This window comes from Rhizobium sp. P40RR-XXII, assembly GCF_012641405.1.
Taxonomy (GTDB): domain Bacteria; phylum Pseudomonadota; class Alphaproteobacteria; order Rhizobiales; family Rhizobiaceae; genus Rhizobium.
The window spans coordinates 1-55,473 of the sequence record NZ_JABAII010000017.1 but is presented as its reverse complement, the minus strand read 5'-3'; the positions used below and the strand labels follow the sequence as shown (position 1 = coordinate 55,473).

The 55,473-nt window shown below is 56.6% G+C and carries 61 protein-coding genes (1 of these 61 only partly in view); 33 read left to right on the top strand and 28 right to left on the bottom strand.

The features are described from left to right. The 5 genes from HGP16_RS26205 to HGP16_RS26185 all read left to right on the top strand — a co-directional run. Nucleotides 1–358, top strand: the 3' portion of a protein-coding gene (locus HGP16_RS26205; RefSeq protein ID WP_168842889.1) for a hypothetical protein. 74 nt of this gene lie to the left of the window's left edge; only the last 358 of its 432 coding nucleotides appear in the window; its start codon lies beyond the left edge, outside the window; its stop codon occupies nt 356–358. 75 nt (nt 359–433) lie between these two features. Further along, nucleotides 434–1,528 carry a glycosyltransferase family 4 protein gene (locus HGP16_RS26200; protein ID WP_168842888.1) on the top strand — a complete coding sequence of 365 codons (1,095 nt, stop codon included), beginning with the start codon at nt 434–436 and terminating at the stop codon, nt 1,526–1,528. A 13-nt stretch (nt 1,529–1,541) separates the two neighbouring features. Then, a complete protein-coding gene (locus HGP16_RS26195) occupies nt 1,542–3,752 on the top strand; it encodes an amylo-alpha-1,6-glucosidase (RefSeq protein WP_168842887.1) in 2,211 nt (736 codons plus the stop codon). Between the two features lie 460 nt (nt 3,753–4,212). Beyond that, nucleotides 4,213–4,689, top strand: a complete 477-nt coding sequence (locus HGP16_RS26190; RefSeq protein WP_168842886.1) for an Hsp20 family protein — start codon at nt 4,213–4,215, stop codon at nt 4,687–4,689. Between the two features lie 93 nt (nt 4,690–4,782). Next, complete coding sequence (locus tag HGP16_RS26185; RefSeq protein ID WP_168842885.1) at nt 4,783–5,292, top strand: Hsp20/alpha crystallin family protein; 510 nt, start codon at nt 4,783–4,785, stop codon at nt 5,290–5,292. Between the two features lie 1,091 nt (nt 5,293–6,383). On the opposite strand, the gene HGP16_RS26180 is transcribed toward HGP16_RS26185, so the two are convergent. From HGP16_RS26180 to HGP16_RS26115, 14 genes are all read right to left on the bottom strand, one after another. Further along, nucleotides 6,384–6,608, bottom strand: a complete 225-nt coding sequence (locus HGP16_RS26180; RefSeq protein WP_168842884.1) for a hypothetical protein — start codon at nt 6,606–6,608, stop codon at nt 6,384–6,386. A gap of 33 nt (nt 6,609–6,641) precedes the next feature. Continuing rightward, nucleotides 6,642–6,884, bottom strand: coding sequence for a 30S ribosomal protein S21 (rpsU, locus tag HGP16_RS26175; protein ID WP_168842883.1), 243 nt, complete (start codon nt 6,882–6,884; stop codon nt 6,642–6,644). A gap of 54 nt (nt 6,885–6,938) precedes the next feature. Further along, on the bottom strand, nt 6,939–7,247 hold the full coding sequence (locus HGP16_RS26170; RefSeq protein WP_168842956.1) for a YkgJ family cysteine cluster protein: 309 nt from the start codon (nt 7,245–7,247) through the stop codon (nt 6,939–6,941). Between the two features lie 67 nt (nt 7,248–7,314). Further along, nucleotides 7,315–7,638, bottom strand: a complete 324-nt coding sequence (locus tag HGP16_RS26165; RefSeq protein ID WP_205927562.1) for a hypothetical protein — start codon at nt 7,636–7,638, stop codon at nt 7,315–7,317. Nucleotides 7,639–7,694: 56 nt separating this feature from the next. After that, on the bottom strand, nt 7,695–8,735 hold the full coding sequence (locus HGP16_RS26160; RefSeq protein ID WP_168842882.1) for a fatty acid desaturase: 1,041 nt from the start codon (nt 8,733–8,735) through the stop codon (nt 7,695–7,697). A gap of 85 nt (nt 8,736–8,820) precedes the next feature. After that, entirely contained in the window at nt 8,821–9,201 is a 381-nt protein-coding gene (locus HGP16_RS26155) for a DUF6481 family protein (RefSeq protein ID WP_168842954.1), read from the bottom strand. Between the two features lie 170 nt (nt 9,202–9,371). Next, complete coding sequence (locus HGP16_RS26150; protein ID WP_149637803.1) at nt 9,372–9,581, bottom strand: cold-shock protein; 210 nt, start codon at nt 9,579–9,581, stop codon at nt 9,372–9,374. A 189-nt stretch (nt 9,582–9,770) separates the two neighbouring features. Further along, nucleotides 9,771–9,944 (bottom strand): hypothetical protein, encoded by a 174-nt coding sequence (locus HGP16_RS26145; RefSeq protein ID WP_168842839.1) that lies wholly within the window; start codon nt 9,942–9,944, stop codon nt 9,771–9,773. Between the two features lie 21 nt (nt 9,945–9,965). Next, nucleotides 9,966–10,259 (bottom strand): MurR/RpiR family transcriptional regulator, encoded by a 294-nt coding sequence (locus tag HGP16_RS26140; protein WP_168842881.1) that lies wholly within the window; start codon nt 10,257–10,259, stop codon nt 9,966–9,968. Between the two features lie 54 nt (nt 10,260–10,313). After that, on the bottom strand, nt 10,314–11,336 hold the full coding sequence (locus tag HGP16_RS26135; protein WP_168842880.1) for a Gfo/Idh/MocA family oxidoreductase: 1,023 nt from the start codon (nt 11,334–11,336) through the stop codon (nt 10,314–10,316). 26 nt (nt 11,337–11,362) lie between these two features. Continuing rightward, nucleotides 11,363–12,154 (bottom strand): TIM barrel protein, encoded by a 792-nt coding sequence (locus HGP16_RS26130; RefSeq protein WP_168842879.1) that lies wholly within the window; start codon nt 12,152–12,154, stop codon nt 11,363–11,365. A gap of 82 nt (nt 12,155–12,236) precedes the next feature. After that, nucleotides 12,237–13,025: an ATP-binding cassette domain-containing protein gene (locus HGP16_RS26125; protein ID WP_168842878.1), complete on the bottom strand. Its 789-nt coding sequence runs from the start codon at nt 13,023–13,025 to the stop codon at nt 12,237–12,239. Then, the gene (locus HGP16_RS26120; protein ID WP_168842877.1) at nt 13,025–14,146 is read right to left on the bottom strand and encodes an ABC transporter permease; all 1,122 of its coding nucleotides are present in this window, start codon (nt 14,144–14,146) and stop codon (nt 13,025–13,027) included. Before HGP16_RS26120 ends, HGP16_RS26125 begins: the two co-directional genes overlap by 1 nt. 126 nt (nt 14,147–14,272) lie before the next feature. Next, the gene (locus HGP16_RS26115; RefSeq protein WP_168842876.1) at nt 14,273–15,226 is read right to left on the bottom strand and encodes a sugar ABC transporter substrate-binding protein; all 954 of its coding nucleotides are present in this window, start codon (nt 15,224–15,226) and stop codon (nt 14,273–14,275) included. A gap of 181 nt (nt 15,227–15,407) precedes the next feature. Here HGP16_RS26115 and HGP16_RS26110 point away from each other — a divergent pair, with 181 nt between their 5' ends. After that, nucleotides 15,408–16,418, top strand: a complete 1,011-nt coding sequence (locus tag HGP16_RS26110) for a LacI family DNA-binding transcriptional regulator (RefSeq protein WP_168842953.1) — start codon at nt 15,408–15,410, stop codon at nt 16,416–16,418. A 34-nt stretch (nt 16,419–16,452) separates the two neighbouring features. Here HGP16_RS26110 and HGP16_RS26105 read toward each other — a convergent pair whose 3' ends face one another. After that, entirely contained in the window at nt 16,453–16,836 is a 384-nt protein-coding gene (locus HGP16_RS26105; RefSeq protein ID WP_281408258.1) for an EAL domain-containing protein, read from the bottom strand. Nucleotides 16,837–17,156: 320 nt separating this feature from the next. Between HGP16_RS26105 and HGP16_RS26100 the strand changes: the two genes are divergently transcribed. From HGP16_RS26100 to HGP16_RS26065, 7 genes are all read left to right on the top strand, one after another. Beyond that, entirely contained in the window at nt 17,157–17,423 is a 267-nt protein-coding gene (locus tag HGP16_RS26100; RefSeq protein ID WP_168842875.1) for a type II toxin-antitoxin system ParD family antitoxin, read from the top strand. Then, the gene (locus HGP16_RS26095) at nt 17,420–17,716 is read left to right on the top strand and encodes a type II toxin-antitoxin system RelE/ParE family toxin (protein ID WP_168842874.1); all 297 of its coding nucleotides are present in this window, start codon (nt 17,420–17,422) and stop codon (nt 17,714–17,716) included. The genes HGP16_RS26100 and HGP16_RS26095 overlap by 4 nt, the downstream gene beginning before the upstream one ends. A gap of 863 nt (nt 17,717–18,579) precedes the next feature. Then, entirely contained in the window at nt 18,580–18,843 is a 264-nt protein-coding gene (locus HGP16_RS26085; protein ID WP_168842873.1) for a hypothetical protein, read from the top strand. Nucleotides 18,844–19,122: 279 nt separating this feature from the next. Next, a complete protein-coding gene (locus HGP16_RS26080) occupies nt 19,123–19,428 on the top strand; it encodes a hypothetical protein (RefSeq protein WP_168842872.1) in 306 nt (101 codons plus the stop codon). Nucleotides 19,429–19,749: 321 nt separating this feature from the next. Further along, entirely contained in the window at nt 19,750–19,977 is a 228-nt protein-coding gene (locus HGP16_RS26075) for a hypothetical protein (protein ID WP_168842871.1), read from the top strand. A 474-nt stretch (nt 19,978–20,451) separates the two neighbouring features. Beyond that, the gene (locus tag HGP16_RS26070; protein WP_168842870.1) at nt 20,452–20,697 is read left to right on the top strand and encodes a hypothetical protein; all 246 of its coding nucleotides are present in this window, start codon (nt 20,452–20,454) and stop codon (nt 20,695–20,697) included. Between the two features lie 129 nt (nt 20,698–20,826). After that, complete coding sequence (locus HGP16_RS26065) at nt 20,827–21,090, top strand: DUF982 domain-containing protein (RefSeq protein ID WP_168842869.1); 264 nt, start codon at nt 20,827–20,829, stop codon at nt 21,088–21,090. Between the two features lie 974 nt (nt 21,091–22,064). On the opposite strand, the gene rpsU (HGP16_RS26060) is transcribed toward HGP16_RS26065, so the two are convergent. Both rpsU (HGP16_RS26060) and HGP16_RS26055 read right to left on the bottom strand, forming a co-directional pair. Next, nucleotides 22,065–22,310 carry a 30S ribosomal protein S21 gene (gene rpsU / locus HGP16_RS26060; RefSeq protein ID WP_168842868.1) on the bottom strand — a complete coding sequence of 82 codons (246 nt, stop codon included), beginning with the start codon at nt 22,308–22,310 and terminating at the stop codon, nt 22,065–22,067. A gap of 407 nt (nt 22,311–22,717) precedes the next feature. Further along, nucleotides 22,718–22,927 carry a cold-shock protein gene (locus HGP16_RS26055; RefSeq protein WP_168842867.1) on the bottom strand — a complete coding sequence of 70 codons (210 nt, stop codon included), beginning with the start codon at nt 22,925–22,927 and terminating at the stop codon, nt 22,718–22,720. 210 nt (nt 22,928–23,137) lie between these two features. On the opposite strand from HGP16_RS26055, the gene HGP16_RS26050 reads away from it, so the two are divergent. After that, complete coding sequence (locus HGP16_RS26050; protein ID WP_168842866.1) at nt 23,138–23,365, top strand: hypothetical protein; 228 nt, start codon at nt 23,138–23,140, stop codon at nt 23,363–23,365. Between the two features lie 246 nt (nt 23,366–23,611). Further along, nucleotides 23,612–23,998 (top strand): response regulator, encoded by a 387-nt coding sequence (locus HGP16_RS26045; protein ID WP_168842865.1) that lies wholly within the window; start codon nt 23,612–23,614, stop codon nt 23,996–23,998. Between the two features lie 150 nt (nt 23,999–24,148). Here the strand turns inward: HGP16_RS26045 and HGP16_RS26040 are convergent, their stop codons facing one another. Continuing rightward, nucleotides 24,149–25,447: an NRAMP family divalent metal transporter gene (locus tag HGP16_RS26040; protein WP_168842864.1), complete on the bottom strand. Its 1,299-nt coding sequence runs from the start codon at nt 25,445–25,447 to the stop codon at nt 24,149–24,151. 237 nt (nt 25,448–25,684) lie between these two features. Between HGP16_RS26040 and HGP16_RS26035 the strand changes: the two genes are divergently transcribed. Then, nucleotides 25,685–25,900: a hypothetical protein gene (locus HGP16_RS26035; RefSeq protein WP_168842863.1), complete on the top strand. Its 216-nt coding sequence runs from the start codon at nt 25,685–25,687 to the stop codon at nt 25,898–25,900. Nucleotides 25,901–26,383: 483 nt separating this feature from the next. Further along, on the top strand, nt 26,384–27,289 hold the full coding sequence (locus HGP16_RS26030; RefSeq protein ID WP_168842862.1) for a hypothetical protein: 906 nt from the start codon (nt 26,384–26,386) through the stop codon (nt 27,287–27,289). 126 nt (nt 27,290–27,415) lie between these two features. Here HGP16_RS26030 and HGP16_RS26025 read toward each other — a convergent pair whose 3' ends face one another. Then, nucleotides 27,416–28,279, bottom strand: a complete 864-nt coding sequence (locus HGP16_RS26025; protein WP_168842861.1) for an alpha/beta fold hydrolase — start codon at nt 28,277–28,279, stop codon at nt 27,416–27,418. 175 nt (nt 28,280–28,454) lie between these two features. Here HGP16_RS26025 and HGP16_RS26020 point away from each other — a divergent pair, with 175 nt between their 5' ends. The 3 genes from HGP16_RS26020 (at nt 28,455) to HGP16_RS26010 (ending at nt 30,665) form a co-directional block, all read left to right on the top strand. Beyond that, a complete protein-coding gene (locus tag HGP16_RS26020; protein ID WP_168842860.1) occupies nt 28,455–28,709 on the top strand; it encodes a DUF982 domain-containing protein in 255 nt (84 codons plus the stop codon). A 159-nt stretch (nt 28,710–28,868) separates the two neighbouring features. Further along, nucleotides 28,869–29,387 (top strand): RNA polymerase sigma factor, encoded by a 519-nt coding sequence (locus HGP16_RS26015; protein ID WP_168842859.1) that lies wholly within the window; start codon nt 28,869–28,871, stop codon nt 29,385–29,387. Nucleotides 29,388–29,492: 105 nt separating this feature from the next. Further along, entirely contained in the window at nt 29,493–30,665 is a 1,173-nt protein-coding gene (locus tag HGP16_RS26010) for a DUF2252 family protein (RefSeq protein WP_246705590.1), read from the top strand. Between the two features lie 234 nt (nt 30,666–30,899). Here HGP16_RS26010 and HGP16_RS26005 read toward each other — a convergent pair whose 3' ends face one another. Then, nucleotides 30,900–33,185: a putative bifunctional diguanylate cyclase/phosphodiesterase gene (locus tag HGP16_RS26005; protein ID WP_246705589.1), complete on the bottom strand. Its 2,286-nt coding sequence runs from the start codon at nt 33,183–33,185 to the stop codon at nt 30,900–30,902. Between the two features lie 583 nt (nt 33,186–33,768). On the opposite strand from HGP16_RS26005, the gene HGP16_RS26000 reads away from it, so the two are divergent. From HGP16_RS26000 to HGP16_RS25960, 9 genes are all read left to right on the top strand, one after another. Next, nucleotides 33,769–34,380, top strand: coding sequence for a hypothetical protein (locus tag HGP16_RS26000; protein ID WP_168842857.1), 612 nt, complete (start codon nt 33,769–33,771; stop codon nt 34,378–34,380). Between the two features lie 500 nt (nt 34,381–34,880). Then, nucleotides 34,881–36,179, top strand: coding sequence for a DUF4010 domain-containing protein (locus HGP16_RS25995; protein WP_168842856.1), 1,299 nt, complete (start codon nt 34,881–34,883; stop codon nt 36,177–36,179). Between the two features lie 357 nt (nt 36,180–36,536). Then, nucleotides 36,537–37,688: an NAD(P) transhydrogenase subunit alpha gene (locus HGP16_RS25990; RefSeq protein WP_168842855.1), complete on the top strand. Its 1,152-nt coding sequence runs from the start codon at nt 36,537–36,539 to the stop codon at nt 37,686–37,688. After that, nucleotides 37,688–37,996, top strand: coding sequence for an NAD(P) transhydrogenase subunit alpha (locus tag HGP16_RS25985; protein ID WP_168842854.1), 309 nt, complete (start codon nt 37,688–37,690; stop codon nt 37,994–37,996). Before HGP16_RS25990 ends, HGP16_RS25985 begins: the two co-directional genes overlap by 1 nt. 1 nt (nt 37,997) lies before the next feature. Then, on the top strand, nt 37,998–39,419 hold the full coding sequence (locus HGP16_RS25980) for an NAD(P)(+) transhydrogenase (Re/Si-specific) subunit beta (protein ID WP_168842853.1): 1,422 nt from the start codon (nt 37,998–38,000) through the stop codon (nt 39,417–39,419). Between the two features lie 46 nt (nt 39,420–39,465). Beyond that, the gene (locus HGP16_RS25975) at nt 39,466–40,857 is read left to right on the top strand and encodes an NAD-dependent succinate-semialdehyde dehydrogenase (protein WP_168842852.1); all 1,392 of its coding nucleotides are present in this window, start codon (nt 39,466–39,468) and stop codon (nt 40,855–40,857) included. A gap of 66 nt (nt 40,858–40,923) precedes the next feature. Then, nucleotides 40,924–41,952: an alcohol dehydrogenase AdhP gene (adhP, locus tag HGP16_RS25970; RefSeq protein ID WP_168842851.1), complete on the top strand. Its 1,029-nt coding sequence runs from the start codon at nt 40,924–40,926 to the stop codon at nt 41,950–41,952. 18 nt (nt 41,953–41,970) lie between these two features. Next, a complete protein-coding gene (locus tag HGP16_RS25965; protein WP_168842850.1) occupies nt 41,971–42,954 on the top strand; it encodes a zinc-dependent alcohol dehydrogenase family protein in 984 nt (327 codons plus the stop codon). Nucleotides 42,955–43,093: 139 nt separating this feature from the next. After that, entirely contained in the window at nt 43,094–44,590 is a 1,497-nt protein-coding gene (locus tag HGP16_RS25960; RefSeq protein ID WP_168842849.1) for an acetyl-CoA hydrolase/transferase family protein, read from the top strand. 128 nt (nt 44,591–44,718) lie between these two features. On the opposite strand, the gene HGP16_RS34585 is transcribed toward HGP16_RS25960, so the two are convergent. Continuing rightward, the gene (locus HGP16_RS34585; protein ID WP_312867335.1) at nt 44,719–45,465 is read right to left on the bottom strand and encodes an HD-GYP domain-containing protein; all 747 of its coding nucleotides are present in this window, start codon (nt 45,463–45,465) and stop codon (nt 44,719–44,721) included. Then, nucleotides 45,441–45,671, bottom strand: coding sequence for a DUF3391 domain-containing protein (locus HGP16_RS34135; protein WP_246705588.1), 231 nt, complete (start codon nt 45,669–45,671; stop codon nt 45,441–45,443). Before HGP16_RS34135 ends, HGP16_RS34585 begins: the two co-directional genes overlap by 25 nt. 314 nt (nt 45,672–45,985) lie before the next feature. On the opposite strand from HGP16_RS34135, the gene HGP16_RS25950 reads away from it, so the two are divergent. After that, complete coding sequence (locus HGP16_RS25950) at nt 45,986–47,758, top strand: PAS domain-containing methyl-accepting chemotaxis protein (RefSeq protein WP_168842848.1); 1,773 nt, start codon at nt 45,986–45,988, stop codon at nt 47,756–47,758. 242 nt (nt 47,759–48,000) lie between these two features. Here HGP16_RS25950 and HGP16_RS25945 read toward each other — a convergent pair whose 3' ends face one another. The 4 genes from HGP16_RS25945 to hemA all read right to left on the bottom strand — a co-directional run bounded on the left by HGP16_RS25945 (nt 48,001) and on the right by hemA (nt 52,645). Then, on the bottom strand, nt 48,001–48,384 hold the full coding sequence (locus HGP16_RS25945) for a hypothetical protein (RefSeq protein ID WP_168842847.1): 384 nt from the start codon (nt 48,382–48,384) through the stop codon (nt 48,001–48,003). A 22-nt stretch (nt 48,385–48,406) separates the two neighbouring features. Next, nucleotides 48,407–49,378 carry a hydroxymethylbilane synthase gene (hemC, locus tag HGP16_RS25940; RefSeq protein ID WP_168842846.1) on the bottom strand — a complete coding sequence of 324 codons (972 nt, stop codon included), beginning with the start codon at nt 49,376–49,378 and terminating at the stop codon, nt 48,407–48,409. Further along, the gene (locus HGP16_RS25935) at nt 49,378–51,240 is read right to left on the bottom strand and encodes an ABC transporter transmembrane domain-containing protein (protein ID WP_168842950.1); all 1,863 of its coding nucleotides are present in this window, start codon (nt 51,238–51,240) and stop codon (nt 49,378–49,380) included. Before HGP16_RS25935 ends, hemC begins: the two co-directional genes overlap by 1 nt. Before the next feature lie 193 nt (nt 51,241–51,433). Further along, nucleotides 51,434–52,645 carry a 5-aminolevulinate synthase gene (hemA, locus tag HGP16_RS25930; RefSeq protein WP_168842845.1) on the bottom strand — a complete coding sequence of 404 codons (1,212 nt, stop codon included), beginning with the start codon at nt 52,643–52,645 and terminating at the stop codon, nt 51,434–51,436. Nucleotides 52,646–52,829: 184 nt separating this feature from the next. On the opposite strand from hemA, the gene HGP16_RS25925 reads away from it, so the two are divergent. Genes HGP16_RS25925 through HGP16_RS25915 form a run of 3 tightly spaced genes read left to right on the top strand, consistent with a single transcriptional unit; the run spans nt 52,830 to nt 54,313 of the window. Further along, nucleotides 52,830–53,594 carry a heme ABC transporter permease gene (locus HGP16_RS25925; protein WP_168842844.1) on the top strand — a complete coding sequence of 255 codons (765 nt, stop codon included), beginning with the start codon at nt 52,830–52,832 and terminating at the stop codon, nt 53,592–53,594. A gap of 1 nt (nt 53,595) precedes the next feature. Beyond that, nucleotides 53,596–53,751: a heme exporter protein CcmD gene (ccmD, locus tag HGP16_RS34450; protein WP_168842843.1), complete on the top strand. Its 156-nt coding sequence runs from the start codon at nt 53,596–53,598 to the stop codon at nt 53,749–53,751. 1 nt (nt 53,752) lies between these two features. Then, nucleotides 53,753–54,313 carry a DsbE family thiol:disulfide interchange protein gene (locus HGP16_RS25915; RefSeq protein WP_168842842.1) on the top strand — a complete coding sequence of 187 codons (561 nt, stop codon included), beginning with the start codon at nt 53,753–53,755 and terminating at the stop codon, nt 54,311–54,313. A gap of 155 nt (nt 54,314–54,468) precedes the next feature. On the opposite strand, the gene HGP16_RS25910 is transcribed toward HGP16_RS25915, so the two are convergent. Together HGP16_RS25910 and HGP16_RS25905 are read right to left on the bottom strand one after the other, a co-directional pair. Next, on the bottom strand, nt 54,469–55,155 hold the full coding sequence (locus HGP16_RS25910) for a CBS domain-containing protein (protein ID WP_168842841.1): 687 nt from the start codon (nt 55,153–55,155) through the stop codon (nt 54,469–54,471). A gap of 74 nt (nt 55,156–55,229) precedes the next feature. Beyond that, the coding region (locus HGP16_RS25905; RefSeq protein ID WP_168842840.1) for a cytochrome c-type biogenesis protein at nt 55,230–55,473 on the bottom strand (244 nt) is incomplete at its 5' end.

Genomic DNA, 55,473 nt, shown 5'->3' with positions numbered 1-55,473 from the left:
CCCGGGCAAGCATTTCGATCACCCGCGTGATGTCCTTGCGGCCAACGATATCGGCAAGGAAGAGAAGCGAGCTATTCTCGCATCGTGGGCTTCCGATATCTTCGCGATCGAGTCCCTTCCATCCCTCAGGCTATACCCAGGCGCCGATGAGGCCGTCTCCTATGACGAGATCATCGAGGCGTTGAAGACCTTGGACGGAGGCGACCGGCAATCTCGAGAGCTCGATCGATCCTGTTCCTTCAATTTCCACAGGCCCACTCGCGGCAAGCCGCAAGCACGTCGCTACGCCCCTCTGGGTCTATACAGCCACTGGAAAGGAGGCCGCCGCCGACACGCCTTTCACAGACATCGCCGCTAACCGCCGCGTGCCTCTTTGAGGACGCGGGCATGATTTTTGCCGACGACTCTTTGCTCATTTGAGGAGGTTTTGCCGATGAAGATCGCTCAGATCGCACCGCTCGCCGAAAGCGTTCCACCCAAGCTTTATGGGGGAACCGAGCGCATTGTTTCCTATCTCACTGAAGAACTTGTCCGTCAGGGTCACGACGTCACGTTGTTTGCCAGCGGTGACTCGCGTACGGAGGCCGCCTTGGTGGCGTGCTCGGACGTCGCGCTGAGGCTCAATCCGGCCGTCAAGGACGATCTACCGCATCAGATCGTCTTGCTGGAGGAGATCCGTCGGTGGGCGCCTGAGTTCGATGTCCTGCATTTCCATATCGATCTCCTGCATTTCCCGCTGATCCGGGATTTTGCCGACCGCACGGTCACAACGCTGCACGGACGCCTCGACCTGCCTGACCTCAAGCCCTTCTATCGGGCTTTTCCAGATATACCGCTGGTATCGATTTCCAACGACCAACGTCGTCCGATGCCGCCGGTCAACTGGTCCGGGACTGTATATCACGGACTCCCGGCTGATCTTCTTCCCTTTACGGCAAAGCCCAAAGGCGACTACCTGGCCTTTCTTGGGCGCATCTCGCCTGAGAAGCGGCCGGATCGCGCCATCGAGATTGCGGCTAAGGTCGGCATGCCGCTCAAGATCGCGGCCAAGATCGACAATGCCGACAAAGCCTATTGGGAAACCGTGATAGAACCGATGGTCAAGAGCCATCCGAATGTCGAGTTCATCGGCGAAATCAACGAGCACCAGAAGGCCGACTTCCTCGGCAACGCCGGCGCGTTGCTTTTCCCGATCGACTGGCCAGAGCCGTTCGGTCTGGTGATGATCGAGGCTATGGCATGTGGCACTCCGGTTATTGCGTTTGGATGCGGTTCGGTTCCAGAAGTGATCGACAACGGCATTTCCGGTATCGTCGTTGATAGTGTTACGGAAGCGGCCGAAAACGTCGAATGGGCTCTCCGAATGGATCGGCGCAAGGTGCGCGCGACCTTCGAAAGGCGTTTCAGCGCGGAACGGATGGCGCAAGACTATGTCGATATCTATCGCAACTTGCCTGGCGTTCGCATGAAAGCAGCGTCGCTGCGTCGCGCCAACGGACAGGGTCTGGATCTCCAGGTTGTGGCGTAGGAGACATCGTAACATGTCGACCGCTTCTGTAGACAGCAAGCCGTCCATCGCATCGCAAGAGCCGATCGCCACGGTGGCACAGTTCTTCATTCCGGCAACCGCATCCCTGCAGGAGCGCCGACCGCGCACCCTGAAGCATGGCGATACCTTCGCCGTCTTCGACCACAATGGCGATGCGCTTTCCGGGCCAGCCAGCCCGGAAGGCCTTTTCCATCGCGACACGCGCTATCTCTCGCATTTCTATCTGACGATCAACGGTAAGCGGCCGATGCTTTTATCGTCGACGTCACGTGACGACAACGCGACGCTCACCTGCGATCTCACCAATCCTGATCTTTTCGACGAGAAAGGCAAGCTCGCCCTCGGTCACGATCTTATTCATCTTCGCAGGTCGCGATTTCTGTGGAATGGCGGTTGCTATGAGCGGCTGGCCATCAGGAATTATGACGATCGACGGCAGCACGTTCGTATCGAGATCACATACGGGGCCGATTTTGCCGATCTATTCGAGGTCCGCGGAACTGTCAGAGCACGCAAAGGTCGCCACCTTCCCCCGATCGTGGAGGAGGATTCGATCCTGCTTTCTTATGCCGGGCTTGATGAGCGAAAGCGGTCGACCCGCTTTTGCTTTGATCCAAAGCCGGATCAAATTCGCAGCGATCATGTTATTTATGATCTCCATCTTGAGCCTCACGAGACGCGATCTTTCTTCATCGAGATCGGGTGCGATCAACCTGCTGCCCCCCGGCCGAGCCATCGTTCCTTTTTCCTTGCGCTCAGGGACGCGCGCCGAGCCTTGCGTTCGTCTTCCTCGCGCGCGGCATCAATCGCAACCTCCAACGAGATCTTTAACGAGGTGGCTCGCCGCAGCGTCTCCGACCTCTACATGCTGATCACCGACACGCCGGAAGGACCCTTTCCCTATGCCGGCATTCCCTGGTTCAGCACCGTTTTCGGTCGCGATGCGTTGATCACGGCGCTGGAAACGCTCTGGCTCGATCCACAGATCGCCCGTGGGGTGCTATGCCATCTGGCGGCCAACCAGGCGACAGAGATCGACCCCGTCGCGGATGCCGAGCCGGGCAAGATTTTGCACGAGGTCCGTTATGGAGAGATGGCCGAACTCGGCGAGGTGCCCTTCCGCCGCTATTACGGCAGTATCGACTCGACGCCCCTCTTCGTGCTGCTGGCCGGCGAATACCTCAAACGCACAGCGGACTTTGCCACGATCCAGTCGCTGCTTCCTGCCATTGAGTCGGCTCTTGCCTGGATCGATGAACATGGCGACCGAGATGGCGACGGTTTCGTCGAATATGGGCGACGGACAGAAGAAGGACTGATCAATCAGGCCTGGAAAGACAGCCACGATTCCATCTTCTACTCAGATGGCACGCTTGCGAAAGGACCGATCGCGATCGCTGAAGTTCAGGCCTATCTCTACGGCGCCTGGCAAGCGGCTGCGGAGATCTTTCGCCGGCTCGGCAGGCCGGAACGGGCCGCGAGTTTCCTTGCGAGGGGAGAAGGCTTGCGCCGCGCTTTCGATCGGAGCTTCTTCGATGAGGAACTCGGCACCTATGTGCTTGCTTTGGACGGAGATAAGCGCCCGTGTCGGGTCCGATCCTCCAATGCCGGGCACGCCCTCTTCACCGGTATTGCCTTTCCCGAACGGGCGACCGTTGTTGCCCGCACGCTGATGGATGCTTCATCCTTCTGCGGCTGGGGCATTCGCACCATTCCCTCGACCGAAACGCGTTACAATCCGATGAGCTATCACAATGGCTCGATCTGGCCGCATGACAATGCCCTGATTGCCAACGGCCTTGCCCGCTATGGCCATCGCGATGAAGCCAAGCGAATCTTCGAGGGCCTGTTTGCAGCCTCGACCTATATCGACCTTCGCCGGCTTCCCGAACTCTTCTGCGGGCTGCCGCGCCAGCGGGCACAAGGGCCGACCTTCTATCCGGTCGCATGCTCCCCTCAAGCCTGGGCTGCCGCAGCACCGCTCTTCCTCCTGCAATCGTGCCTGGGCCTTGACTTCGACCCGAACGTGCGGCACCTCAGCTTTGACGAGCCACAACTGCCTTCCTTCCTCGACGAAGTGCTCCTTCGACGCCTGCGGATCGGCAATGGCTCGGCTGACGTCGCCATCCGCCGGTCCGGCCGCAACGTCGTTGTCGACCTTGTCAATCGTCAAGGCGATGTTCGAGTGCTGACGACGGCTTGATAAATGGCAGTTCTCCTTAGCCGATCGGTTCAGTCGGCTTGATCTGTCTCATTGGCCGTCGACGATCATAAGTCCCGCCCCTTCCTGCCGGCAGATACTGACCTTTCCCACTAAGGTGTTTCGTCGTTGCCGGCAGGCAAATCTTTCGGCGATCAGACCACGGCGCCAGTCACACAGACCTTGGCCACCAGCGTTTCATCGACAGATGCAAAGATGATGGCAACGCCTTCAAAAGTCATTGTCGCATCCAATTGCTCCTTTGGTGTTCCGCACGGGAGTCTGGAACGAAAAGGAGCGATCAAATTTTTATGCCAGATGGTTTGCCTATTCTTGAAACCCGCAAGCCACGGAATTATATTAATATTGTTCGATTGCCCAACGGGAATCGACGAAGTCCAGGAGACGCCATGTGCTCTTGGCGTCTCCTTGTATCCATGTTGCTTATAAGGAGGATATGGCTATGAGGACAAACCTCGATTTTTCTCCCCTGTTCCGGTCGAGCATCGGTTTCGACCGAATGTTGAACGCGCTTGAGGCCGCAAGCCGTGCCGATACGATCGACAACTGGCCACCCTACGACATCGTCAAGACCGGTGAGGACGACTACCGCATTGCCATGGCAGTGGCGGGTTTCTCCGGAGACGAACTGACGATCACGCAGGAACAGAACATCCTCTTCGTCGCGGGTCAAAAGGCAAGCGGTGAAGACGTTCAGTATCTGCATCGCGGCATCGCTGGCCGTTCGTTCCAGCGCCGGTTCGAGCTCGCTGACCACGTCAAGGTCGTGGGCGCCGGCCTCGTGAACGGTCTGCTGACCGTCGATCTCAAGCGCGAAATCCCGGAAGAAATGAAGCCCCGCCGGATCGAGATTTCGGCCGACACGCCTCTGCCGAACGCTGAGACAAAGCAGATCGAAACCGACAAGCAGGCGGCTTAAGCCTTCCAGAATGCGATATGCGCAAGAGGCGCCGAGCGAGGCTCGGCGCCAGTAGGCAAGCTTTGCCAACAGAACAACGGAAAGGAAAGACACATGACCGTTCGTGATTTGATTCCCTGGGGTCGCAACAGCGGCAACCAGGTCCCCAGTCTATCCCGCGATGGCGACCGTGATCCTTTCATGTCGCTGCATCGCGAGGTCAATCGCCTATTCGATGATGTTTTCCGCGGCTTCGACTCAGGCCTGCCGTCTCTCGGTAAGGGCTCCGCGTTCGGCGGCGGCTGGCCTAGCGTCGAGATTTCCGATACCGATAAGGAAATCAAGGTTACGGCGGAGGTCCCCGGCCTTGAGGAGAAGGACATCGAAGTCCTGCTCAATGATGGCGTGCTGACGCTGAAAGGCGAAAAGCGGTCCGAGACCGAAGACAAGGATCGCCAGTTCTCCGAGCGCTATTACGGCCGGTTCGAACGTCGCATCCCGCTCGGTGTGGAGGTCAAGGACGATCAGGTCGAAGGCACCTTTAAGAATGGCGTGCTGACCGTGACCTTGCCGAAGAGTGAGAAGGCGCAGTCACAGGTTAAGCGCATCGCCATCAAGAGCTGATCGATCCCACCCGCTGGCGGCGGGCCGATGGCCGCCGCCGGCTTCTTTGGCGAATAGGAAGAAATGAACCACGGAAATAGAAAAAGTCACATCGCGAGAGCAAAACACGGACGTCCGGTGTGCGGACGATGAGTGACAACCGCCGTGACCATCTTTCTTGCGGGCGTTCGTTGTTTGCCGAAGGCGCCTTTGCCCGCGTGATCGGGGCGACGCTCCAGCTCAGGCCACCATGCCCAGAGCGACACAGAAGAATGCCGATCTCGGCAACCGTTTCCTTCCTTGCCCTTTCGGGTTCGACGCGTACAAGACTTGGAATTGAAGCACCAAGCTGGCGAAGGGGTCGAGAAATCGTCCTTTCAGGTTCGATGCGGCCCGGCGAAATCGATACTCACCTTGCTGCGGCCAGATCAGTCGCAACCTCTTTATCAGACGTGCGCTTTGTTCAGCGTTCGGTTTGGGAAGGCGTCGGACGTTCCCTCTCAATTCTCAGAGCTTTGAGAAGCGCGGCCGTTTCAATTCGGCCGACAACGTCGCCAGTTGTGATCTTGCGGAAGACGGTATCGGTCTTCTCCTGGATAGGGCATTTAAAGCGTTTTGCATGTTTGGACATGGTCATAGCCAAGGGCGAACGGATGGAAGGCCGACGATAAGAATAGCGGATGCGCCAGCAATCAAAACAGACGTCTCGATCATAAGACTCGTTAGACGGCGCGCAGCATTGGCGAAAACAACGTTTTTCATTTTCCCTCCTTGTTGTAATTATTTTCTATGGAAGGAGGATGTTAGCACAGTAAATTGGAAAATTATAATAAATTCTCGATTTTTTTAATTTAGTTTTGCCTTATGCTTTCGGCGGCCGAACTCAAGCTCTTCAATGCATGGAGTATTTTGGCGGAGAGCCAAGCCTTGGGGGTGTCATGCGACTTTATAGGTCGCAGGCACATGCCGATATAATGGCGCAAACAATGAACGGCAGTAGATTTCGTTTAAGGAAGGCCATGGATATCGCACGACGAACGGCAGCCATCTGCGGTACCATCCACCTAGGTTCGATAGTTGTAAATTAAAACCGGGCAGTTCGCTCGCGGTTGCTACGCTTTGCGATCTTTTTCAGAGCTCGGCTTGGAGCGGCTCGTCTTTTTGGGGATCTCCGCCACAGGTTGAGCCAGACGAAGCGCACGAAGTCTCTCCGTCTTCTTGGCCCTGATCGCAGCCTCGGCATCAAAGATGTCGCGTGCATTGGCGCCGGTCTGCGCCAATTTCGTTTCGGCGGTAATTATGACCGATTTGAAGAAACGGTCTTTTGTCGCAGTCATGTCCGACCTTTCAGGTGAGGAAGAACAGAACGCTTAGCGCGCCTGTCCGATTACTTTCTTTTTTGGCATCGGAAGAAGGCCTTCGCGCTGCGCCTGCTTGCGGGCAAGCTTGCGGCTCCGGCGGATCGCATCGGCTTTTTCTCTCGCGCGCTTCTCTGAGGGCTTCTCATAAGCACTGCGGGCCCTCATTTCTCGAAAGAGGCCTTCGCGCTGCATTTTCTTTTTCAAAACGCGAAGCGCCTGGTCGACGTTATTATCTCTTACATCTACGCGCAAGATTGCTCCTTCGGTTAGCGTTTTCTGATGCTGATTGTGCTCGAATTGAGCCGGCTAGACTGCTTTGCCGGTCAGAAAGAACGCCTCACGCGCGATCATGCAGGCATGGTCGCCCGGCATGCAGGCCCGGCAAACGTCCGGCCGAACATCATAGACGAGACAGGATGTCTGCGAGCCGACACGGCCTGAAAGCGCGGAGCAACGTGCGCCTTCGCACCGCATCCCTCGCTGATCTTTGGCGACGAAGTGGGCTGGCACCAAATCGAGAGCAGCATCGCTTTCAGTGGTGAACCTGGGCCAATCAGATGAATAGGCGCAGCAAGCGCCGCATGTCTGGCAGTCAAGGTCGAGCGTTGGGATCATCGCATTCATGAAATAAACACTCCTGAGGTCGACGGACAGAGAATGGATCTGTCGTCTGCTTTCAGTGTCACTTGTGTTTCAGCAGCCACATCTTGCCCGCCATCGTTATGGCATGAGCCGGTTGTGAGGAACCGATCTCGGGGTCAAGGCTTCGGACAAGCCCGTAGTCCCGCAATTGCTCCAACGTTGCCGTGGTTACGACCTTCACCTTAATCGGGCGCTCCTTGAAGCGGTCAGTTCTTGCATAGGTGACGGTGGCATTGAGATGCGTCCACCTCTTCGCATCCTGAGGATAAAGGTCGCCGTCTTTCGCGAGCTTCAAGGCCCTGATCTCGGCCGGGGTGAGGGTGACGCTCAAAGGGATTGCGTTCGTGGTAGTCTTTGCGTTCATATTCAGATTTCGATCCTAAACACGGGTGAGTTTGTAGCGGCCCTCATTGTTGAAGGTCATGAATGTGTTTCTGCCTGCGCAGCATCGCGGAAGGAAACGAGCCTGCGGCTCTTTTCGTCCCAGAGAACGAGCCGGACGCACCGGAGGCTTTGCCACAGGGTGATCCGGCCAACATCGATCAATTCCGGATGGTCGCGCAGCACTTCCGGCAGACGGTAGTAAGGAATCCGGCTTGCAAGATGGTGTACGTGATGCAGGCCGATATTGCCCGTCAGCCAGCGGAGCACCGGCGGCAGATCGTAGTGGGATGCACCGTGGAGCGCGGCTTCCGGAAATTTCCACGCTTCGGTCCGAGACCAATGGGTTTCTTCGAACTGGTGCTGGACATAGAAAAGCCATACGCCCCCTGCCCCTGCAAGAAGCACGACCGGCAGATGGACCATCAAAAAGGGTATCGGTCCAATAAGCAGAACCATCGCGCCAGTCAGGATCGCGATCGCCACATTGGTGGCCATTGTGGAAATCCACGGTAATGCGCCCGAGCTCATCATCCCGAAAGGCAAACGCTGCTTAAAGAGAAAGAGCCACGCCGGGCCAATGCCGAACATGACCAATGGATGGCGATACAAACGGTAGCCAAGACGCCCGGACCAGGAGAGGGCGCGATATTCGGAAATCGTAAGCGTGGAAATGTCGCCGACACCTCGCTCGTCGAGATTGCCGGCCGAGGCGTGATGGGCCGCGTGCGCCCGTCGCCAGTAATCGTAGGGTGTCAGGGTCAGCACGCCGAGCGTCCGCCCTATCCAGGTGTCAACCCCCCGCCGCGCAAAGAACGATCCGTGTCCGCAGTCGTGCTGGATCATGAAGAGCCTAAGCAGGAACCCGGCAGCCGGCAAAACCAGGACAAGTCCCGGCCAGAAACCCTGAACGATCGAGATACAGGCCCCACTCCAGAAGAGCGCGAAAGGTAGGATCGTAATGATCAGCTCGAACACGCTGCGGCCTATTTGAGGCTGTCTGTATGTCGCCAGAATTTTCAGCCAGGCGCCAGCATTGCCGTCGAAGCTCGCTTCAGTCGCATGGGCATGAACATTCATGGATGATATCCCTTCCAGCCTGACGCCGCTTGCGCGGCCGGTAATATCGGCACTAAGCGGGCCAGTCAGATACCGGCTGCGCTTCTCAGCCCTGACGTGCCTTGCGGGCCGCATAGCGGCGATCTCGTTCGGCCTTGCGCTCGGCCTCATCGGCCATGTCCTGCAAAAGTCGATTATTGCGTTCCACTTCCCCGGCGTGAGCTTCCGCCTTTTCGTGTGCTTCTGCAGCCGCTGCTGACGCGGCGGCTTCTTGTAGCAGACGCTCGTTTTCCGCGGCCTTCAGAGCCTCGCGCTCAGCCTGGCGGGCCATCCTCGCCGCAGCAACTGCCGCGCGGGCGGCAATACGTTGCTGCGTAGCAGGATCGGTCAGTTTCGGCGCAGATGCAAATTTCGTCAAAAGCTCGCGCTTGGCATTCTCCGCAGTTTTGCGGCGTTCGGCGAAGCTGTTGTCGTTCAGATGTCTCAATAGATTTTCCTTCTTGGCGCTACGTGTCAGCACGCACACGGCTTTATTGCAAACCACACGGTTACCGGGCGAGATCTTATCGAATGCAAAAAGGCCAGACATCTGTCTGGCCTTCAAATGCCCTTGCCAGCCACGCCAGTACATCCGTGGTCATGGCGGCTATAAGAGCCTTAAGCAGCTTGGAGCTGGCCGGCAGACATCTTGCCGGACTTGCGATCGCGCTCCAGCTCGAAACCGAGCTTCTGACCTTCAGCGATCGAGTTCATTCCAGCCCGCTCGACAGCAGAAATGTGGACGAAAACGTCGGCGCTGCCGTCGTCAGGCTGGATGAAACCAAAACCCTTTGCGGCATTGAACCATTTAACTGTGCCAGTGGTCATAACGAACCCTTTCATAGCAAAAATTAGCGTCCGCCGGGCGGCGCACGGCGGTGTTTCGACTTTTGAAAGGGAAGTTGGTCAAGAGGCGCTAAGCGCAGCCAAAACAAATATCGGCAAACAAAGTATCGATCACCATGTCATACACAAGCCGACCTCCGTCGTCTACCTCTTGTTTTGAACTTTGTAAATTTACGATGCGGAGAGGTACTCGAGTTCGACGCCGTGATAGCCCGCGCCGGCCGCCTCGGTGAGGCACGTTTCGAGCGAGATGCCGGCGCCCAGATCTTCAAGAACGTCGTTCGCCCAAGAAAGTGGACTGACCGCAAGGCGAACGCCGGTGGGCAAGAAATCGAGGATGTGCATTTAAGCTCCGCCGAAACAAATCTATTCAAAACTGATCGCGCGCCCGCTTGCAGAGACCGACCGCAGATATTGTCGAAAGAACAGCTTGAACTCCTTGAAGGTCTCAAACCCCAGAGCGTTCGCGACTCGAACGACGGTGGACGGGGAGACGACACACGTACTGGCGACCGAACTGATCGTGCCGAAAGCCACAATGTCAGGCCGAGCAAGAATCGCTCTTGCGACACGTTCCTGTTGCTCGGGGAGCCGCAACCTGCTCCTCACAATCATTGCCTTCAGCTCGCCAATGCTCTCCGGCTTTTTCAATGAGGTCATGACAATGGCTCCCGTTGTTGCAGGAAGATGCGCCGAAGGCCGGCGCATCTCGCGTCATCGCGGCACGGCGACGGGCTGCTTCTTGGAGACGGATTCGATGCAGGCCAGAGCAATCGCCAATGCATTGCGGGCATCGGTGCCCGTCGGACCGTCCCTGAGCTCTCCATCTCGTACGGCGTTGACGAAGGACGCGAGCTGAGCGGCGTAGCCCTGGATGAAGTGATCCGTGTCGCGCCGCCAGGTATCGTTGGAGACACCGGTCTTATCGAAAAGCGTCATGCTCGAGCGGCGCACGTCGCCGATGGTCACCATGCCACCGGAACCAAAAACTTCACCCCGGATATCGTAACCATAAAGAGCGGAGAAATTCGCTTCCGCGACGGCGATGGAACCATTGTTGAAGCGGATGTTCACGACGGCGGTATCGAGGAAACCCTTATCCCTGGCATCCGGTCGTAGAAGTGCGTCCGCCATTGCGAAGACCTCAACCGGCTTGGCGCCGGGGTTCAGCCAGAGCAGCGTGTCGAAGTCGTGGATGAGGGTCTCGTAGAAGATGGTCCAAAGCGGGATCCTGTCCGGATCGGCGCCGAACGGCCCCGGATCTCGCGTCAAGGATCGGATGAGCTGCGGCGCGCCGATCTTGCCGGCGTCGATGGCAGCTCGCCCCTCGGCGAAGGCCTGATCCCAGCGGCGATTGAAGCCGACCTGAATCAAAACACCTGCGGAGCGCGCGGCAGCGATCGCGCGATCGGCATCCTCAAGCGTCAGCGCCATCGGCTTCTCGCAGAAGATCGCCTTGCCGGCCTCGGCGGCCTGAACGAGGACATTGGTGTGGAAACGCGCGGGGGTCGCGATGATGACGGCGTCGAGGTCCGGATGCGCGAGAAGCTCGGCAACGTCGGTGTACGATGTATCGACGCCGAGTTTATCCGCAAGCTTTGCCGCAGCGCCGGGTGCCGGATCGGCGATCGCGACAAGCTCGGCGTCGACCAGCCGCTTTGCAACGGTTTCGCCGTGGAAGGAGCCGATGCGACCTGCGCCGATGAGGCCGACATTGACGGCTTTGATCTTGGGCATGGGGTTTGTCCTGTGGTTTTACGATGTCAGATTGTGAATGCGGTGCGGAATGCCGCGAGCGCTTCGTCGGCGTCGCCGGCAGCCCAGGCTTCCATGCCGATTGGACCGCTATAGCCCATCGCCTTCAGTGCTTTCGCGATACCGTTCCAGTTGACCTCGCCCGTGCCCGGCTCGCAGCGGCCCGGCACATCGGCGACCTGGATCTCTCCGATCCAGGGCAGGCATTTGCGGCAAAGCTCGATCAGGTTTCCTTCGCCGATCTGCGCATGATAGAGGTCGAGGTTGAGCCGCAGCCGCGGATGGTCGATGCTCGACACAAGCGCCAGCGTATCCTCGGCCCGACCGAAGGACACGCCTGGATGATCGACGGGCAGGTTCAGGTTCTCAAGCGTGAAGACGACGTCTTCTGCTTCGGCCAGATCGACGATCCGACGCAAGGTGTCGCGCGCTTTCAGCCACATCGCCCCCGTGACGACTTCGATCGGTTGCACCGGAAGGCCGCGATCGCCGAGACCGGTGCCATGAAGGTTCAGTCGCTGGACGCCGAGGCGCCTGCCGATTTGCGCCGTCTCGCGCGCTGTTCTTAGAAGCTCGTCGGCGCCTTCGTCGTCGGTCAGACGGCCTGCGAGATAGCCATTCATGATCGTGAAGGTCGCGCCCGTCGCCTCCAGCCTGCCAATGTCGTGTTCCGGCCAATTCCACAGGCCGACACCGAAGCCCATTTCCTTGAGCCGAGAGGCGCGCCATTCGATCGGCTTGTCACGCCAGAGCATCTCGGCGCAGGCCGCCAATGGGAAGAAAGACGTGGGAGCAGTCATAGATCTTACCTTGTCGATGGATATGAAGGTTCGTGTAGCGGCGAGGAAACGCCGAACCGAATGGTTGTTCCGAAGCGTTGGATCAGACGGTTCCGCCAAGCTCCTCTGAGAGGGACTGCAGTTCCTTGCCGCCTGCCATCAGGTTTTGGAGACCGTCCAGATCGATCTCGCTCTTGGCGAAGGTTCCCAGTGTCTGTCCGCGGTTCAGCGCCGTGAACCGGTTGCCCACCGCATAGGCATGGCGGACGTTGTGCGTAATGAAGATGACACCCAGCCCCTTGCCGCGGACTTGGTCGATGTATTTCAGGACCATCGAGGTTTGGGCAACGCCGAGCGCTGAAGTCGGCTCATCGAGAATGAGAACTTTCGCACCGAAGTAGGCGGCGCGCGCGATGGCGACACACTGGCGCTCGCCGCCGGATAACGTGCCGACGGCCTGGTCTGGCTCGCGGACATCGATGCCGATCTTGCGCATCTCGTCGCGCGTGACGTTGTTGGCGAAATCCATGTCCATGTGCTTGAAGGGACTGAAACCTTTCAGGGGTTCGCGCCCCATGAAGAAATTCCGGGTCACCGACATCAGCGGGATCATCGCGAGATCCTGGTAGACGGTGGCAATCCCAGCGTCGAGCGCGTCACGCGGGCCATTGAACGTCCGAGGTCGTCCCTCGACCAGGAACTCTCCCGATGTCGGCTTGAAGACGCCGGACAGGGTATTGATGAGGGTGGATTTTCCGGCACCGTTATCGCCGAGAAGGCAGAGGACTTCTCCGGCATTGACGCTCAACGAGACGCCGTTGAGTGCGATGATGGAGCCGAAGTGCTTGACGAGGTTCTTGACTTCGATGATGGGCGTCTGAGACGTGCTCATCAGCGTTCTCCCGTGACGCGTTTGCGGATGACATTGTTGAAGATGACGGCCGTCAGCAGCATGCCGCCGAGGAAGACGAGGTACCAATCCTGATCGATCGATGTGTAGGTCAGCCCGATCAGCACCATGCCGAAGACGATAGATCCGAAGAACGCGCCGATCGCCGAACCATAGCCGCCCGTCAGGAGGCAGCCGCCGATGACTGCCGCGATGATTGCCTCGAACTCCTTCTGGAAGCCGCGACGCGCATCCGTGGAACCTGCATCGAGCACGGTCAGGATTGCGACGAGAGTGGCGCACATGGCAGTGACGATGAAGAGTGTCGTCTTGACGCGGGCGACCGGAACACCGGACTTGCGGGCGGCTCGCGGATCGCCGCCGGAGGCAAAGATCCAGTTACCGAAGCGCGTCCGCAAAAGTACCCATGTGGCAGCCAGTGCGATCAGAATGAACCACAGGATTTCCACCGGGATGCCGGGAACCTTCGGCGCTCCGCTGGGAAAAGTCTCGATGATGCCCCTGCTTCCGAGCCAGGAGAACAGTCCCGTGAATGCATCGCCGGAAAAGATCGGCGCAAGCGGGCTGTTGGCGGCTGCTTCCTTCATGCCTCGAAGCTGCGTTGCGCCGCCGCTCGCCCATTTGAGCCCGACCAGCGTCAGACCGCGCAGGATGAACAGGAAGGCGAGCGTGACGATGAACGAAGGGAGGCCCGTGTGCATCGTGAGCTGCGCATTCGTGACGCCGATTGCCACCGCAAACCCCAGCGCAATCAGGATTGCGATGCTGAGCGGCAGATGCAGGACCACAAGCGCCGTGCCGAATACAAGGCCGGCAAAAGCAACCATCGATCCGATAGACAGGTCGAATTCGCCTCCGATCATCAAGAGAGCAGCACCGATCGCGAGGATTCCGAGCTGGGCGGCCGGAGCCATGAAGTTGATCACGCCGGCCAGCGTGAACATGGCGGGATTGGCGGTAAAGAAAAAGAAGATAGTGACGAGCACCAGTCCAGCGACAGCGCCAAGTTCCGGACGCCGCAGCAGCGCGGTCATCGTCGAAACCTTTTTCAGCCGCTCGTCGGATCGGGCCGAAGTCCCGTTCTGTTCGTTGGCCAGCGTCATGGGATCGTTCCTCAGATTGTTCGTTGTCCTTGCGCGCCACGGAGTTCAGCGGACGAGATCGCGCAGAAAGGCAGGCGTGGCAGTTGAGGCAGCTCCCGCCGTAGCGGGAACTGCGACGGCTCCGGCTTAGCGAATGCCCTGGGACGATTTCTCGATGACCTTGGCGGCCGTGTCCTTTTCGACGAAACTCGGACCGGAGGCGACGTTGCCTGCCGGAATCGTGCCGTAACGCGCATTCAATGCGAGGAAGGTCACGGGTAGATAGCCCTGAAGGTAGGGCTGCTGGTCAACGGCGAACAACGCCTTACCGTCAGCCACCGCCTTGAGGAAGCCCGCCGACAGGTCGTAGGACGCGACCTTCACCTTGTCGCCAGCGCCCATCTTCTCGACAACCGCGACGGCACGCTCGCCGACGAGCGGCGCAGAGAGACCAAGGACGACGTCGATCGATGGATCGGAGGTGAGCGCGGCTTGAATCTTAGCTTCGATCTCGGCCGGATCGGCCGATGTCGGCAGCACGGTCACCTTGCCGCCTTCGAAGCCTTTTTCCGTTCCTGCACAACGTTGATCGAGGGCCGCATTGCCCACTTCCTGATTGACGCACAGAACATGTTTCAGGCCGAGAGACTTCAGTTTTGCACCGACCTTGATGCCGGCTGGAAGTTCGTCCTGGCCGACATGCAGCTTGATGCCGAGCTTTTCGGCCGCGGAGATGCCGGAATTCATGGAGATTACCGGAATGCCGGCTGCCACGGCTTTCTGGATCGCCGGACCGAGGGCATCCGGATCAGGGTCTGAGATCACGATCCCGGCGGGGTTCTGGTTGGCGGCGGCTTCGATGAGCTGGCCCATAGCGACCATGTCGAAGGTTTCAGGCGCACGATAGTCAACCCGGACATTGCTGTCCTTGCCGGCCTGCATCATGCCGTTCTTGACGATCGACCAGAATGGATCGGATGCCTGGCCGTGGGTGACGGCGATGATCGTCAGTTGGTCCTGTGCACGTACGGCCGTTGAACAAGAAACGGCGATCCCGGCAGCCAGAATGCCACAGGCGAGTTTGCTGAGAATAGATTTCATGTTGGTCCTCCTCCTTGTGCCGCCCGCTCCTCAGGTCGGCAAAATGCAGATGCTACCGGGTGCAAATATCTTGCTACCGGGTGCAAGCAGGTGCATCATAGGCGTGAATGGGGTAAAAGCAAGCATTCATTTCACCGAAATCGCGAAATGGAATGTTTGTTCTATTTTCTCCGGAGGCAGCATGCGAAAGCGAGAGACGATCAGGCGAACCACGGCGAAGGAAGTTGCGGCCGCCGCCGGGCTCTCGAAGTGGACAGTCATTCGAGCCTTTACTCCCGGATCTTCAATCACAGAGGAGAGCAAGCGCCGCGTCATGGAAGCGGCGGCGGCGTTGAATTATTCGCCCAATCTGCTGGCACGAAGCCTTGCGACAAACTCCACGCGACAGGTCGCCGTCTTTGTCGACGACTTCCGCAACCCCCAGAAGCTTCCATTCCTTGAAACATTGACCGATCGCTTGCAGGCAGCCGGCCTGGTCGCCATGCTCATCAACATCAACAACCACTTCGATCACGTGCATGCATTACTACACGCGGATCAGCGGCAGGTCGACGCCGTCATTCTTTTTGGTACCGCGTTTCGCGACGAGACGCTGACGGATCGCCAGCTCGGCAACGGGATGCCGCCCATGTTCGTTCTGGCGCGGGATAGTCAGATTGACGGTGTGCCGGCAGTTGTATGTGACGCCGAGCTGGCTCTCCGGGATATCGTCAATCACCTGCATGAACGAGGATATCGGCGACCTGGCTTCATGAGTGGCGCGACCGCGCTTTCAACCGCTCTAAGACGACGCCAGCACTTCACGGATTTCTGGGCAGAGAAAGGTGTTAGCGAGATCGAATTGCTGTCAGCCGAGAAATATAGTGCGGAGGCCGGAGCGGAATCTGTCCGCAACTATCTATCTCAAATGGCACCTGCCGACCGGATCGATGTTCTCATGTGCGAGAACGATATCCTGGCATTGGGAGCCATCGATGAAATTCGCGGAAGGCACGGGCTGAGAGTGCCTGAAGACATTGCGATCGTCGGTTTCGACAACTACGAACTAGGCGGCTCGTCTGCCTATAGCCTCACAACCTACGAGCAGCCCCGGCACGAAATGGTGGAGGCGATCATTGGAATGATCGTTGGAACCATCGAAGCCGAAACAGTCACGCTCCCCGGTAAACTGATCATCAGAGGTTCGACGTGATATCGGTAATAGACAGACCGGAATCCATCCATTTCTACGAGACCATTGGTGGCACGGGCACCATCCCTGCCTGCAACAGCTCCGTGATTTTATCACGATCGGCAGCGCGACCGAACAAAAAGCCTTGTGCAAATGGACATCCCAAACGCGCAAGATCGCTTGCTTGATTTGTAGTCTCTACACCCTCGGCTACCATCCGCACGCCGAGGCCGGCGGCCATATCAAGCAGAGCCTTGACTATCGTTTCACCACGATCGTCAGATATCCGGTCGACGAAACTCTTATCGATCTTGATTATGTCAACGGGGAACTCGAGGAGGTGGGTTTGAGATGCGTAACCCGTTCCGAAATCATCCAAAGCCACGAGCAATCCCTCAGTGCGAAGCTCCTCGATTAGCCTCAGTTTCGCGGCTGACAAGATCGACGACTGCAATTTCAGACAACGCTCACAGGAGACATTACAGGCCGCACATGAAGTTGTGCGCAAGCACGCGGTAATTCATGGCCGTTCCGTCCGCGCGTCAAAGAGTGGCGTGTACTCAATACAACGCCGTCAATTTTCACGCACGCGATGTGTTAAAAATGAGCAAAACCTTGCGGGCCGCTGGGCCGCCCTCCGTTAGGGCGGCCCATCAACAGCCTCGAAAAGTAAGTTCCTTCGATGCCAGGTCGCGAGCGATTGATAATAGTTGATAAACGGCCTATTTTTGTTCTGAATCACGTCAGATGGAGGACCGCATGATCAGTGCCGATCTGGGAAAGCAGCTCGAAAGCTATATTCAGCAACTTGTCGAGACAGGCCGCTATGGTTCGAAAAGCGAAGTCCTTCGGGAAGGTGTGCGACTGGTCCAGGACCGCGAGACCCGGCTTGCCGCACTCGATGCTTCAATCATGCGCGGCATTGCCGATGGAGATGCTGGCCGAACGAAGCCGGCGAGTGGTGTCTTCGATCGGCTCGAGGCCAAATACAGCGCGATGGCTGACAAGGCCGAAAAGTCGGCATGATCCTCGAGTTTTCCTACGAGGCGGAAAACGACCTTGAGCAGATCGCCGATTATATCTCAAGGGACAATCCCCAGCGCGCGCTGTCATTCATCCGAGAGCTGCGCAGCAAGTGCGAGGATCTCGTCGACAATCCGAACGGCTACTCCCTCGTCCCCCGCTACGAGCACCATGGTATCCGCCGGCGCGTCCATGGCAACTATCTGATCTTCTACCGCGTCGAATCCATGAAGGTAGTCATCGTCCATTTTCTGCATGGCACCACCGATTATGGGACCATGCTGTTCGGTGAATAGCTGCACGGGTCGATCCGAGACGAACGCCCTCTCAAACAGCGGAGCTAGGTGGCTGGCCTGTACGTCTTATCATCATCGCAAGCGCCCCTCGACCTCCGCAGCACTCAGCACCACCCTGATGCGGGTGATCCGAGCAGGAAGTATCCGCCGGCGAAGGTTGTACCTTCATTGATTTTCTCGCTTCCCGACCAGGACTGTGCGCGATTACGGATGCTGGCCGTTCCCACGTATAACCTCGCACTTGAACCAACTCGAACCGTCGACCCTCCTCCTATTCTAGTGAGGTGACCTTTGTTCATTGAAATTTTCGCGTCGGTTTGACGCCCGCTGCCAGCGTCGACGTTCACCTTGCGCTATACCGCAATCACATCCTGCTTGATCATTTCGCGATGCGGATCCCGGCGTCGTACCGCTCAGCAACGATGTCGATAAAGCGGTCCTCTATGGTCAGTTCAAGCTCGATCTCAGGGTAAGTCGCGGCGAGATCCGCAAGGATCGGCTCCAGCGATCTTCGACAATGCTCTCGCTGGAAAATTTAGGGTGTCGGTGGTTGCAACCGGCTACGGCAAGCTGCCTAAATCATTCCATTTGGACAACGCCTTGTCTAGTAGCCCGAAACCGTCAAGCCCGGGTTTTCGGCAAGGTCTCGCCCCAACTGGAAGCCATTCTCCGCTTACATTTTCGCTGAACGGCTCCGTTTCTGCGTCAATGTTCGAACACAAACGCCGTTTTTGCGCGATTTCCGCCGAGCGCTGTAGCGGGCCGATCGACCACACGGCGAGCTAATCTTCTGCCTCGAAAAACACTCTGCCCGCTAGATTTATGTCGTATTACGATATAAATTACGGTCGGGAGGATTGCTCATGACCAAGACGACCTATGAACCAACTTCGGATTTGGACCTCTTTGCCAAGCGCCTCGTTCGCAGTGCTACGCCGAAAAACACGCTTGAGCATTCGCCAACCGCAAACGAGCTCACCGACCTCAGGCTTCGGCTTGATGTGCGCCTTCGGGCTGGTCGAATGGATTTGAAACTTCTCGCCCTGGAATGGCGATATGACGTCGCGCTTTTGCTCGATCATATGCGCCATTGGATGTTCCAGTTGGATCGAGATTTCAATGGCTAGAAGATGCGCGAGTGGTATTCGACCGCCCCCATTTTGCCAAATGCGGCCTACGTGCCTCTACACGTTTCAAGCAGATCGTCGGCACCGAAGGGAACCAGTCCAAGGCAAAGTTGGTAGTTAGTGACTTCCGCCCAGTGGGTTTGGTCGCTAGCATGACCTCACTGAGGTTTAGGAGAACCGTCAGCCAATCGATAGAGGAATTTTCTTGCAAAGTTTCAATTGACCGTTTCCGATGACCGGGCGACACTTGCAACCTACAGCAAGGCAGGAGGGAAGACGATGGACGAGCCAGACCAATGGCGCCATATGGCGGCCGCGCCGAAAGACGGCAGTCGGATCCTCGTCACCATCCGGCCGTCCGAACAGGGGCCGGCACAAGTTGACCTCGCATATTGGTCGAATGGCGATCAGTTCGGTGCGGAAGGTTGGCGCGCCTCCGATTCTTCGCCCGGCTGCATCATCGAATATGCCGAGCCGGAATTGAAGTGCTGGATGCCGATGCCCTCGGCCAATCTCAGCCGCACCGCGATGCCCGCACCCTGGGAAGGCGACGATGCGGAGCAACTCGATGGGTCAGGCATCTGAGAATTCGCGCCGGCGTATCGCGAGGATTCGACAAGATGAGATCGGCAGAAGCGGTAGACCTCGTTGCGGATTTTCGGCGCGATGAGCTTGCGCAGGATCGGCCAAAAGACCGGACCCGCTAACCGACGCTACGAGCTCATCCGAGGCTTATCCGTGGACTTGCAACGGATGCTGCGGCAGAAATAGATATCGAACATCTCAGCGAATGCGCCGACGCGGTTACTGCCGATATCCCGGCTGTTTGTAGTATTGAAATCGCCAACACGAAGATTTAGATTTTGATCGTGTCTAGGGATATCTGCTTTTGCAGAGGTGGTCGCGATGATTATGAAGTATGCTCACCAGCGGGAGATACCACTGGATTCTGAAGCGCTGGACGTCTGCCAACGCGCATTCGATGCCACTTTGATCAAGCTGGATATCACACGCGAACATCAAGAAGCCGAGGTTATCGCGGCCTTCGTCATCAAACTGTACCAGCAGGGAGTTCACGAGGAGGAAAAGCTCTTCCAACTCGCCATGGCGGCAAGCGCCAGCCTGGACGTTTGACGACAACCGATGCAGATGCCGGCAATGCTTGCCAATGCACTTAATCCGCAAGGCGCACACCCCTCCTGGTCCGGCTGGAGACAATTCCTCAATAGAATCAGACCAGTGGCGGATCGACGCTGATGCCTTTCTCGACCATCCGAGTGTAGGCGTATCACGCCTGCCGTCGAGAGATCGATCAGACGCCTCGCATCGGTAAGCGGGAGAAAAGGACCGAACGTCCAGCAAGGTCAAGCCCGTGCTCCGCTAAGCCCGGCGACGACGAACGGCGGATTGAGCCGCAGCGCATCAAATAGCCTTAAACTGAGAGCGATAGTGTTCCATCATCGTCGCCCTCCTCTTTCGTAGTCCATCGAAAGACCGGTTGGCGCCCGCAGCGGCAGCGAATCCTTGCAGGTCAGCGTTTCAGAAAACCGACAAACTTGCTCGGACCATCCGCGGCAGACCGCTTTATGCTTTAGGGAGGAAAGACCTATGCATACCCAAAATCCCCTCGCTCCATCCCGGTTGGGGCCAGAGCTGTATGGTCCGGGAAAAGTCGAAACAATCGGCCCCCCATGCTCGCAAGTTTCCGATGAGACAACCAGAGAAGCCTATGAGCGTGGAGGCGCCGCCGGCATCCAAGAAAAGGAAGATGAAGAAAATCCCTATCCGGAAGGAACCTTGCTCGCGAAGGCTTTTGAACACGGCTATCTCGATGGGCAAAAGGCGCATCGATAGCCAAGGATCCAGCGGAACGAACGATCGGCTCCCATTTTCTGGTCGAGCAGCGAATCCCGAGGTTCGTGTCACGGGCACCGCTTGCCGGCAGTCAAAGGGATTCCGTCCGGGACGGCGAGGAGGATATTCATGAGCTCGATCATAAATGTTGGGTTTTCTCTCGTGTGGGAGGCGCCAGTCCTCATTCAGAAGGAGGGCTTTTACACGAGAATCATAAGCGGCCCCAGAGAGGCGCTTCGATATCTGCAAAAGGACTTCGAACAACGCTCGGGCCAACTCTATTGGAACGCAGTTTACTCCTGCACGAAAGCACTTCGGTATCGCTCCGCCCCTGAAATCGCCCGCCAGTATTTTATTTTTGCTTGTGGTGATGCCTGTATCGACGCCAAGTAGCGCTCACCGCTTGCCGCCTCATCAAAGATGCCGCGCATCTGCCTCGGCGACGAAGCCTCCATGCGATGGAGAATGCGTAGCCTAGTTCTCCGAGACCGCCGAGTGCGAAAGCCCTGTTAAATTGGACAATGAGGATGAGCGGAATCTTACTTCCGATCGCCGTCAATCCGGCGAGCCGCATCCTTTTCGTTGAGAATAGCACAAAAAATGCGGGCCTCCTTTTCGGGCAAACTCTCCAAAGCCCAAGTTGAAGGCTTTGCCGACTTGCCCGTAAACACATCGTAGACCGTCCAGGACAGATCTATTTCCTGGCGGAGGGCATACCGTCGGGTTCTACTTGTCATCGCATTCTCTTGAAGGATGGCGGCGACCAAGCGGTCTTTGCGTTCATCAATCCTGCCCACGATACCACGCAAAGGTCGAAGAACCGCTATAAGATGATCAAACCAATTGCGCCGGCGCCCAGGGCATTGCCGTGGCTTTAGCAGGAAGTACCCAATCGCCGTTCGCTACGCCTCACGCATCCAGGCCAATAATGCGTGCCATTATTCCTCAGGCCAGTTGAACCTACTTACTCCGAGGATGGGCAATCTGCCCATTTTGATCAGCGTTTAAGGCAGGCGCACACGAGCGGCCTCGCGCGGTTACGTGACGCGTGGCGCTCCAGGTACAGGTCGCAGATCCGCAATTGTTACGGCTTTGAGTTTGACTTGAGCCGCCCCTTCTTCTCCGGCGCCTCCGCCACGGGCTGGGCTAAGCGAAGGGCGCGGAGTCTCTCCGTCTTCTTGGCCCTGATGGCAGCCTCGGCGTCCATAATATCCTTTGCGGCAGCATTTGTCTGGGCCAACTTCGTTTCGGCCGTGATCTTGCCAGTTTTGAAAAACCGATCTTTTTTCGCAGTCATGCCTTACCTCTCAAGCGGTAGAGAATATGCCAGCCCTGCGCGCCGGTGGAGAGCTCCAAGGGCGGGACGCTCAGCGCGCCCGTCCGATTATTACTTTCTTTTTTGGCATCGGAAGAAGGCCTTCGCGCTGGGCTTGCTTGCGGGCAAGCTTGCGGCTCCGGCGGATCGCTTCGGCTTTTTCTCTCGCGCGCTTCTCTGAGGGCTTTTCATAAGCACTGCGGGCCTTCATTTCTCGAAAGAGGCCTTCGCGCTGCATTTTCTTTTTCAAAACGCGAAGCGCCTGATCGACGTTATTATCTCTTACATCTACTCTCAAGATTGTTCCTTCGGTTAGCGTTTTCTGATGCTGATTGCGCTCGAATTGACCCAGCTGGAAAGCTTCCCTTCCGGCATGGAGGACGCTTCTCGTGTTGGTGACGAGGATGCCGCAGCATCAATGTCGACCTGGAGGATGCGGCGTTCGAAATTCTCGGCGTCGAACTGAACACGGTATTGTGCGGTGCCCTGAGCCTCGGGCAAGCATGAAAGAATTCGACCGTATCCCGAAGGGCCGGAACTTCCCAGAACGCCGGACTTCAACAGGATTGTGTCACCGATCCGATAATGCCACTTTTGCATACGGTTCTCCGATGGGCAAAATAAAAGGCCGGGCATCACCCCGACCTCTCTGCACCATTCACTTCGCTGCCAGTACATCCGTGGTCAGCCTAAGCGAATGACAATTCATGCGGCCTGAAGATTGTCCGCCGAGCTCTTGCCGGACTTGCGGTCCTGGACAATGTCGTAGCGAATTTTCTGACCGTCGTTGAGCGAGCGCATTCCAGCGCGTTCAACAGCGGAGACATGAACGAAGACGTCCGTGTCGCCGTTATCGGGCTGAATGAAGCCGAAGCCCTTGGTGGCGTTAAACCACTTAACTGTACCAGTGTTCATAACGATTTCCTTTCGTAGCAATCGTTGTTATTCCCGCGATGCCTTGCGGGATTAGATCGATTATTTGAAAGGGAATCCGAGGAAGAGCATTGAGCCCTTGAGCGACGTCACAAGCAATGGTCGATGCCCCATACATAGCCTCTATTTCTGATTTGGCAATGTGCGTTCAAAAATAAATGAGACTTCTCGACCACCAGCTGGATAAATAAGATGCGACAATTGTCCACTACCCTGGAGGAAAAAGGAGGAAATCCCGCAGCGCGCTGGCAGTTTCGCAATGGCACTCTCAGTGCCGGTGAAGACAACCTCATTCACAAACAGGAGCGACGAATGATGAGGCCAGTTTTCGCTCGTTTCGGCTGCGGCGAAACGCCCAACGCCATTCGTTGGGTCTCGTCAAGGCTTGCTTCTTTTGACAAATCTGCGGCACCCGCATGAAATCCAGGAACCAAATCCTCAAGTGCCGGTTGGTGCAACTAATTGAATAGACCGATTCAATACAAGGAAATCGTGCAGGCCATCAGAAGCGACGGCTAGGAATCTGTGTGCCAACGATCGGCATCAGAGTTTGCATTGCTGCAGACACGCATGTGTATCGAAGTGAAATCCATTACAATCCGGTGTCGTTCGGGACGCCCGCGTACGATGCACGAGCTGCAAGTATCATGAAGGTGGATGAGAACGATGAATATACTCATAGCCGAAGACGAAGCGCTCATCGCATTTGACACTGCCTATACCGTGGAAGCTCTCGGCCATAAGGTCACCGGGCCCTTCGGAAGGGCTGACGATGCGAAAGCAGGGTCCGATGGCATAGAAATCGCCTTGGTCGACGTAAATCTTAGCGACGGCGAGACTGGCCCGGCACTTGCCGACTTCTTGTACAGAGGTGGCGCTACCGTTATATTCACCACCGGAAATCCTGAGATAGTCGAAAGCAACACCTCGGCTATTGGCATACTTGTCAAACCATATACCACCGTCGGGCTTACTCAAGCGATTGACTACGCCAGCGCCTATCGGATGGGAACACCATTGCCTCATCCAGGCATTCTTCATGTTCTCGGTTAGCCGGAAGACTGTTGTGGCCCTTGCCGGACCGCCATCACCTGTTGGTGAGATCCACCCCGGGAAGCCGTCACGCATTCTCGGCTGGTTTCATTGGCAGCCCACAGTCTCGCACATCGAACAGATGCCGTGCATTTACTTCCCGAACAATTGCTAAAAAAACGCCGTCGTCGCCATGCCGATCACGGCGGCGAACATCGCAAGGCACGAGGCCCAACCGAGGGCTTTCAAACCGCCTTGGATGACAAACTCCTTCATGACCTTACGATTCGATGCGATCAACATCAGGATGACCATAACCGGAACAGCGACGACGCCGTTGATCACCGCACTCCAAAACAAGGCCTTCATCGGCGGGATTGGTGTAAAATTCAAAAGCATACCCACCATCGTCGCCAACCCAATAGTCGTATAGAAGGCCTTGGCTTCGCTTGGCTCGCGCGACAGTCCCACTTTCCAGCGCGCTGCCTCGCTGACTGCATAGGCCGCCGAGCCGGCGAGAACCGGAACCGCCAGTAGACCCGTCCCTATGATGCCTGTCGCGAAGATAATCTTGGCAAAATGTCCGGCCAGCGGTTCTATCGCTTTCGCCGCGTCGACCGAACTTTCGATGTTGGTCGCACCTGCTTTATTCAGGGTGGCAGCGGTCGTCGTGATGATTGCAAGCGCGACGATGTTGGACGCGGCCATCCCAATCAGCGTGTCGAGCGTGATGCGCGTGTTCGCCTTTTCAGCTTCCTGCGGATGTTTGACGAGGGGTTCCTCACGTGGTTTCTCCTTTAGGTCTTCGGCCTCCTCAGAAGCCTGCCAGAAGAAAAGATAGGGACTAATCGTCGTCCCGAAGATCGCCACGATCATCGACCAGTAATTGGCGTCCCCCTTGAATGTCGGCAGCAACAGCCCGTGTATGAAGTTTGACCAATCAACATGGACAACGAACAGCGTCGCGATGTAGGAGAGCAACGCGAGGCTCAGCCACTTCAAGACAGCGACGTATCGCTTATACTTCAGAAATACCTGCAGGAGGATGCAGATCACACCGAAGGCAGCAACGTATATCAACGAATTGCCGCTGAGGAGTAGATGGGCCGCATCGCCCATTGCTCCGAGATCGGCGCCTAAATTGATAATATTCGCGACCAAAAGCGGAACAGTGATACTGACGGCGACCCATCTCGGGTAACATCGCGCCATGCTGCCTGCCAAACCCCGACCCGTGGTCCGACCGATGCGCGCACTGATCATTTGCACGGCCACCATCAGCGGATAGGTAAAGAGCAAAGTCCAGCTCGCGATATAACCGAATTGTGCTCCGGCTTGTGAGTAGGTGGCGATGCCGCTTGGATCGTCGTCCGAAGCACCCGTGACTAGACCCGGTCCAAGGATTTCCAACAACCGCGGTTTTGAAGGTTCAACGACAGCGCTTCTTTCGTCCAATCTATAGTCACTCATAACTGACTCCGAGCAGAAATCCGACGCAGCACATATCCGCTGATCTCGGTGCGAGTGAACCGCCCTTGCTGCTTGTTTGTTCCCTGGAAGCAGGCGGCACTAAAAATAATGCAACTCCAAAAACTTAGCGTCTGCGCTTACTCAATCTGTGCGTGCTCTTTCACAATATTTCGCGCCTGAAGGAACTTTCAGCGCCTATGTCGATTTGCTTCGTCAGTACAAGGAGGATCACCCGATATGGAAACACAACGGTCTTTCCAACGGCGCCGACCTATAAGGGGTGCTGCCTATTCCCTGGAAGATTTCCAGAAGAAATACGGTCTCGACGATGCCTTGGCCGAAAATCTTTTTATTCGCTTCGGCCCGTCTTCGATCGAGCTTGATCTGCTCATGGAGGCAAAGCGCCGAATTCTATCTTTCGATGAGCTGACGGAGGAGATACCATTGCGCTAGGCAGCACGATGAGCGTTGACACCTTCGGAACACTGGGGAACCTCAGTGGTGCGCCGCGAGCCCTCGCAAGCGTGGCTGCGGGATCGAAGGCAGGAGGATGTCGCGGGGGATACAATTTGTGAAAGCGTGAGCTGACGAAGAGACCCCTCTTCCAAGAAGGCCGTGTCTGAAAAAGCCCTAACCTTATCCGGGAGTGCCCTGCCGATATTGCGCCGGGCCTGCAAGTCTCATGTTTTCGACGCGCGCGCATTATTGCAGAAGATAATGTCGAATTGAATTTGTGTAGATTTAGCGATCTCCAGGTGGATCTCCCCAGAACACAAACGAAGGCTCCGGAACAAACCGTCTCGATCGCCGTTGCAATAGGCATCAGTTCATCTTCTGGAGGATAGTCAAATGGGTCGAGGTATTCTGCTCTGGCTTCTCGGTATTCCGTTGCCGATCGTTATTCTTCTTGTTCTCTTCACGCGATAGGAGGCGTCGATGTCGGCTGTTGAAGACGTACCAGCGGGAACCACTCCTATCGAATCGTCCAACCCCGCTATTGTCTGGGGTCCCATCATCGGAGGCGCCCTTGCCGCGACCGGGATTACCCTCATCCTTCTGCTGCTGGGATCAGGCGTCGGCCTTACGATGGTTTCTCCATGGTCTGGCCAGAGCGATTCGGCCACGAGCATCGGCATCACTGCGGCCATCTGGCTTGTGGTCGTTCAATGGTTGTCGTCAGCAATTGGTGGCTATCTCACGGGCCGCCTTCGCACCAAATGGGTTGAAGTCCACTCCGATGAAGTCTTTTTTCGCGACACGGCTCATGGGTTTCTGAGTTGGGCGCTGGCAACGGTGTTCGTGGCAGGGTTTCTCGCCTCTTCGTTGACTTCGCTGGCGAGTGCGTCTGCCAACGCCGCAGGTCAAGTCGTGCAAAACGCGGTGAGTGTTGGCGCTTCGGCTGCATCAGGACGCAATGCGGACCCGACCGCTTATTTTACCGACGCCCTTCTCCGGCCTGCAAAAACGACAGATCGCGCTCAATCTGACAATGGAGCTGCGGCGGCCGAAATCTCGCGAATTCTCTTGCAAGGTGCAGCCAGCGGCCAGCTCCCGGACGGAGACAAATCTTATATTGCGACGATTATCTCCGCCCGCACGGGCCTTCCCGAAACGGATGCCCGCAACCGTGTCGATACGGTGCTTAAGCAAATCGATGATGCTAAGTCGGCGGCAAAAGAAGCGGCTGACAAAGCCAGGAAGACGGGCGCAACAACCGCACTGGTTGGCTCCCTGTCGCTTCTGGTCGGCGCATTCATCGCGTCGGCGGCGTCAGCCCTTGGCGGTCGTCAGCGCGACGACGAAGAGGATTTGCTCATTGGCGCGCGCGGCCGACGCCTTTGAGCCACAACTGCAAGCGATTTGCTCTGCGTCATTGCGATGGCGCAGAGCGTCGTTTGACAGATTGGATCGCCAACGGCCTAGGGGTGAGCGTCAAGCCGGCTTCAAGTGATGAGCGCAGCCAACACCTTATTCGTCGTTGAAAAAGCGACGCAGCGAATTTGCAAGATCAATGGGGTTTTCTTCAGCGACATGGTGGCCACTTTCGATGCCGTGACCCACGACATTAATCGCCCATGAGCGCCAGATTTCCCTCGGGTCGCCGAAGAACCGTTCGAGATCGTCTCTCGTAGACCAAAGGCAAAGCAACGGGCACGTGATCCGCCTTCCAGCAATCCGGTCCTGCAGTTCGTCTTCCCGATCGACGGTTAGTCCCGCTCTGTAATCCTCGATCATTCCATGGACGACCGCAGGCCTGTGGATTGCGGTCAACAGGTCATCGTAGGCCTCCTCTCCCATGAGATCCGGGTGGATGGCCTTGTACCAGGTCTTAGGATCGGAATTGATCGCTTGCTCAGGCTTTTCCCGCTGCGCGAAGAAGAACCAATGATACCAGTCACGCGCAAAACGCCAGTCCATTCGTTCGAGATGCTCGATGATGGGAATACTGTCGATCACGGCAACCTTGGTGACGATTTCCGGATGATCGAGGGCAAGGCGAAATGCCACGTAGCTGCCTCGATCATGTCCCGCAACTGCAAAACTCCGATGCCCTAAAGCGTTCATTAGTTCCACACAGTCAACCGCCTTCGCCCGTTTCGAAGAATAGCGACTATTGTCGCTATCTACGGGTTGGAAAGACTTTCCAAATCCGCGGAGATCAGGACAAACAAGCGTGAAGTGAGCAGACAAAAGGTCTGCGACATGGCCCCATGTCATGTGCGTTCGCGGATGGCCATGAAGTAACAATAATGGCGGACCGTAGCCGCCGTGGCGAACCCGCAGAAGGCCGGGTCCAACGTCGATGTAATCCAGTGCCATTCCGCTGAACAAATCCGGCCTCCTTCATATATTTGGTCGGCTGTCCTTACGTTCACCGCATCAAATTGTTCCGGCTAAAAAGGGTTCTGCCGCAGCGACGTAAGCGTGGGCTAACGATTGCATGGCCAGCCAATTTCGTTCCGGAACATTCGGGCCGGCGTGCAGTTCATTTAGCGGAGGATGACACATGATAGGACAATTGTGGGATAAGCCAATCACGGTCGAGACTAACAAGTTTGGCGAGCGGCTGACAATCGCCAACACGGAAGCCGCCACCCACTATTTGCTGCGCAACTGGCCGACAAAGGCAGGCGGGATCGCCTATAAGAACGCAAAGCGGACGCTCATCAGCGCCCATGGAGGTCGTGTGGAAGCCGAGGTCGCAAGGAGTGCTTTCCTTGCTGCGCTCAAAGAAGGCGGCGTCCAGATATTTGAAGCATGACCGCGCGATATGCATCGCTCATGCCGCGCATTTTAAAGCCGTCTAGCACCTAAATTGCAGCAGCTTCCTCGAGTTTTCGCCGAATACCGCCCTTTAAGAAATCCGTGGAACAAGAACGCATTGCAAGCATTGCTCTTCTATCCCACGCGGAGGAAGAAGATGCCCGAAGCAACGAGCGCGTCGCTGCACGCTGATGTCGTTTTGCTACTCCCAGCACTGCGAAACTTTGCCAGAAGATTTGTCTCCAGTCCGTCGGACATCGACGATCTCACACAGGAGACGGTATGGAAGCTCTTACGCCATTCCGAGAGATTCACGCCCGGGACCAGCCTGAAGAGCTGGGCGTTCACCATCATGCGAAACACTTTCATCACCGAATACAAACGCCGAAGGCGGCTGCAGCTTCGGGCGAACGACGATGCCTTGTTCGAGGTTCCCACGGATTGCTCCCAGCAGAAGTGCATCTACGCTGCAGAGGTCGGCAAAGCGCTCGATCGTCTTCCGAAATATCAGCGCGACGCCCTTCTCATGATCGTTGAAGGGGTTTCCTATGGGGCTGCGGCCGAGCGTTGCGGCTGCGAAATCGGAACGATCAAGAGCCGGGTCTCACGTGCGCGGAGCATGCTGGTCGAAATGCTGGGCGAGAAATCGCTACACGCCGCCGCTTCGATATATTAAGCCCGCGTACCTGAGTGGGACGCGACGGTAGCGCTGACGTCATGGTGATTTGATCGATGGAGATGGCTGGTGAGCATAGTCTAGCGGAGGCGCAAATGTGATCTGATGAGTAGCAAGGATCGTCGTTCTTTTCTGAACTTACGGCGAGAGCTCAAAATGGCGCGCTCGCCGGAGACGTACATACGAGGCACGACCAAGCATTTTTATGAATGGCTGGACAGCCGTTCAACATCCATTCCAGCAGGGCCTCCGGTTTGGATCTGCGGCGACTGTCACCTGGGCAATTTAGGCGCCTTGGCGGATTGCGATGGCGACGTGGCTGTTCAGATGAGGGATTTCGATCAGGCAGTTATTGGCAATCCCGCACACGATCTTATCCGCCTAGGCCTTTCGCTTGCATCGGCTGCACGCGATTCAGTTCTCCCCGGCGTCACGACTGCAAGAATGCTAGAAGCCCTCATGGCAGGATATGAGGCCGCTTCCGTGGAAATCCAGGTGGGCACGCCGCAATTGCGTAAACCAAAGGACATCAGAAAGCTATTGAAACGGGCGGCTCACAGACGCTGGAAGAACCTCGCAATGGAAGACTTCCAAACGAAACATCCCTTGCTCCCCCGAAATAAGCGTCTTTGGCCGCTGCATCGAGCCGAACGGTCCGCGGTGCTAGGGCTTTGCAGTGACCGGGAAATGGAAAAGACCCTGCTAGGCATTGATGACGTGACGGCCGACGATTTGAAGATCCTCGATGCTGCCTATTGGATCAAGGGCTGCAGCTCTCTTGGCCGCCTGCGATGCGCCGTCTTGGTTCGAAACGGGAAGCATGGGCCGGTTTCGTTGCTGGATATCAAGGAGGCTGCTGCCCCTGCCGCTCCGTCGGCGCCCGAATCGAAGATGCCGCGGGACTATGCCGAGAGGGTAGTTGCGGGAGCAAAGGCGCTTTCCCCCAACCTTGGTGAGCGGATGGTCGCATCGAGGGTGGTGGGCAAGGCTGTTTTTATTCGTGAAATCACCCCCCAGGATATGAAAATCGAGATTAATCGTCTCACCGGAGATGAAATCCAGGCCATAGCCCACTACCTCGGTGGGGTTGTTGGGCATGCTCACGGTCGGCAGATGGTTCATCAAGAATGGCGATCGTGGATCTCTGAACTTGGCCTTTCGCGCAAGAAAGAATCGGAGATGCCGTCTTGGCTGTGGTCGAGTGTGACCGAACTCCTGTCCATTCACGACAAGGCTTATCTTGAACATTGCAGGCGATTTGCGTTGGCGCATCACTAAGGAACGCTGATGGCTCTGGCTCGTATCGCATAGGTGCGGAATCGATCGGCCGGCCCGGAGTGCCTTCTGCTGGATTGAACACCGCGGGTGCGGCTCATGCAATGCTCCACAAAGCGACATCCCAATCAAACTATCGATGGACGCGTAACGCCCAACCAATTCCATAGGAGGCATTGTCCGCAAACGCTAGCGATCCATTCTGAGCGCCTGACAGCGACCTGCCCCGCAGGGTGATCACGGAGATTGAGCTCGCAGCAGCGGACCAGGGTCAGCGTTGTTTGCAAGCATACTTTTGAAGCGCTCTTCGTCGACGGGTCGACTGTAGAAGTATCCTTGAATCTCGTTGCAACCACGATCGACAAGAAATCGCGCCTGCTCCTCCGTCTCAACACCTTCAGCGATTACCTCCAGCCCCAGCTTTTGCGCCAGCGAGATAATCGCCGAGGTTATAGCCATATCGTCTGTGTCGCGTGGAATATCCGTGATGAAGGAGCGATCGATCTTAAGCCGCGACAATGGAAATCTTTTAAGCGCACTAAGGCTCGAATAACCGGTTCCAAAATCATCAATCGCAAATTTTACTCCCAATTTCGCCAATTCGTGCATTCTAGCAACAGAGCCGGCGAGGTCCTTCATGATAAGCGTCTCCGTGATCTCCAGCTCGAGCCAAGTTGGATCGAGCTCGCTCTCGCTCAAGGCGGTCGCCACAGTCTCCACCAAACGCTTTTCCTGGAACTGTCTGGCGGAGACATTGACACTGATCCGAATAGGTTCGAGCCCTTTGTCCTGCCATACCCTGGCCTGCCGACACGCCGTCTGAAGAACCCATTCACCAATTGGCATGATGAGACCCGTCTCTTCGGCAAGCGTAATGAAATCCCCTGGATAGACAAGGCCCTCGCTTGGATGCTTCCAACGGACCAACGCTTCGACCGCAACAATCCTGCCCGTTTGGACGTCCACCTGCGGCTGGTAGTGCAATACTAGCTCGTCACGGACAAGCGCCTGGCGTAGCTCGTCAGTGCGAGCGAGCTTTCTGCGGACACTGGCGGCCATTTCCGACGTGAATAAAGCGATTCCATCGCGGCCCAGCTCCTTTGCACGATACATGGCCATATCTGCGGAAGCGAGCAGCTCTCCCGCAGTCATACCGTGGCTCGGATAACTGGCGACGCCGATGCTGCAGGTTACCCTCAGTTCGATATTGTTGAGTACAATCGGGCGAGCCACTGCCTCTCTTATCGCAGACAATCGACCTAGGCAGCTCTCGATATCTGTTTGCTCAAGGATGAGCACGAACTCGTCTCCTCCGATTCTCGCAACGGCCGCCTTGTCAGTTGTCAGCTCGCTGATCCTGTCCGCTACGATCTTCAGCAGTTGGTCGCCAACCGAATGACCGAGGCTGTCATTGACGAGTTTGAAGTTGTCAAGATCGAGGAATGCCAGGGCGATTTCAGATCCCGCAGAATCAGCTGTCTGCATTGCACGGGTGAGCTTTTGATCCAAAAACGCGCGATTGGCCATGCCCGTCAGAGGATCGTGATCTGCGAGAAACCCAATCCGAGCTTCCGCGCGATGACGGCTGATTGCGATCCCGGCCATATACACGGCGATCGAAACAAAATCGGAAAAGCCCGGCCGGCACCTGGCACCTTCAGACGAATAGAGGGCGAGAACGCCTTCGACACGGCCGTCGGTGTCGGAAATTGCCAAACATTGGCACTCATGATCCAATTCAGAGACATCCGCCTGATCAAAGGCGAGCTTGAGTGCTTTCGTGGTGACTGCGAGATCCATGACAGCCATATCAATGAATGTGGCATTGACCCGCCTGCGGTATTCTTCATTCAAGGTGGGTGCCGCAGCCAGACGCAGCTGCCCTGACTCTGGTGTGATCGTCAAGACTGCAGCATGCACACCCTGTGCGAATTCCGCAATCATACGGGCAAGCTCTTCAAGAACTTTCGGAAGAGGCGTCCCACGGGCTATCATTTCAAGCAGATAGGATTGGGAGCGCATCCGGCGTTCTGCCGATTTCTGCTCCGTGATATCACGAGAAGCTCCGACAATGCCCACAATTGTTCCGGACGCGTCTCTCAACGGGACACGCGTGATCATCAACCATCGTTCGCCGTCACCACGAAATGCCAACTCCTCGCCACCGAAATGGGGTTGTCCTGTCTCGGCGACACGACGTTCAACATCCGTGGCAATTCGTGCGACATGGCTCGGTAAGAACTCGAAATCCGTCCGCCCGACCAAATCCTTCAGATGGGATAGCCCGTTGTTGACGACGACGGCGTGGTTTCCAAACAGGAAGCGTCCTTCCAAGTCCTTCGCATATATAAAATCGGGGATTTGGTTGATCATGTTCTCCAGCCAACCCTCACGCTCGACCAGGTTTGCTTCGTGGCGAACATCCTCCGACCTCCTGCGTAACATGGGTGTGGCAGGAGCTGGCTCGACTTCGGGCAGTGATGAGATTGACAATTTGCCGTCCGCAATGTCGCCTTTAGTCAAAGAAATTCCCCGGAACAAATGTGAAAGTTCATTCTGCTATTGGGAAGTTATCCCCGGATGAACGTCGATTCACCACCGCGGGGAAGCTAAAGACATGGTGAACAAGCCATTACTATGTTTTCGCTGCATTTTCAGGGCGACAATAACAAACTTTGCCTCAAGCGATAGATCTCGGACACCCGAACAAACCGTGCGGCAAACATGGTGGCCGTAATACCTTTCACATGATATTATGACTAGATTATCAGCGATCTCCATAGCAAATGGGGTGTAAGTATTTACCCGCGGAAATTATTTCCAATAATATAAGAAGGCTCAGAGAAATATAAATCTCAATTTGACCGGTTTTCACCTTATCTGAAACTCTTCTGATATGAATCGGACGTTACGATTGGCGCCCCGCCTGGGTGATTTTCTTCTGCATTCGATATTGCTTGACCACTCGACCTGATATAAATCGTTTGACTATATAGATCGCAAACGACCATGATTTGCGGATCTGGAATATTAGAGACTTTACCGAATCCATCCCAGCTGATCATTCGTCAGCAATGACCCACCGCAGACCCTACTCCCGAGAATCATGTCCAGGCCGACAAAATCTTTCATCGTCGAAATCAAGAATTCCCGCCGCAAAAAGGCTGGATCCGCCGACCAGCCGAAATCCATTTGGGGTACATTTGCTCCCGATCTCAAGCAAAGCTTGGATCAGGAAGAGCCGCTTCCTTCGCCCACTCCTGCACCGTGTCCAGCTCTGCCGGATTTGAAGCCTGTTGCCGATGGCGACAGCGACGATGCGACGGTCGTGCTACCAAGGTCTACCTTCATTGAAAAATGGGGCTCGAAGAAAGCCGAGAAGACAAAGGCGGGACAAGGGGACGCTGTTTCGACATTCCTGGCGCGGATAGAGCGGCAGAAGGCGTTGCTTGCGGAGTTTCAGGCGGATCCCACGGGTTTTACGAAATGGCGATCGGCATGGTTCCGCGAAGTCAGTGGCGGATTTGGTGTCAGCGTCACCTATGATTCCGTCGATGCCGGCGGCGGTCTGCGATATATTGTGGTCGAGACGGCACGAGAGATCGTCGAATTCCTCGACGATCTCGCGCAGCACGCGCAAATCGATGTGAATTTTCAGCGTGCACTGAAAGAGAACCGTCTCCGGCGTGTATCGCAACGAGTTGGCGAGGTGGAATAGCCTGGTTCAGGCGCGTCGAGGATCTTGATATCCTGGCGACGGAATCGCGAGTGCGAGGAAGTCCTTGAATTCCGAGATCTGCTAGTAGAAGGCTTTTATCGCGAGGTCGCGACGGTCCTGTTTTCGCCTGGTCAAAAGCGGTACTAGCAGGATCTCCCAGTCGATTTATTGCGGCCATCGGAGCGCAGGCTCACGAAACTCTCCCCGCTGTCGCGGATTTGAAACAGCTGGCAGTCGAAGAGTTGCGGCATTAGAATCTGTTAATCACAGCAAGCCCTTCTGGATCCATCAGAGCCGCGAGATATGGTGGTTTGCGGAAGCCTGGTGTCGAGCGGCGATTGCCGCGCTTTCGTCAGCACAGAAACTAATGCGCTGACGGACCAATTGAGGCGTGAAGAGCTTAGCGTCCACGCGGGCAAAGCAATTGGAGCAAGTGGGCGCAAACAAGGTTAGAATGGCGAACACATCACGCGCGCAACCGCTTGTAATGAGGCCCAGGGATGGAGAGCATTGAACCCTTCGAGCGACTCGGGTTGGCGCTAGCCATCGGGGCAATCGTCGGGGTGGAACGCCACTGGCGGGAGCGCGACCAAGGCGGTGGAAAGCGGACCGCAGGAATACGCACCTTCATGATCACCGGCATGCTCGGCGGAGTTTCCGGTCTAATCGAGCAGATGCTTTCCGCGCCGGTAACACGGCACGGACTTGTCATCATCGCGATGTTCGTGACCTTTAGCGTTGTCTTTGCCCTTTACCAATATCGCGAATCGGTCGCGGAAGGCAATTTTAGCGTCACGAGCGTGATCACCGCCATGACGACATTTGCGTTGGGCGCCCTGGCCGTGGTCGGTGACGCGCCGTTGGCGGCCGCCGCCGGCGTGGCGCTCGTGGCAATCCTGGCCAGCCGCGAGATATTGCATCGATTCGTTCGTAACCTGAGTTGGGACGAGTTGCGATCCGCTATCGTTTTCCTTGCGATGTCCGTCATTGTCCTACCGATATTGCCAACAGCGCCAGTTGGGCCGTTCGGCGGCATTTCCCCCTCAGGCACATGGCTTTTGGTGGTCCTTCTCGCGGGCATCTCCTTTCTGGGATATGTTGCAGTCAAGGCATTCGGACAAGTTCAAGGTGAACTCGTTGCAGGTGCGATCAACGGACTGGTATCGTCAACTGCGATGGCAGTCACAAATGCTCGCCTAAGCGCCACCGGTCAATCCGCGATCCTACTGGTGGCCGGAGCAATGGCCGCAAATGCCGCCTCATATCTCAAGGTGCTTCTCTATGTCGCCATCCTTGCACCCTCGATCGCGGAGCGCCTGGGTCCCGCGCTCATTGCGGCCTCCTTTGTGATGATTGGCTTTTCATTGGTTTTTATAAAAAACGACACGATCAAACACGCTGAAAGCCACACACGAAACCCGTTCGAATTGTTTGCCGTGTTGAAAACTGCGCTCCTGCTTGTTGTCGTGGGTTTTTTGGCCCGGGCGGCTGCGACCTGGTTTGGAAAGTCTGGCCTGCTCGTCGTTTCGACACTTTCCGGGCTGGCGGATGTTGATGCCATCACTGTTACGATTGCCGGCATCCTAGACACGATCGGCACCGAATTCGCGGCAACGGCTCTTGGGATGGCCGTCATCGCCAACACGGTCGCCAAGATGATGTATGCCTTGATCTTGGGCGATCGAGCCTACAGCGGGCGCTTCGTTTTGGTGAGCATTGCCGCGATCATCGGCGGCATTTTCATGTTCGAAACGACTCCGATGACGGAATGGCTCGTGATGGAAGACTTGCCGAAATAATATCATACGTGACGTTTGCTCTCGAGGGAGCCGAACGGATGAGCCTTATTTTTAGGTCCGAAGAATAGCCCTCCTTCAATATGTTGGGCCTGTTTCCATATGACCAGAGTGGCCGGATTAGGCAGAGAACCGCCTCTTCAGCCGCTGATTAATTTAAGATCGACGTCGAAAGCCCTTCTTCGTCTGGCCATCACAAGATGACCAAGTCGACTCGCATGATCGTGCCGACGAGGATGGTCTATTCGCTGCGGCGATATTTCATTGTCATTTGATCCCAATCAATGAGCGCGCGACATGCGCATCGCTATTAGAAGGCGGATTTTTATCGAGTTCATCGTCTTCGGAGTTGCGCGATCGATGGTTATTCATGTCGCAGTATTGAAAGAGAAGGCTTTAGGCGAAAAACGGGTCGCGATGGTACCGACCCTTATCCCTCGCCTTGAGCGACTGGGCGCCGGTCTGAATTTGGAGGCAGATGCCGGCTTGGCAGCCACGTTTGCTGATATCGCCTATCGAGGCGCCACAATCGAGAGCGCCGTCAAGACCATGGTGTCCGCAGCCGACATCGTGCTCGCCGTCCAATCACCATCCGCAGATATCATCAAGGCAATGAAGCCCGGCGGGATATTGATCTCCCTGCTGTACGGCACCAGCAATCCCGACACGGTGTTGGCCCTTAGGGATCGAAGGGTGACGGCTTTTGCGATGGAGCAAATACCTCGCATCAGCAGAGCGCAATCGATGGATGTCCTTTCCAGCCAGGCAGCTCTTGTGGGCTATTATGCCCCTCTGCTCGGCGCCGTTCACATGCCACGCATCCTACCAATGATGACAACTGCGGTGGGCTCGCTACGGGCCGCAAAGGTTTTGGTGATGGGGCTTGGCGTCGCCGGGCTTTCAGCCCTTGCCACTGCCCATCGATTGGGCTCAATAACAGTAGGCTATGACGTCCGTCCCGAGACACGCGAGCAGGCCGAGTCGCTTGGCGCCAAGTTCATCGATACCGGTATCGACGCACGCGGCGAAGGCGGCTATGCGCGCGAGCTGACGACGGATGAACGGGTCAAGGTCGAAGAGACGCTCACCCGGCATATCGCGGAAGCCGATATGGTCATTACGACCGCCTCCGTACCCGGCCGACCGGCGCCGAAGCTAATCTCTTCAGCGCAGGTCGCAGCGATGAAGCCCGGCGCTGTGATTGTGGATCTCGGGGCGGAAAGCGGCGGCAATTGCGAAGAAACCAAGCCCGGTGAAACAGTTAATGTCGGAACGGTCACCGTCCTTGGTCCGACTAACGTGCCATCGGCACTCGCCCAGCATGCCAGCGAACTCTATGCAAAAAATGTCCTTAATCTTCTTGATCTGATCATCAAGGACGGCTCGATCCATCTCGATTTCGAGGATGAAGTCATCGCAGGCACGGTGGCAACCCACGACGGAAAGATTCGAAGCAAAGCACTTCACCACATTATCGAGAGCGCATGCCTTTCAAGCCCGGAGATCGCGTGATGACGCTCGACACATCGATGACATGGCTCATTGCCCTTTATATTTTCATGCTGGCTGCCTTTACCGGCTACGAAGTGATTAGCCGGGTGCCCTCGATCCTACACACCCCACTGATGTCTGGTTCGAACTTCATCCACGGCATTGTGGTCATTGGTGCTCTCCACACACTACTGAATGCCACCACACCGTTCGCCCAGAGTATCGGCTTTATCGGTGTTGCGCTCGGGGCCGCAAATGCGGCCGGCGGGTATGTGGTGACCGACAGGATGCTCGCGATGTTCAAAGCGAGCGGCGGCAAGGAGAAGTAGGATGATCGCACAGCATCTCGTCAGCCTGAGCGGTCTTCTCGCTGCGGCTCTCTTCATCTTCGGCCTGAAACGGATGGCATCGCCGGTTACCGCTCTGTCGGGCATCATGACGGCCGGCGCAGGCATGATCGTCGCTATCGCAGCGACCTTCCTTATGGTTCTCGATCTTGACCAAGCCGCCAAGTCTCATCTGACGACCAATCTCGGTCTCGGGATCCTGGCATTGCTTGTCGGCGGCGGTTGGGCTTGGTGGCGAGGAGCAAGGGTTGAAATGACGGCAATGCCGCAAATGGTCGCCCTGTATAATGGCATGGGTGGCGGAGCGGCAGCCGCCATCGCAGCTGTCGAGCTTTCCAACGGAACCGGTTCAGGTGCATTGTTGCTTGCCGTCACTATCATCGGCGCCCTGATCGGTTCTATTTCCCTGACGGGCTCTATTATCGCGTGGGCGAAGCTCGATGGCAGGATCGACAAGCCGTGGCGCTTTTCTGGCCAGCGTCTCGTGAACGGCCTGTTCTTCCTGGCAACGCTCGTTGTTGGTACCGGTATCATCTTTCTGCACGGCTCTTTGACGGGCGCCGGGCTCGCGGTCTTGTTCTTTGCTGGGGCGCTTGCCTTCGGTGTGCTGATGACGTTGCCGATCGGCGGCGCTGACATGCCCGTGGTCATCTCGCTCTATAATGCTTTCACCGGCCTTGCCGTTGGCTTGGAAGGATTCGCGCTGCAAAACCCCGCCTTGATGATCGCCGGCATGGTCGTCGGTTCAGCAGGCACGCTGCTGACACTGCTGATGGCGAAGGCGATGAACCGATCACTGGCTAACGTGCTTTTTTCCAACTTCGGTGATGGCGCAGCTTCTGGCGGCTCCGAAATTCATGGGCAGATGAAATCCGCCGATGCCGCCGACGCGGCGATCAACATGCGCTACGCGTCGAGCGTCATCATTATTCCTGGCTATGGCCTCGCTGTCGCTCAAGCGCAACAGAAACTCCACGAATTCGTCAAGATCCTGCAGGCGGCCGGTGTGGACGTCAAATTCGCCATCCATCCGGTGGCCGGCCGCATGCCAGGTCATATGAACGTGCTGCTGGCGGAAGCTGGCGTTCCTTATGACATCATCTTCGACATGGATGAGATCAACGCCGATTTCACAAACACCGATGTCGCGCTGGTGATTGGTGCCAACGACGTGGTGAATCCGGCTGCGCGCACTGACAAGTCCTCGCCGATCTACGGCATGCCAATCCTCGACGCCGACAAGGCGCGTCAGGTCTACGTCATCAAGCGAGGACAAGGCAAAGGCTATTCCGGCGTCGAGAACCAGCTCTTCTTCGAGGAGAACTGCTCGATGATCTATGGCGACGCCCAAGTAGTGCTCACGCAAATGGTTCAATCCGTAAAAGATCTAGCTGCTGCGGCCTGAAGCGGCCGGCCAAATCCAAGTTATTTTTTCCAAGGGAGAATGGTAAATGGCCTATCAGACGATCAACCCTTATACCGGCGAGACGCTCGCCAACTTCCCAGACGCAACCGATGCCGAGGTTCGTGCGGCGATCGCCGGCGCACATGAGGCATTTCTGAAGTGGCGAGGCACATCGTTCGCAGAACGCGGGCGCATTCTTCAGAATGCCTCAGACATCCTGCGCCGCGAAAGCGATGCCTACGCGAAACTTCTAACACTGGAAATGGGCAAGCTGTTCTCCGAGGCGAAGGCCGAGGTCGAGCTGTCTGCAAAAATCCTCGAATACTATGTCCGCCACGCTGAAGCCTTGCTCACGCCTGAGAAGCTGCCGGTTCTCGATCCGGCCGAGGGCGATGCCATTTTGGTTCACGAACCGCTCGGGGTGCTCCTGGCAATCGAACCGTGGAACTTTCCCTATTATCAGATCGCGCGTATCTTGGCACCGCAGCTCGCCGCCGGAAACACGCTGCTCCTGAAACATGCCTCCAATGTTCCGCAGAGCGCTGCCGCCTTCGAAAGGCTGATGGCACAGGCCGGTTTGCCGAAGGGTGCGTTCAAGAACCTCTATGCTACCCGATCGCAAATCGAGCTGATCATCAATGACGACCGCGTCCATGGTGTGGCCCTGACTGGTTCTGAAGGTGCAGGCGCTGTTGTGGCGGCTCAGGCTGGCAAAGCGCTAAAGAAGTCCACAATGGAGCTGGGCGGTGCTGATGCCTTCGTGGTGCTCTCCGACGCCGATCTCGAAAAGACCACCAAATGGGCGGTATTCGGACGTCATTGGAACGGCGGTCAGGTCTGCGTTTCTTCAAAGCGCATGATCATCGTTGATCCTGTCTACGATGTATTCCTTGATCGATATCGCACGGGCGTAGCCGGCCTTATCGCAGGCGATCCCTTCGATCCCAGGACAACTCTGGCGCCGCTGTCTTCCAAAGGCGCGGCCGATGAGGTGAAAGACAAAATCCGCGAGGCAGTCAAGCTTGGAGCCAGAGCCGAGGAGGTCGGGCCGCCGGTACCCAATCGAGGCGCCTTCGTTCAACCGACGATCCTGACCGATATCGGAGAAGACAACCCCGCACGCTATTGGGAATTCTTTGGTCCGGTTTCGATGTTGTTTCGAGCAAAGGATGAGGAAGATGCCGTGCGCATCGCCAACGATTCCCCCTTCGGCCTTGGTGGCTCAGTCTTCACCTCCAATTCGACCCATGGAGTGGAAGTCGCGAAGCGCATCTCCACCGGCATGGTCTTCGTCAACCATCCGACCAAGGTCGAGGCAGACCTGCCGTTCGGGGGCATCCGTCGTTCCGGCTATGGTCGCGAGCTTCTCGGGCTCGGTCTCAAGGAGTTCGTCAATCACAAACTGATCGATGTTGTCGACATCGACGCGCATTTCTGAACGCAAAAAAGGGACGCTTCGTTGAGCATCCCTTTATGAACGAACGCCAAGCCAAGGAGTGCCATAATGGCCAAGACCATGAAAGCCGCAGTCGTCCGCGAATTTGGAAAGCCTTTGATTATTGAGGAGGCTAGCATCCCGACGCCTGGTGCCGGCCAGATCCTCGTCAAAATTGCTGCGACAGGCGTCTGCCACACCGATCTGCACGCCGCAGAAGGCGACTGGCCAGTGAAACCCAAACCTCCGTTCATCCCGGGTCATGAAGGCGTCGGCAACGTTGTTGCTGTCGGTCCTGGCGTGAAACATGTCAAGGAAGGCGACCGTGTCGGCGTCCCATGGCTTTACACCGCCTGCGGGCATTGCAAGCATTGCTTGGGCGGTTGGGAAACACTCTGCGAGGAACAGCAGAATACCGGCTACTCGGTCAACGGGAGCTTTGCCGAATATGTCCTTGCCGATCCGAATTATGTGGGCCATTTACCCGACAATGTATCATTCATCGACATCGCGCCGATTCTTTGCGCGGGTGTTACCGTCTACAAGGGCTTGAAGGTCACCGACACAAAGCCAGGAGACTGGGTGGTGATCTCCGGCATTGGCGGTTTGGGGCATTTGGCTGTTCAATATGCCAAAGCGATGGGTCTCAACGTCATCGCAGTCGATATCGATGATGAAAAACTCGAACTTGCGAAATCTCTTGGTGCGTCGCTGGCCGTGAATGCCCGCAAGGACGACCCGATCGCTTTTGTGAAGAAAGAGGTGGGAGGCGCCCAGGGCGTACTGGTTACGGCCGTTTCTCCCAAAGCCTTCGAACAGGCCCTTGGTATGGTCGGTCGTGGCGGCACGGTCTCCCTCAACGGGCTTCCTCCCGGCGATTTCCCCCTGTCGATCTTCGATACCGTCCTCAACGGGGTGACCGTCCGCGGTTCCATCGTCGGCACGCGGCTAGACCTTCAAGAAGCGCTGGATTTCGCCGGCGAAGGCAAGGTCAAAGCGACGATCGCGACCGACAGGCTCGAAAACATCAACGATATCTTTGCTCGCATGCATAAGGGGGACATCCAAGGCCGCGTAGTCATCGACTTCGCAAAATAAAACGAAAGGAGTCCTGCGATGCACGCGATGGTGCTTCACAAAATCGGCGAGCCGCTTGTCTGGACCGAGTTGCCGGATCGCGAGCCAGGTCCTGGCGAGATCCGCGTCAGGATCTCAGCCTGCGGCGTTTGTCGGACGGACCTCCATGTGGTAGACGGCGAACTGCCCAATCCTCGTGTTCCGATCATTCCGGGACACGAGATCGTCGGCCGCGTCGATGCGCTGGGGTTCGGTGTCACCGGACTGGCGATCGGCGAACGTGTCGGCGTGCCCTGGCTTGGCCACACCTGCGGCGTCTGCCCCTATTGCCGTGACAATCACGAAAACCTCTGCGACGCTCCGGGGTTTACTGGTTACACGCGTGATGGCGGATATGCGACATCGATCATCGCCGACGCACGCTTTGCTTTTCCGCTCGGGCAGGACGATGATGATATCGCTCTGGCACCCCTCCTGTGCGCGGGCTTGATCGGCTGGCGTTCGCTCAAAATGACGGGCGATGCCAAGCGATTGGGCTTCTACGGCTTCGGAGCTGCGGCTCATATCGTAGCGCAGGTCGCCAGTTGGCAGGGGCGTGATGTCTATGCCTTCACCAGGCCGGGGGATACGTCTTCTCAGCGATTTGCTCGGACCCTGGGGGCGGTCTGGGCCGGAGGATCTGACGAGACGCCGCCGCAGAAGCTCGACGCTGCGATCATCTTCGCGCCCGTTGGCGACTTGGTACCTACCGCCCTTAGAGCCGTTCGCAAGGGCGGACGGGTTACCTGCGCCGGCATTCATATGAGCGATATTCCGAGCTTTCCTTATTCGCTGTTGTGGGAGGAGCGGCAGGTCGTTTCGGTCGCTAATCTAACTCGTCAGGATGCCACCGACTTCCTGGCCCTCGCCCCACAGGTCGGCATCGTCACGCAAACCAACCCCTACCCGCTGCGCGAAGCCAATCAAGCGCTCGCTGACCTGCGTGCCGGCCGTTTCGAAGGCGCCGCTGTGCTCATTCCCTAAAGAAGGGCAGAGTGCCTATTATCGGGCCTTTACCAGACGATTGAATGGTCAATAGCGCCTGTCCAGTAGCCTGCTTGAATTGAAGCCATCGCGGGCCGAAAGCAGTTTCGCCTCATCCTGATCACCTTACGAGACCGCCATGATCGAAAACCGTATCCGTCGAAAGGATCTCCTCGACAAAGTCACCACGCCGCAAGCGGCCGCCAGTCTCATCAAGGACGGCATGATCATTGGCATGAGTGGGTTTACCCGAGCAGGCGATGCGAAAGCCGTCCCAATCGCCATGGCCAAAAAAGCAAAAACAGACCCATTCAAGATCACTTTAATTACCGGCGCGTCGCTTGGCCATGACATCGACCGGATGCTCACGGAGGCAGGAATTCTGGAGCGTCGGATGCCGTTTCAGGTGGATAGAACGTTGCGAGCCGCGATCAACCGCGGTGAAGTCATGTTCATCGACCAGCACCTTTCCGAAACCGTCGAGCATCTACGCTCCAACCAGTTAGGCCCAATCGACTACGCAGTCGTGGAAGCGACGGCAATTACCGAGGATGGCTGCATCGTGCCCTCCACATCGATCGGCAATTCCGCCAGCTTTGCAATCCTCGCAAAAAAGGTCATCATCGAGATCAATTGCAGCCAGCCATTGATCCTTGAGGGATTGCACGACGTCTACATTCCCACCAAACGACCAGCGCGTGTGCCCATCCCGATTGTCGCCTGTGATAGCCGTGTGGGCTTTCCTTACGTGCCGATCGATCCGCGCAAGATAGCTGCAATCGTCGTCACTGATGAAAAAGACAGTTTCTCCACGGTCGAGCCTCCGGATGCGGAAACCCAAGCAATCGCCAAGCATCTCATGCACTTCCTTGAGGGTGAAGTCCAAAACGGTCGCCTCGACCTGACCCTGCAGCCGTTGCAGGCCGGCATCGGCACGATCGCCAATTCGGTGCTGAGGGGCTTTGCTGATGGACCGTTTCATCATCTGCGCATGTATAGCGAGGTTCTGCAGGATAGTACCTTTGATTTGTTCGATGCCGGCAAGCTTGTATTTGCTTCGGGCTCGTCGATAACTTTATCGGAAGGCTGCAGCGAACGGGTATTCGGCCAGTTTCACAAATACAAGGACCGGTTGATTTTGCGACCGCAGGAGATCAGCAATCATCCGGAAGTCATTCGCAGGCTCGGCGTGATTGGAATTAATACAGCGCTGGAGGTCGACATTTACGGCAATATCAACTCCACTCATATCAACGGCACCCATATGATGAACGGAATTGGCGGTTCAGGGGATTTCGCGCGCAACGCCTACCTGTCGATCTTTGTTACGAAGTCGATGGCAAAGGGTGGCTCCATTTCTTCCGTAGTTCCAATGGTGACACATGTCGATCACACCGAGCATGATGTCGACGTCATCGTGACGGAGAACGGACTTGCTGATCTTCGTGAGCTTGCGCCGCGCGAGCGAGCCGAGTTGATCATCGCCCAATGCGTTCACCCGGACTACCGCGAAGCATTGCTGGACTATTTCCGGCGTGCGACCGCCCGTGAAGGCCATACACCGCACCTTCTTGAAGAAGCTTTCTCCTGGCACCTGAGACAACGGGCGAGCGGAAGCATGAAATCAGATATTTGACTACCGCAAGACCCGTCGGTCCAACGATAGTGCCGGGCCTGCCATTCCGAGATAAAATAGCAGCAGACTTGTGGTTCACATTTATCGAGCGGCGGTTTTATGCGGATCGGAGTAAAGCGACAGACACGTTATCGGATAACATCGCCGATGATCATTCTTGATACGAATGCCTTTAGGGGTTCCGGATCAAAATGACCTCTTGAGCTGAGCATTGCATCAATTACTTCTGCTTGAGACCAAGCACGCTTATACGCCCGTATCGTTGAAAGGGCGTCGTATACGTCACAAATTGCCGCGATCCGCGCCACGTACGGAATATCATTTCCGCCAAGGTTATGTGGATAGCCAGTACCATCAAACTTCTCGTGGTGATGGAGACAAATATCCAAAATTGCTTTCGGTATACCTGGAATCGACGCAATCATGCGGTAGCCTTGCACTGGATGCATCCGCATGATCGTAAGCTCTTCACTCGTAAGCGCACCCGATTTTTGCAACACTTCGATCGGGAGCGTTATCTTTCCGATATCATGGATCAATCCTCCTGAGCCAAAAAGGCGAACACTTTCTTCTTTCAGGCCCAGGCTCCGAGCGAAGATGATCATCAATGCGCTTACGGCCAGAGAGTGAAGAAATGTTCCTTCGTCCTTATCCTTTAGCTTCGCGACTCCAATCAACGCACCGGCATTGGTCACGGCTTCCGCCATGATTTGCTCCACGACGCTGTTCGCGGCCTCGAGTTGGAAAATGCGCCGCAAACGTGCTTGGTTCAAAACGTTGCGAATATCCGGCTGCGTTTCTTTGATTGTCTCTCGGGCGAATCCAACCTTCTCTGCGGTGAATTGCGATTTTAGGTGCGCATCATATCGTTCCACATCCCAGCTATTGCCCGCGATAAGGTCGGCACCGATGTCGCAACCAATGACGACGCTAAGCGCTGGCTTCGCATGAGCCGGTCCACGTCGGCTGGAGAAGAAATATAAAAGCCGCCCGCCATGCCGGAAGGTTCATTCTCAGCCAGTTCTAGTTCCTGAACGAACATTCCCGCGCTGATCTGATGGAGACGGATCCTCTTTTTCACTATGAATTCCGTGAGTTGCATTAGATTGGACAGACACAGCCTGGGGTAAATGCTCCGTATCCAATCTCGGTGATTTGGGTCAACACCGGCCACAGACAAGGCCAGTGCGGACAAATGACCTGTAGTTGCAGGATAGCACTTCCAAATACAATCACTATATGAACGCAGATGCTGCCAAACTAGCTGAAGCGCTCCACCTTTCGAAAGCCATTGCTCATACTGGGAGATAGTGCATTTGCAATTAATTAATCGAAGTGCGCCAGTATTATTTTCGAATCAATTTGCGTCGAACGCGCATTTTCTGGGAGACCCCAATGCATATTCTTAATCGCGGCGCAAATGCTATATCTGTTCTTGCCGCTATTTCCAAATCTCAGGCCATGATCGAGTTTGATCTTTCCGGCAAAATTCTCACCGCCAATGAAAACTTCTGCAGGACCCTCGGCTACAATCTTCCGGAGATTGTGGGAAAACACCATAGCATGTTCGTTGAACCGGCTTACGTGGCCTCGCCGGACTATAAGGCATTCTGGACAAAGCTTGCCACGGGAGCCTTCGATCAACAGCAATATAAACGCATCGGCAAGGGCGGCAAGGAAGTCTGGATCGAGGCCTCCTACAATCCCGTTCTTCGTCGCGGTAAGCCCGTCAGGGTGGTCAAGATCGCAACGGATATCACCGGGCAAAAATTGAAGGCGGCGGAAGATGCCGGCAAGATCGAAGCCCTATCACGCGCGCAAGCTCTCATTGAATTTACGCCCTCCGGAGAAGTCCTGACCGCCAACCAAAACTTCCTCACCGCCCTTGGCTATTCGCTTACGGAGATCCAAGGCAGACATCATTCGATGTTTTGCGACCCGTCCTATACGACGTCGAGCGCATATCGAGACTTCTGGGCGACGCTTTCCAGCGGCGGGTTGGTTGCAGATGAATTCATGCGAATTGGAAAGGGCGGCCGCAAGGTTTTCATCCAGGCTTCCTACAACCCGATTTTCGACCTCAACGGGAAGGTGTTCAAGATTGTCAAGTTCGCGACAGACGTGACCGCGCGGGTTGAGAACGTCGACCAACTGGCCGAATGCCTTACCAATCTTGCTGAAGGCAATCTTTCGCAGGCGATCGCAAAACCCTTCATCCCCTCACTTGAACGGCTTCGCGGCGATTTTAACGGCGCATGCGATAAGCTCAGCCAAGCCATGAGTACCGTTGCAGATAACGCACATGCCATCTCATCTGGCTCAAACCAAATAAGGGCGGCAGCCGACGATCTCGCCAAGCGCACCGAACAGCAGGCAGCCTCCATTGAGCAAACGGCGGCCGCGCTCGAGGAAATCACGAGAGCAGTCAAGGATTCCAGCCGTCGTGCCGGAGACGCCGGTGGGCTTGTTGTAGAAGCGCGAAAACATGCCGAGCATTCGGGTGAGATCGTCCGAAATGCAATCGGTGCCATGGACCAAATCGAAGCATCGTCACGCGAGATCTCGAACATAATCGGTGTCATCGATGAAATCGCATTTCAGACGAACCTCCTGGCGCTGAACGCGGGCGTTGAAGCGGCAAGAGCCGGCGACGCCGGCAAAGGGTTTGCCGTTGTGGCTCAAGAGGTTCGCGAACTCGCCCAAAGATCGGCGAAGGCAGCAAAGGAAATTAAAACTCTGATCACTGCCTCCGGCGCACAGGTCGCCAATGGTGTCGCCCTTGTCACCAATGCCGGATCGGCCCTTCAGGAGATAGCCACCCAAGTCCAGGAGATCGATACCAATGTAGCAGCCATCGTAGAGGGCGCGCGTGAACAATCGACGGCGCTCGCAGAAATCAGCCAGGCCGTCAATACAGTTGATCAAGGTACGCAGCAAAACGCGGCCATGGTGGAGGAGCAGACGGCCGCCAGCCACAGTCTTGCCCGAGAAGCGACGGCTTTGTTCGAACTGCTCGCGCAGTTCCAATATGACGGCGATGTGGGAACCTCTACAGCGGGCACAGCGGATCAATGGCCGCTCAAGCCTACAAACAAAATGCATGCCCGCCCGCAGGCGGACTTTGTCAGACTGAAATCAATCGCCACACCAGCAAAACAAAGCGCATAGAAATTAGCTGGTTCGCCTTGACGAACCATATTGCGTAATGGCTACGAAAAAGCGGATTTATATGGCGCAAAGACCGCCAACCGATAACGAAACGGCATTGGCAGCCAGAAGTGGGCACCAGCGTTGTTAAACAATCTGTCCGGAAACATCGCGCAGGCCGATTGCCGTGTGATTGGAATGTCATGCTCTCTTCTGCGTCAACATGGCCGATGTTGTATGCAGCAGTTTTGCGATAGTGCTCCTCACGACAGATAGTGTCGGGTAGTAGCCTGGAAATAATCAAAATGTGGGATTGGTTCCCTATAGTCTTCCTTCCGCTCAAGCTTCTCGTGTTGGGCACTGGCATGTTCTTCGCCATCAAGTGGCATCACGATCAAGAGAAGAAGAAATAACGAAAATGGCTTGTCCCGTTCGCTCAGCTTTAGCGCCGGACGCGCATGGCATTGGCTTTGGCGTGGAAGAAAAGGAAGCGCTGCTGAGTAGCTTTGCTGTCTTTCATGGCAATGCGGCGTACCAGCTACGAATAGCTGACCCGCGCCGCCTGAGAATGCAGTCTTTCCCGCGACAACATCCCACTGTTCAAAGTCCACTGGCGGAGAGAGCCTGAGAAGCTTTTCGCGCCGCATCTGCCAGGCATCGTAAACAATGCTACGATCGCGATAAGCCCACCACCCCTGTTCTCGACCGCAACGAAACTGCTTCGTTCGAAATCAGAAGTCTAGCCGCCGAACCGCCGACCGCCTCGGCCGCCGATCGGCGCCCCCTGAAAACAACCGTTCTTTGATGACTTCCATCCGGTTCGATTGTCATTCCACACAGCACCAGTTCGCTGCCGTGACAGGTTGCATGCGCAGCTATCGGCGTGCGGCAAGAGCCGTCGAGGGAGCGAAGAAAAGACCGCTCGCAGCGCACCGCATCTGCAGTGGCCTCATGATCAAGAACGGATACCAGTTCGGTTACCAGACTGTTTGCAACCGAGCTTTCAATACATATGGCACCTTGAGCGGGCGCTGGCGGAAAGTCGCTGAGATTGAGGATCTCCGTTGCCAATTGCCCCAGTCCAAGCCTGTTGAGACCCGCTTGGGCGAGCAAAGTGGCGTCAACGACGCCACTTTCCAGCTTTTGCAGTCTTGTCCCGACCAGACCACGAAACGGCACGACGACGAGATCCGGTCGGTGTAACGCAAGCAAGGCCTGTCTTCGTATTGAAGATGTGCCCACCACCGCGCCGGGCGGCAGCTCCCAAAGCCGACAGCCAGTCCGGGAAATGAAGGCGTCCCGCACGTCTTCTCTAGGCAGACAGGCGCTTATATGGAGGCCTCGCGGAAGCACCGTAGCAACATCCTTGCAGGAGTGCACCGCAAGGTCGATCTCTCCGGATAACAGCCGCTCCTCCAGTTCTTGCGTGAAGAGGCCCTTTACACCGATGTCAGGAAGCGGCTGCTCCCTCAGCTGATCACCCTTCGTCGTCAGTGATACGATGATAAAGGCTTCGGGGGGCAGCCCGTGACAGGCGGCCAGGCGCGCGGCAACCTCAGAGGCTTGGGCGCGCGCAAGAGGGCTTGCCCGCGTGCCGATCTTAATTGGCTTTGCGCCTGATAAGCGAACGCGGACGGTCATTAGGCCGCGTCCCTTGCAAGGGAAGGCGAAACCGGAGCGGTGAACTGCAGTTCGGCGAGCCTGGCATAGATCCCGCCCTGACGAACAAGACTCGCGTGGGTTCCTTCCTCAACGATCCTGCCCTCGTCCATCACTAGAATCCGATCTGCCTTCAATACCGTTGCGAGCCGATGGGCAATCACGATCGTGGTCCGGTTTTCCATCAGGCTCTCAAGCCCACTTTGCACGAGCATCTCGCTTTCGGCGTCGAGGGACGCGGTGGCTTCGTCGAGAAGGAGGATCGGAGCGTCCTTCAGCACCGCTCTTGCGATCGCAAGTCTCTGGCGCTGGCCACCCGAAAGTGTAAGCCCTCGCTCGCCCAAGACCGTCTCGTACGCCTTCGGAAGGGCCGATATGAAGGCATCTGCCTGTGCCTTTGAAGCTGCGCCCTGAATTTCTTCGGCAGTTGCATCTGGTCGGCCAAGCGCAATATTCTCGCTGATCGACGTTGCAAAAATCGTAACGTCCTGCGGGACAATGGCGACCTGACGGCGAACTTCCTCTGGCGACAAACTCGCAATTTCACGCCCATCAAGCGATATCTGCCCCGATTTCACCTGGTAAAATCCAAGCAGAATCGAGAACAGGGTGCTCTTGCCGGAACCTGACGGTCCGACGACCGCCACCGTTTCGCCGGGTGCCACGCGCATTGACAAGCCCTTAAGCACCTCTCGTTCGGGGCTACCAGGATAAGCAAACCGCACACCGCTGAACTCGACAGAGCCTGAGACCGGCAATGCTAACCGTCCCATTCCCTTTGCAGCCGACCGATCATCCTCTTTCTCGTCCATCAGTTCGAAGAGCCGTCCGGCAGCCCCGGCCGCTTGTGCGAGCTCACCCCAAACTTCCGAAAGTGATCCGAGCGAACTTGCGGCGATCACCAGATAAAGAAGAAACTGGCTCAAGCTGCCGGGCGACATCGCACCTGACATGAGGTTCTGTGCACCAATCCAAAGAACCCCCACGACGCTTGTGAATATGAGTGCGATTGCAAAGGCAGTCAGTAAAGCTCTCGATCGGGCGGCGATCGCTGACCTGGCATAGGAAGCCTCAATATCGCGGAGATATCTGCGCTTGGCGGTGTCCTCTGCATTGAAAGCTTGGATCGTGCGACTCCCTAAGATGATTTCGTTCGCGAAGGCGGACGCCTCGGCCAAGGCGTCCTGTGCGGAGCGAGATTTTTGGCGAACTGAGCGACCGAATACGACAAGCGGGATCACGATGAGCGGAATCGCTCCGATCGTTATCGAAGAGAGCCTGGGGCTTGTTATGAACATCATTACGAGTGCACCAACGCACAGGATGGAGTTGCGAAGTGCTACTGAGGCCGCCAAACTGACTGCCGATTTGATTTGTGCCGTATCTGCGATTAACCGGGTCGAAATTTCTCCGGCGCGATTCACGTCGAAAAAGCTTGCCGGAAGGTGTACCACTCTCCCAAAGGCGGAAAGCCGAAGGTCGCTGACTAGTCTTTCTCCAAGAGCCGCGACGAAGTAGTAGCGGCAAGCACTGGCGATAGCGAGAGCGACGGCCATCGCGATCAGCATCAGAAAATAGCGATCCATAAAGGCGCCGTCCGAGCGGCTGAAGCCATGATCGATCATGCTTCGCACGGCGGTCGGCAAAGCGAGAGAGATCAGTGCCGCGGCGGTCAAGGAAGAGATAGCTCCGCCTACGAGCCAACCATGCGGGCGCAGGAAAGGAATAAGTCGCCCCAGGCCTGCGAGCGAACGAGTTGCACGTTTGGATTTACGACCCCTGACGTCAGAGACAAGGGACATACCATCGGTCGATTCTGCTGGACGGTCGTGGCTTGCGATCATCAAGGCCTTGAGCTCCTGTTTAGAAATTTACGCCTTTTCTGTCTTCACACGGCGCTTTCGTCTTTGATGACGATCAATTTGTTGTCGGACAGGGTTGCTCACATCAGCGCGAACATACGAAAGGCATGAAAGGATTGGAAAAGCATCTTTTCCGCAATCGAATGACGCCGAACGCCACACTCTTAATTCGCCTTCAGGCGGCGGCCCGCGCCAGCGCACAGCGCGACCACAGCGCATGCAGCGCACCGACCAGCTGCTCGATATCGCCATCCGAATGCAGCGGCGTCGGCGTGATGCGCAGGCGCTCGGTCTTCTTCGGCACGGTGGGATAGTTGATCGGCTGGACATAGACGCCGGCGTCGAGCAGCAGATCCGAAATCCACTTGCACTTGGCAGCATCGCCGACCATGACCGGCACGACATGGCTCGGGTTCGGCATGTGCGGAATACCGGCCGCATCGAGCTGGGCACGCAGCTTGCGCACGCGATCCTGATGGCGCATGCGTTCGAACTGGCTGACCTTCAGATGCTGGATAGAAGCGACAGCGCCCGCGGCCAGAGCCGGGGGCAGCGAGGTGGTGAAGATGAAGCCGGAGGCAAACGACCGGATGAAATCACAGAGCGCGGAGGAAGCAGCGATATAGCCGCCCATGACGCCGAAGGCCTTGCCGAGCGTGCCTTCGATGACGGTCAGGCGATCCATCAACCCTTCGCGCTCGGCAATGCCGCCGCCGCGCGGGCCGTACATGCCGACAGCATGCACTTCGTCGAGATAGGTCATCGCGCCATACTTGTCGGCGAGGTCGCAGATTTCCTTGATGGGGGCGATGTCGCCATCCATCGAATAGACGGATTCGAAGGCAATCAGCTTCGGCGCCTTGGGATCGGCCGCCTTCAGCTTGGCTTCGAGATCGTGCAGGTCGTTATGCTTCCAGATGACCTTGTCGCACTTCGCATAGCGAATGCCTTCGATCATCGATGCATGGTTGAGCGCATCCGAGAAGATGATGAGGCCGGGGATGCGCGCGCCGAGCGTGCCGAGCGTCGCCCAGTTGGAGATATAGCCCGACGTGAAGATCAGCGCCGATTCCTTGCCGTGCAGATCGGCAAGCTCCTGCTCGAGCAGGACATGGTAGTGGTTGGTGCCAGAAATATTCCGGGTGCCTCCCGCACCCGCGCCACAGTGATCGATGGCCTCTTTCATCGCCTCGATCACTTTCGGATGCTGGCCCATGCCGAGATAGTCGTTGGAGCACCAGACGGTCACTTCCTGGGGGCCATTGGCCGTATGCTGGATTGCGCGCGGGAAATTGCCACGGCGGCGTTCCAGATCTGCGAAGATCCGGTAGCGGCCTTCCTTGTGAAGACCTTCCAGCTCGCCCTTAAAAAATGCTTCGAAATCCATTATCTGCTCCTTCGATTTCCCGAAGGTGTATCCGAGATACTTTGAGCGGTATTTGACTTTCGTCAAGTTGGAATTCGAGTGGTGCCAATCGTCTTCACTTCGGCTGGCAGTAGTCGTGTCGCGTCTCTGGCAATCTTTGACCTGGATCAATCACTCGCAACGCGGGGCACGGTAAAACGGCCGCATGATCACCCTTCCCAGCTTTGCAAAATTGCTTACAACCCTCGCACAGCCGTCACGGTTTCTTGAGTTCGCCGAGCGGGTTCTACCGTCGCTTGGTGCATTGACGGCCCTTTTGCTGGTCGGCGGCCTCTGGCTCAGCTTCGGCACGGACAGCGATTACCAGCAGGGGGAAACGGTCAGGATTATGTACGTCCACGTCCCCTCGGCGTGGATTGCGATGCTCTGTTATTGCGTGATGACCGGAAGCGCCATCGGCTCGATCGTCTGGAGGCATCCGCTGGCCGACGTCGCGGTCCGTGTCGCGGCTCCGCTTGGCGCAGCGTTCACATTCGTATCGCTCGTCACCGGGGCGATCTGGGGCAAGCCGATGTGGGGCACTTGGTGGGTTTGGGACGCGCGGCTTACGTCGATGTTCATCCTTCTCATCCTCTATCTCGGTATTCTGGCGATCAACAGGGCAATCGACGATCCCACCCGCGCAGCCCGGGTGACCGCGGTGCTGATCATCGTCGGCTTCGTAAACATTCCTATTATCAAATTCTCTGTGAACTGGTGGAATACGCTGCATCAGCCGGCGAGCGTGCTCAAATTGAGCGGCCCGGCTCTCGACATCGAGTTTCTCCGGCCACTTCTTCTGATGGCGCTGGCTTTCTCTACCCTTTTCGCGACCCTCTATGTCGCGTCGATCCGAAACGAAATCTGGCGCAGAAAGTTAATCTCTCACGACAGAATGGCCGCAAGGACCGCAGCGTACCTGGAGAATTGAAATGAATCATCAATTTTACGTCTACTCAGCATACGCAATCACGTTCTTGGTCATGTCCGCAGCTACAGCCAGGATTTGGCTCGCTGGCCGAACATATCGTCGTCGCGTCGAGGCGCTCATGCCGGTACGTGTCGCGCGGATGAGAAGCGATCGTTAGGATGTATCGCCAGCTGCTCGCGGGGATGCCACTCCTCGCCTTCCTAGGCTTCGCCGGCGCCGTTGCGAGTACGCTCTATCGCGAAACCACCGGTGAATACTCGCCAGCCGCGATTCCATCCGCGCTCATCGGGCAGCCGCATCCCTTCCTCGATCTGCCCTCCATCGGTGGGCTTTCGTCGAACGGCCTCGACGAAAGCATCGTCAAGGGCAAGGTGACTGTGGTCAACGTCTTCGCATCATGGTGCGTGCCTTGTCGACAAGAGCACCCCTATCTCATGAAACTGGCTGAGGATTCCGGAATCTCGGTGGTCGGCATTAACTATAAAGATGCCCCCGAGAACGCCAAGGCCTTCCTGAAGACGAACGGGAATCCGTTCTCCGCGATAGGATCAGATCTCGATGGTCGCGCCTCGATTGACTGGGGCGTCTACGGAGTGCCGGAAACGTTCATCCTCGACAAAACTGGAAGGATCGTTTTGAAACAGGTCGGCCCACTGGACGAGTTGGCGCTCTCGATGAAGATCCAGCCAATGCTACGGAAAATGCTAGCTTCAAACTGAGTGCAGCGCTGCTTCACAGCAAGCCCCTGGCCTCCCCATCTACTTCACGGTTCTGAAAGGGAGTTGGTGGAGACCGGAGACCATGTCGCCGCGCCCCCCCCTTCGGCAGAAAACATAACTCAGAACAATGCGGAATCTGACCTGAAGCGAAAGGCTCAGGAGAAGCTCGACGGTTCGATGACGGTCTCGGTAACATTTAGACGATCCTTGTAGCCGCTGACGCCCAGACTTTCGACAAGACTGCGCACCGCCTTTCGCTTCAGGTCAGATTCCACATTGCCTTCAAGGGTAACCTGGCCGTTGTTGACGATTACCGTCACCTTCTGTGGCGTGAGGCCAAGGTCGGATCGGAGCCTTGTGCTTACCGCCAGTTTTATGGATTCATCCTCACGAGGAAGCGTCTCTGCCGGGGCGTTAAGTATCATCGCAAGGATGTCGCGGCGGCTGACGATTCCCACTAGCTTCCCATTCTCAACAATGGGGACCCGTTTGATTCGATGAGCTTGCAGGCTCTCGGCAATATCCGAAATCTCGCTGTCCGGCCGAGCAACAATTACGTCCTGGGACATCATGTCCGCCACCGACCAACCATTGCTGGCGATGTAACGTTCGAGGTCGATCTCTGATATCACTTCGGCAGAGCGGAAAGATCGTTGAGGAGGACGAATTTCCCGACGAAGCAGAAGATCGCCTTCCGTGAGCACCCCGCATACCAGTCCCTGATCATCGATGACGGGAAGACCGCTGACATTGTTCTGCAGCATGAGCGCTACCGCATGGCGAATGCCGACCGCAGAGCTGATCGAGATTACATCTCTGGTCATAATGTCCTTCGCCTGCATGTCATCTGCCTCGCATATCGGGGTTATTGCGAATCAAACGTATCGCAGCGTTTCCAAGGGCGCTTTGATCCTAGTCAAGAATCAGGCGGATTGAGCAGCTCGGCAAGCCGCGCCTCTTCCTCGTCGCTCAGAGGCTTGCCGGTGGGCTTGCCGGCGCGGCGGCGGGCGTAGACGACCAAGGCCAATCCGCCCACAACGAAGAGCGCGATCGGCGCCCCCCAGAGTATGTAGGTCTTTTCGCTCAAGCGCGGCTTGAGCAGCACGAACTCGCCATAGCGGGAAACGATATAGTCGAGCACCTGCCGATCCGTATCGCCG

What these genes read in the sequence shown, in the direction of transcription:
- HGP16_RS26160 (WP_168842882.1), bottom strand. Translation starts at nt 8,735, where the DNA reads ATGAATGTTCATGCCCATGCGACTGAAGCGAGCTTCGACGGCAATGCT.
- HGP16_RS26195 (WP_168842887.1), top strand. Translation starts at nt 1,542, where the DNA reads ATGTCGACCGCTTCTGTAGACAGCAAGCCGTCCATCGCATCGCAAGAG.
- HGP16_RS26130 (WP_168842879.1), bottom strand. Translation starts at nt 12,154, where the DNA reads ATGACTGCTCCCACGTCTTTCTTCCCATTGGCGGCCTGCGCCGAGATG.
- HGP16_RS26070 (WP_168842870.1), top strand. Translation starts at nt 20,452, where the DNA reads ATGCATACCCAAAATCCCCTCGCTCCATCCCGGTTGGGGCCAGAGCTG.
- HGP16_RS26085 (WP_168842873.1), top strand. Translation starts at nt 18,580, where the DNA reads ATGACCAAGACGACCTATGAACCAACTTCGGATTTGGACCTCTTTGCC.
- HGP16_RS26190 (WP_168842886.1), top strand. Translation starts at nt 4,213, where the DNA reads ATGAGGACAAACCTCGATTTTTCTCCCCTGTTCCGGTCGAGCATCGGT.
- HGP16_RS25965 (WP_168842850.1), top strand. Translation starts at nt 41,971, where the DNA reads ATGCACGCGATGGTGCTTCACAAAATCGGCGAGCCGCTTGTCTGGACC.
- HGP16_RS26120 (WP_168842877.1), bottom strand. Translation starts at nt 14,146, where the DNA reads ATGACGCTGGCCAACGAACAGAACGGGACTTCGGCCCGATCCGACGAG.
- HGP16_RS26030 (WP_168842862.1), top strand. Translation starts at nt 26,384, where the DNA reads ATGTCGGCTGTTGAAGACGTACCAGCGGGAACCACTCCTATCGAATCG.
- HGP16_RS26185 (WP_168842885.1), top strand. Translation starts at nt 4,783, where the DNA reads ATGACCGTTCGTGATTTGATTCCCTGGGGTCGCAACAGCGGCAACCAG.
- HGP16_RS26150 (WP_149637803.1), bottom strand. Translation starts at nt 9,581, where the DNA reads ATGACCACTGGCACAGTTAAATGGTTCAATGCCGCAAAGGGTTTTGGT.
- HGP16_RS26165 (WP_205927562.1), bottom strand. Translation starts at nt 7,638, where the DNA reads ATGAACGCAAAGACTACCACGAACGCAATCCCTTTGAGCGTCACCCTC.
- HGP16_RS26180 (WP_168842884.1), bottom strand. Translation starts at nt 6,608, where the DNA reads ATGACTGCGACAAAAGACCGTTTCTTCAAATCGGTCATAATTACCGCC.
- HGP16_RS26065 (WP_168842869.1), top strand. Translation starts at nt 20,827, where the DNA reads ATGAGCTCGATCATAAATGTTGGGTTTTCTCTCGTGTGGGAGGCGCCA.
- HGP16_RS26000 (WP_168842857.1), top strand. Translation starts at nt 33,769, where the DNA reads ATGTCCAGGCCGACAAAATCTTTCATCGTCGAAATCAAGAATTCCCGC.
- HGP16_RS26080 (WP_168842872.1), top strand. Translation starts at nt 19,123, where the DNA reads ATGGACGAGCCAGACCAATGGCGCCATATGGCGGCCGCGCCGAAAGAC.
- HGP16_RS26145 (WP_168842839.1), bottom strand. Translation starts at nt 9,944, where the DNA reads ATGCACATCCTCGATTTCTTGCCCACCGGCGTTCGCCTTGCGGTCAGT.
- HGP16_RS26100 (WP_168842875.1), top strand. Translation starts at nt 17,157, where the DNA reads ATGATCAGTGCCGATCTGGGAAAGCAGCTCGAAAGCTATATTCAGCAA.
- HGP16_RS26170 (WP_168842956.1), bottom strand. Translation starts at nt 7,247, where the DNA reads ATGATCCCAACGCTCGACCTTGACTGCCAGACATGCGGCGCTTGCTGC.
- HGP16_RS25990 (WP_168842855.1), top strand. Translation starts at nt 36,537, where the DNA reads ATGGTTATTCATGTCGCAGTATTGAAAGAGAAGGCTTTAGGCGAAAAA.
- HGP16_RS25960 (WP_168842849.1), top strand. Translation starts at nt 43,094, where the DNA reads ATGATCGAAAACCGTATCCGTCGAAAGGATCTCCTCGACAAAGTCACC.
- HGP16_RS26015 (WP_168842859.1), top strand. Translation starts at nt 28,869, where the DNA reads ATGCCCGAAGCAACGAGCGCGTCGCTGCACGCTGATGTCGTTTTGCTA.
- HGP16_RS26115 (WP_168842876.1), bottom strand. Translation starts at nt 15,226, where the DNA reads ATGAAATCTATTCTCAGCAAACTCGCCTGTGGCATTCTGGCTGCCGGG.
- HGP16_RS26045 (WP_168842865.1), top strand. Translation starts at nt 23,612, where the DNA reads ATGAATATACTCATAGCCGAAGACGAAGCGCTCATCGCATTTGACACT.
- HGP16_RS25950 (WP_168842848.1), top strand. Translation starts at nt 45,986, where the DNA reads ATGCATATTCTTAATCGCGGCGCAAATGCTATATCTGTTCTTGCCGCT.
- HGP16_RS25945 (WP_168842847.1), bottom strand. Translation starts at nt 48,384, where the DNA reads ATGCGGCGCGAAAAGCTTCTCAGGCTCTCTCCGCCAGTGGACTTTGAA.
- HGP16_RS26035 (WP_168842863.1), top strand. Translation starts at nt 25,685, where the DNA reads ATGGAAACACAACGGTCTTTCCAACGGCGCCGACCTATAAGGGGTGCT.
- HGP16_RS26055 (WP_168842867.1), bottom strand. Translation starts at nt 22,927, where the DNA reads ATGAACACTGGTACAGTTAAGTGGTTTAACGCCACCAAGGGCTTCGGC.
- HGP16_RS26050 (WP_168842866.1), top strand. Translation starts at nt 23,138, where the DNA reads ATGCGACAATTGTCCACTACCCTGGAGGAAAAAGGAGGAAATCCCGCA.
- HGP16_RS26135 (WP_168842880.1), bottom strand. Translation starts at nt 11,336, where the DNA reads ATGCCCAAGATCAAAGCCGTCAATGTCGGCCTCATCGGCGCAGGTCGC.
- HGP16_RS26140 (WP_168842881.1), bottom strand. Translation starts at nt 10,259, where the DNA reads ATGACCTCATTGAAAAAGCCGGAGAGCATTGGCGAGCTGAAGGCAATG.
- HGP16_RS25975 (WP_168842852.1), top strand. Translation starts at nt 39,466, where the DNA reads ATGGCCTATCAGACGATCAACCCTTATACCGGCGAGACGCTCGCCAAC.
- HGP16_RS25995 (WP_168842856.1), top strand. Translation starts at nt 34,881, where the DNA reads ATGGAGAGCATTGAACCCTTCGAGCGACTCGGGTTGGCGCTAGCCATC.
- adhP (WP_168842851.1), top strand. Translation starts at nt 40,924, where the DNA reads ATGGCCAAGACCATGAAAGCCGCAGTCGTCCGCGAATTTGGAAAGCCT.
- HGP16_RS26040 (WP_168842864.1), bottom strand. Translation starts at nt 25,447, where the DNA reads ATGAGTGACTATAGATTGGACGAAAGAAGCGCTGTCGTTGAACCTTCA.
- hemA (WP_168842845.1), bottom strand. Translation starts at nt 52,645, where the DNA reads ATGGATTTCGAAGCATTTTTTAAGGGCGAGCTGGAAGGTCTTCACAAG.
- HGP16_RS26010 (WP_246705590.1), top strand. Translation starts at nt 29,493, where the DNA reads ATGAGTAGCAAGGATCGTCGTTCTTTTCTGAACTTACGGCGAGAGCTC.
- HGP16_RS26095 (WP_168842874.1), top strand. Translation starts at nt 17,420, where the DNA reads ATGATCCTCGAGTTTTCCTACGAGGCGGAAAACGACCTTGAGCAGATC.
- HGP16_RS26110 (WP_168842953.1), top strand. Translation starts at nt 15,408, where the DNA reads ATGCGAAAGCGAGAGACGATCAGGCGAACCACGGCGAAGGAAGTTGCG.
- HGP16_RS25935 (WP_168842950.1), bottom strand. Translation starts at nt 51,240, where the DNA reads ATGATCGCAAGCCACGACCGTCCAGCAGAATCGACCGATGGTATGTCC.
- HGP16_RS25925 (WP_168842844.1), top strand. Translation starts at nt 52,830, where the DNA reads ATGATCACCCTTCCCAGCTTTGCAAAATTGCTTACAACCCTCGCACAG.
- HGP16_RS25985 (WP_168842854.1), top strand. Translation starts at nt 37,688, where the DNA reads ATGACGCTCGACACATCGATGACATGGCTCATTGCCCTTTATATTTTC.
- HGP16_RS25980 (WP_168842853.1), top strand. Translation starts at nt 37,998, where the DNA reads ATGATCGCACAGCATCTCGTCAGCCTGAGCGGTCTTCTCGCTGCGGCT.
- HGP16_RS26075 (WP_168842871.1), top strand. Translation starts at nt 19,750, where the DNA reads ATGATTATGAAGTATGCTCACCAGCGGGAGATACCACTGGATTCTGAA.
- HGP16_RS25910 (WP_168842841.1), bottom strand. Translation starts at nt 55,155, where the DNA reads ATGCAGGCGAAGGACATTATGACCAGAGATGTAATCTCGATCAGCTCT.
- hemC (WP_168842846.1), bottom strand. Translation starts at nt 49,378, where the DNA reads ATGACCGTCCGCGTTCGCTTATCAGGCGCAAAGCCAATTAAGATCGGC.
- HGP16_RS25915 (WP_168842842.1), top strand. Translation starts at nt 53,753, where the DNA reads ATGTATCGCCAGCTGCTCGCGGGGATGCCACTCCTCGCCTTCCTAGGC.
- HGP16_RS26125 (WP_168842878.1), bottom strand. Translation starts at nt 13,025, where the DNA reads ATGAGCACGTCTCAGACGCCCATCATCGAAGTCAAGAACCTCGTCAAG.
- HGP16_RS26200 (WP_168842888.1), top strand. Translation starts at nt 434, where the DNA reads ATGAAGATCGCTCAGATCGCACCGCTCGCCGAAAGCGTTCCACCCAAG.
- ccmD (WP_168842843.1), top strand. Translation starts at nt 53,596, where the DNA reads ATGAATCATCAATTTTACGTCTACTCAGCATACGCAATCACGTTCTTG.
- HGP16_RS26020 (WP_168842860.1), top strand. Translation starts at nt 28,455, where the DNA reads ATGATAGGACAATTGTGGGATAAGCCAATCACGGTCGAGACTAACAAG.